The sequence below is a fragment of the Vibrio sp. S457-15 genome (genome assembly GCF_000960545.1).
Taxonomy (GTDB): domain Bacteria; phylum Pseudomonadota; class Gammaproteobacteria; order Enterobacterales; family Vibrionaceae; genus Vibrio; species Vibrio parahaemolyticus.
Window position 1 is genome coordinate 346029 of sequence record NZ_JYOQ01000005.1, and the last position, 49822, is coordinate 395850.

Here is a 49822-nt window from a genome sequence, read left to right on the forward strand (position 1 = left end):
CCCTCACCACATTCGGCGGATTTGAATCAATGACTTGGTAAGATACTGAGCCGCGAACGTTGCTCAATAGTGTCTGAGTGATGGTTCCCACCCCCTCAAACTGCAACGAGGCATCTTCAACAATCAGCTGTGGACGACTCTGCTTCGTGATAGAAGTTGGAGAGCTTGTATTGCTCGGCTTGGAGTCACCTCCTCCACCGCAACCAGCAAGTAAAGCAGCAAGAAAAATCAAATAATAATTTCTGTTCATTTTTAGTAATAATTTGTTACACCTCAAGGGGCGAGATAATAATACGATGTTTTATTAATCGCTATCCCTATTGTTGATGACTTTATTACTTAAGTATTTACTACTATATTAAGGGTAAAAATAAATTCTGATAAATGGCGAGAAAATTACCCGAAAAAACGCGAAGCAAACGTTTAAATTAATGTAATTAATTAATTTAGAAAGAGTGAATATTCAACAAAATAAAACAGGAAAAATAATGAAGAAAAATTGCGTTAATTTTTGGCGGGCTATGCTGTATGGACATTAACAGATTAGAAAAACATAATTATCTAATACACAAATAAAAGCAAGAACGAATCTCGTTTATATTTAATAAAAGAGATTTGTATTTTAAAACTGGAATAATGTCACTCTTACATTCCATTTTAATGTCTCGTCAGTAACAACTATTATTCCAGTAACTGTAAACTTAGATTAGCTTCGAATTGGCAACTCAGTGGTATATTTAATCGACTCCATTGCAAATGTTGAAGTCACGTTAGAGAGCCCCTTTACACTATTCACTAAGCGCTTATAAAACTCGTCAAAACACTTCATATCTTTCACCAGCACTTTCATCATGTAGTCATACTCGCCGGCCATACGATAAAACTCCATCACCTCAGGGAAATCACTCACTGTTGTGACAAAATGGTGATACCAATCTTCGGAGTGATCGATGGTTTTTAACTGAACAAAAGCGATAAAAGACAGGTCGAGTTTTTCTGCGCTCAGTAACGCGACGCGCTTTTCAATGTAGCCTTCCTCTTCCAACCTTTTTAAACGCTTCCAACATGGCGTTGTTGTCAGATTGACTCGCTCTGCTAAGTCATTTAATGACAAGGTGCTGTCGGTTTGTAGCAAAGCAAGTAGCTGTTTATCGACTCGATCTAATTTCATTTCTATAAAAACCATAAAAAGTAGAAAATTTTTCTATACCAATACCCATCAAGAGCAACTATAGCAAAGTTTTTCTCTCACCTTATAGGTAAATTATCCCTATCTAATGCTTATCTATCGATTTCCAAGGAGAGACGCCATGTGTACTGACCACGACTGGATCAACAATGCAGTGCGTAAAATTGAAGCGGATTTTCAACGCTCTGCTGATACTCATTTATTTAAACTCGAACTGCCTTCTCTTGATGGTATCGATATCTACCTAAAAGATGAGAGCACGCATCCAACAGGCTCTCTCAAACACCGATTGGCGCGTTCGTTATTTCTTTATGCGATTTGTAATGGGTGGATTGGTCCTGAAACCACAGTAATTGAAGCATCCTCAGGCAGCACTGCCGTTTCAGAAGCGTATTTCGCTCGCTTACTTGGCTTACCTTTCATTGCCGTTATGCCAAAAACCACCGCGCGTAAAAAGATTGAACAAATTGAGTTTTACGGTGGCAAAGCACACCTTGTTGAACGCTCAGATCAGATTTATGACGAGTCTCGACGTTTGGCCCATGAGTTAAATGGTCACTACATGGATCAGTTTACTTATGCTGAACGTGCAACTGATTGGCGCGGCAACAACAACATCGCGAACTCGATCTTCAGCCAAATGCAGTTAGAAGATCACCCAATTCCGAGTTGGGTAGTGATGAGTCCAGGAACTGGTGGCACATCAGCAACCATTGGCCGCTTTATTCGTTACCAAAAATACGACACCAAACTGTGTGTGGTAGACCCTGAAAACTCAGTGTTTTACGATGCCTTCCAATCCGGCAACAATGAATTAAAAGGCAATACTGGCAGCAAAATTGAAGGCATCGGCCGACCACGTGTTGAGCCAAGCTTTATCGCCGGTGTGGTTGATGAGATGCGAAAAATTCCTGATGCGGCAAGTGTCGCAACCGCGCATTGGGTTTCTCAGCTGATTGGACGTAAAGTCGGTGCATCTACGGGGACGAACCTCTACGGTGTACTTCAACTGGCCTGCGAAATGAAACAACGCGGTGAAACAGGCTCTATCGTGACACTTCTATGTGACTCTGGTGAGCGTTACTTAGATACGTATTACGACTCAACATGGGTAAAAAAGAACATCGGAGATATTCAACCTTACCTCGCACAACTTGAAGTCATTCAAGCGAAAGGCTGTGTTGAGCCGGCATGTTGCGGTCCAATTACCGCTTAAGATGCAAATTCGAATGTAAAAAACAGCCCGCTTATGTGCGGGCTGTTTTTTATTGATTGGGATTACTTTTTCTGACGCGCTTCAAACGCGGCCAATTGTTCTGGCGTTGCTGCTGGTTGATGGTTTTGTTTCCACTCATCATAAGTCATGCCGTAAACACGTTCGCGAGCGTCATCAATATCTAAATCCAAACCGAGATTTTCAGCTTCTGCTTTGTACCATTTGCTAAAGCAGTTACGACAGAAGCCCGCAAGGATCATCAGGTCGATGTTTTGCACATCTTTGTTTGCATCTAAATGCGCCAATAAACGACGAAATGTCGCTGCGTCTAACTTGTCTTGTTCTTCTTGAGTCAGATTTTTATATTTGAATTCAGCCACTTTACTTTCCTTCTCTCTTATTTGATTGGCTTTCGTCACCATATCCAGTTAGTCCACTTTCATAAGTAGGAAGTATGCTTTAGCGCAACAATTCCCATTCGAAAATCACTACCTTTGAACAAAAACTGATATGATAAGCGCCATCTATCTTATTGATTAAATTAATATTAACACAAATCATTACAACGGTCTTTTACAAAGGTTATCGTCAAGTTATGAAAAACGCCATCCTATTATTGTCTGCCTTGACCATCAGTGTGCCGACTTTTGCTGCTCAAGAACAAACTCATCAATCTTATTTTTATCTAGGTACTGGTAACGTTGGTTTCGATACGCCGTATTTTGGATCAGACAGAGACAATGAGTGGTCCACACCGCATATCACTGTTGGCTGGGGCTATCATGTTAATCAATACCTTGCGTTTGAAGGTGTACTTCGTTACTCCCAAAACGAGCTTAAGAACGACACGCTAAAAACAGATTTGGATTTGCACTATTACCAAGCGGGCATGTCAGCGGTATTAACCAGTGACAACCTAGGCGACACACCACTCTCTTTGTTTGGCCGCGTGACCGCTTTGGGGACTCAAGCAGAAATGTATGTTCCAAATGCCCAGAAAGTGACTGACGACTCTGGCGCACTGTTTAACGTGGGAGCTGGAGTTCATTGGGATATGAGTAAAGATATCTGGTTACGCGCAGAGTACATCTACAATGTCGCAGATATGGGTTTTGAAGACTTCTACGACAGCTATGAAGGTCTACAAATCAGCTTAGGAAAACGCTTCTAGCGCGACGTTGAACCCAGAATTTGAAGTTAAATGTAAAGAAGCCGAGGCAAATGCCTCGGCTTCTTTTATCAATCTAAAAAGTAGCTTTGCTTATTGAGCGGAAAATTTTTCTGCGGTCTCTTTGTTTACATGACTACTAGGTTGAACAGTATCAAGTGACGCTAAAATACCATCTTGATGACCTTTTAGCGCATTCGTAAACGTTGGAAGTGCAGTGGTGACTAACAACGCCATAATACCCGCAACCAGAACCATTTCTACCATGTAACTACCACGAACTTTTTTCAAGGGAACACCTCAATAATCATAGGTATAGCCACCTTCCTGGCTTTATACCTAGCAAGACTCGACATTCAGTCATAAACGATGAGCGAGTCCTGTGCCCCTCGAAGAAGTGGCGAAATAATAACCACAATTAATGGTTAGATCTATAAATAATCACTAGAAATATAAAAAAAACGACGAACAAAAATGGTTCGGCGTTTTTAATCAAAGCGTTACATGTTGTCGTTAAGGATGCACTGTGCGGCCTTTCGAATCGTGGCTGAGCGCTTTGTTCAGTTCTGCTTCTACATGACCTGGAGCTTGTGTTTTCGCAGAAATCAGTCGGTACATCGCAGGGATAACAAACAAGGTCACCAATGTAGCAAACCCCATCCCGAAAAAGATAACCGTACCCACGGCAATACGGCTCTCATAACCAGCACCTGTTGATACGATCAACGGGATTGCACCTGCAAGTGTGGTAAACGCAGTCATCAAAATTGGGCGTAGACGTCGCGCAGCGGCATCAATGATCGCTTTTTCAAACTCAACGCCACGGTCACGTAGCTGGTTGGCAAATTCTACTATCAAAATGCCGTTTTTCGTTACCATACCGATCAACATGATCATGCCGATCTGGCTGTAAATGTTCATTCCTTGCCCCATCACGACCAAACCAAGGAAACCACCAAACACACCCATTGGTACAGTGAACATTACTACTAGCGGGTTCACGAAGCTTTCAAACTGAGCCGCCAACACGAGATACGCCACCAGCAATGCCAGTGCAAACACAACTGCGACACTCGCTTGGTTCTCTTTAAAGTCTTTCGACTCACCCGAATAACTCACAGAAATGTCACCCGGCAAGTTGTCGATGGCTTGCTGATCGAGGTAATTCAGCGCTTCACCTAATGTATAACCTTCGGAAAGATTTGCAGTAATGGTGATGGACTTCTGTTTGTTGTAATGAGACAGACGGATAGATGCTGCCACTTCTTCTATTTTCGTGACCGTGTCTAATGTCACTAGCTCGCCGCTGTTGGTACGCAGATAAATCTGGCTCAAATCGGCAGCATTATTGAAGCTATTTTCATCACCGCGAAGGTAAACATCATACTCTTCGCCACGCTCAACATAAGTCGTTTCGCTTTTACCGCCGAGCATGATTTCTAACGTGTCAGAAATGTCTTTTACGCTCACACCGAGTTCAGCCGCGCGTTGTTTGTCGACCGTAACTAACAGCTCTGGTGTTTTCTCGGAGTAGTCTATCTCAGCGCCTTCCATCATTGGTGATTCTTCGGCTTTGTTCTTCAACAGTTCAGCCCAGACGAGAAGCTCATCATAATCAGAACCACCTAATACGAACTGAACTGGCTCACTCGAACCACCTTGGAAACCAGGCATAAATGGGAACACTCGAACATCAGGGATACCCGCCAATGCACCACGTACTTTGTTGAGCGCTTCCTGAGCCGTTACATCACGTTCATTCCAATCTTCTAGAATCATGATCACAAAGCCAGTTTGGTCACCTGCCTGACCACCAAACGCTGGCGTTTGGATGCTGAATGACTTCAGATAACCTTGCCCTAGCAATGGCATCAATCGGTCTTCGACAATATCCATATTGGCTGACATTCGGTTGTACGACGTAGCATCTGCGCCGCGCACAAACGCAAAAATCACACCGCGATCTTCTTGTGGCGTCAATTGAGCTGGTACTTGATTCATTAGGAAATAACTGCCGCCCATACAAGCCAGAATCACCAAAGGCGCAGCCAAGCGAGCTTTCAATGCTCCTTTCAATAATGAGCGGTAGCCATTCTCCAGCTTACTAAACAGGCGATCGACCACTTCGTTGAATCGATTGGGTTTTACATTTGCCTTTAGGATCTGGCTGCCCAACACAGGTGTAAGTGTCAGTGCAATCAAAGAGGAGAAAATTACCGACATAGCCAGCAATACAGAAAACTCTGTAAATAGCAGCCCTACCATGCCATCCATAAAGGAAATTGGCAGAAACACCATCACCAGAACCAACGTTGTCGCGATAACCGCAAAACCAACCTCTCGAGTGCCTTTGTACGCGGCAAGCAAAGGCGATTCACCACGTTCAATATGATGGAAGATGTTTTCAACAACCACAATCGCGTCATCCACCACTAAACCAATAGACAGGATCAACGCCATCAAAGTGATCAAATTGATAGAAAAGCCAAAGTAATACGCGGCAATGAACGAAGAGATCAGCGAAACGGGCACCGTAACCGCTGGAATTAGAGTCGCACGAGCTTGGCCGATGAAAATATACAACACCAAGATCACCAAGCCACCTGTAATAAACAGCGTGCTGTACACCTCTTCGATTGAACGCTCGATAAATACTGTCGCGTCGTAATCAATCGCGAGACGTGTTCCTTCTGGTAAGAACTTCTGAATGTTATCGACTTCAGAACGAACCAGCTTCGCCACTTCTAGCGGGTTTGCGTCTGACTGCGGTACCACACCAAGGCTGATGTTTACAACACCGTCACTTTTGAAGGTCGAGTTCTCGTTTTCTGCACCAATAAAGACATCCGCCACATCTTTTAGGTAGATAGGCGTGTTGTCGCTTGCACGTTTAATGACAAGATATTGGAAGTCCTCAGGCGTGTTATAAGTACGAGCTGTACGCACCGACATCACCGTCGAGTCGTTGCGAACTTCACCACCCGGGCTTTCTAGGTTCTCACTTCGTAAAGCTGATGTAATATCCGATGCCGTGACCGCACGACCAGCCATAAGCTCTGGTTTGAGTTTCACGTACATGACTTTGTACAAACCGCCAGAGAGATCGATAGAACTCACACCCGTGATCAAACTGAAACGATCCATCAGAACACGCTCGGCATAATCCGTCAGCTGTGTGCGGTCCATTTCAGAAGAACTTAGATTGATGTAAAGGGACGCTTCACCCGAACCATTGTTCTTGTAAACAATTGGGTCATCTGCTTCATCAGGTAACGAGCGCTGAGCACGAGCAACGGCGTCACGCACATCACTCACCCCAGTATTCAGATCGTAACCTAACTCAAAGGTGATCGTGATGCGTGACATGCTGTTACGAGTGGTGGAACTGATTTCATCAATGCCACTGATCCCAGAAAGCTGATCTTCCAATACGGAGGTGATTTGGCTTTCAATAATGGTCGCCGACGCGCCTTCATAACGCGTGCTGATAGAAACGACTGGGCTCTCAATATCAGGCATTTCACGAACAGCTAATTTGGTGAATGACACAAAGCCAAATACACACAACAGCATACTCAGAACTAACGCCGCGACAGGGCGTTTAACTGAAACGTCGGAAAGTAACATTAGTTTTCTTCCTCAGCCGATTCACTGTCATTGCCTGTCACATCCGCAGTGTTAGCTTTGAGTGGCGCGACAATTTCTTTCACTTCAACGCCATCACGCATGTTAACAATGCCTTGAACAACGATCTTGTCACCAATCTCAACGCCAGATTCAATCACTACTTCGTTGTCGACACGCGCACCCAGCAACACTTCTTGGCGAGTCGCTTTGTTGTTTTCATCAATTACATATACAAAGCGTTTGGTGCCTGAGTATTCAAGTGCTTGAACAGGAATGATCGGCGCTTTAATAGCAGGAAATGCCAGTGAAGCGTTCATCAACATACCCGGTTTCAATTGGTTTTCTGGGTTATCAAACTCAATGCGCACGCGCAAATTCAATGTCTCTGCACTGATTCTGGTATCAATACCAGTCACTTTCCCAGAAAAACGTTGTTCACCCCAAGCACTGGTCTTCGCGGCAACTTCCATTCCAACTGACAACATCGACAAATAACGTTCTGGAATTTGTAAATCCAACTCCATGACCGACAGATCGTCTAATGTCAGAAGCTCAGTTCCTGCGCTAACCATTTTCCCGCGGCTGAAATCGATAAATCCAACCGTTCCAGAAAAGGGCGCGGTGATATGCAGATCGGCGAGATTCGCTTTCGCAGCATCAAGTCGAGCCTGAGCAATCTCCACGCTTGCTTTTTGTGCATCAATTTCGGTTTGAGTAATTGCGTTTCGTTTAACTAAACGCTGAAATTCTTTTAACTTACGCTCTTCATCTTTTAAGTAAGCTTTTGCTTCAACCAGCGCTGCTTGCGCTTTATCATCATCCAATTGAATTAACAGTTGGTTTTGTTGCACGTTCTGGTTTGCTTTTACCGCAATTTGTTTGACCTTACCTGCAACTTCTGAAGCGACAACCACAGACTCTGCCGCCTTCAATTTGCCGATAAGGGATAAAGATTGATTAATTTCGTGCGTTTCTACTTGCTCAGTCACAACCGTGACCGCAGACGGACCTCGCTTTGCTGCAAAAGCGCTAGGGGAAGCCATTAATATAGAAAGCGTTAAAACAGATAAGGATAAAGTGGCTTTCATGCTCATGATCTTGACTACTAAACGAATAAACTTATGTCATTAAACTGCTTACAGTTTATCAATAGATACGTCTTTTAACGTCAAGTAGTGTAAATTCCAGTAAAAAGTATATTTTCGTTCTGTATAAAGGACATACAAAACGCTGACTTTCTACCATCTTTGCCCAAAAAGGCAGCATTCAACGTAAAAACGCTAGAAAAACGCTTTACAGCCGGAGCGAGTTTGCTATGATGCGCTCCGCACTTGAGAGATGCGTTGGGAAAACATTTTTCAAGTATAAAACACCCTGGAGGGGTTCCCGAGTGGCCAAAGGGAGCAGACTGTAAATCTGCCGGCTCCGCCTTCGATGGTTCGAATCCGTCCCCCTCCACCATATTCTTTCTTGTGATTATGTCATAAGAAAACACTTGGAAAGCCGTGTTGGGAAAACACTTTCTAAGTATAAAAATACCCTGGAGGGGTTCCCGAGTGGCCAAAGGGAGCAGACTGTAAATCTGCCGGCTCCGCCTTCGATGGTTCGAATCCGTCCCCCTCCACCATATTCTTTCTTGTGATTATGTCATAAGAAAACACTTGGAAAGCCGTGTTGGGAAAACACTTTCTAAGTATAAAAACACCCTGGAGGGGTTCCCGAGTGGCCAAAGGGAGCAGACTGTAAATCTGCCGGCTCCGCCTTCGATGGTTCGAATCCGTCCCCCTCCACCATATTGAAAAAGCCAGCTCATCGAGCTGGCTTTTTTCGTTCTATACATCGTAAGATCAACACCCATTCTAACAATCTCTCGCTCACCCCACGGTGTCGCATTCATGTTCTACGAACTCCTACTGTAGCTAAGATCTTCAACCAATACCGACAACCACATTGCTTTAGGCCAAACTCAACGTTAGAACCGATCTTTTAACAGGTAAGAGTTCTTCGACAAGACGCTGAATAGTATTAACTTTCTAAATCTCTCAAGAATAGACACAACAAAATACTAACTGAGCTATCCCAGATACCAAATGGCTAAGTCATTAGACTGCTAAATCATAAAACGACTGAGTTGTATTGTGCTTAGCTACGGAGCATTTCCTTTCGCTTTTACCTGTAGAGCTATCTCCGCTCATCCAACAATTAACAGATACAAAAAATCCCGCTAAATAGCGGGATTTAATTAAGACTAAATTGAACGAGCTTGGTGATTAACCTTGAATACCAACAATCAACCAAGGTGCATTCGGTACCGTTAGGTCACGCTCTAGGTGCCAGATATCTTCAATATCTTCCTCTACACCTTCTGCAGCATCACGGTAACGGCCACTAAATTGCAAACTTAATTGTGCTTTGTTCGCATCGTATTCAGCACGAACGATCTCTGCATCGACATACATCACATCAGTGTGCTGCTCACCTTCTAGCTTCGCGCGCTCAGCTTTCAGATCTTCAAATAGACTTGGAGAAACATATTCTTCAATAGTGTCTAGTTGGTTGTGGTTCCACGCACCTTGCAAAATGCGGTAGTGCTCACGAGAACCGTTAATAAACGCAGCTTGATCGAAACCCGGTGGGTAATTGTGTGGTACATCTGTTTGAGCACCAAAACCGGTGAAACCGCCTGCGTTTGTATTTGGTTGTTGTTCAAAGTTCTGCATGTTCGGTTGCTCAAACTTTGACGCGTTACCACCAAATGCCGGTTGTTGACGTTGCTGGTTCATACTGCCCTGCTTCGCACCTAACATTCCGCGCATAAGCTTAAAGATAATAAAGGCAATTAAACCAATGATTAGGATATCCATAAACTGGATACCTTCAAAAGCACCACCGAAGAACGCAGCAAGTAGACCACCAGCTAGAAGGCCTCCTAATAGACCGCCCATCAAACCTTTCTTGCTAGAAGACTTGGTCGTTTGCTCTTTACCGATCGTATTGGTGTTTTGTTGCTGCTGTTTAGGTGCAGGTGCTGTTTTGTAGCTCTTACCAAAAGACTTACCGCCACCAAACTTCTTCGCTTCTGCGATAGGAGTGACAGCAACGGTAAACATTAATAGAGCAACAATAGAAAATAAACGTTTCATCGTTATCCTTAAAGTTGACGATTGTTATACCCACGCAACCTCAGGTAAAAGAAGCCGTTTGGGTACATCTCAGATTGTGCTCCAAACCTTGTACATACAAGCAGTAGCACGCCAAAGATGATTGTTGGTTCATCATACTCCGTATGTCACCTTATGAAAACAATCTAAAGAGTCTGACATGTATCAGAATATTGCCAAACATGTCGCCTTCTGACGTGATTGCGCGGTTGACGCTCATTAAGTAGCTGTCTATCATATTGAACGTTGTTCAATAAAGCAGTTTGAGAGTATGGCGCGCAGAAACGATCACACCAGAGAAGAGTTGATTAACTTGACCTTAACGACGGTCAAAAATTTTTTAGATGAGAACTCTTACCACGAACTTAGCCTTCGTAAGATCGCTAACATGATTGGTTACGTGCCAAGCACATTGGTGAATATTTTTGGTAACTATAATTTGTTGCTGCTTCATGCCGTGGCTCAAACTTTAGATGAGTTATCGCAGGAAGCGCTAAATGCAACAAAAAGCAGTAAAGATGCTCATCAAGCACTTTTTGAACTTGCATACTGCTACCATGATTTCGCGCAAAAGCATCCTTACCGCTGGCAATTGGTTTTCGAACACAACATGAACGGTGCCGAACTTCCAGAATGGCATGCGAAACGTATTGATGGCATGACAGGCATGCTCGAATCATTACTCGCACAAATCGCTCCTCAACGTACGGAATCCGAAGTCATTCAAGCGAGTCGCGTACTATGGGCTGGCGTACACGGCATTACTCTTCTTAGCGTTGATGACAAGTTTTTCTCAAGTGAGCCTGTAGATGGTAAAGAGTTAATCAGTAACTTGCTTTCTAACTACATCATGAACTGGTAACAAACAAAGGATTATCCATGTCATCCGACAGACAGCCGTCCTTGCTTACGCAAAGAAAGTTCCTGCCCTATTTTGTTACTCAGTTTTTTGGCGCTTTCAACGACAACATTTTTAAAAACGTTTTGTTGCTGTTTGTCGCTTTCGCTGGTTCTAGCGCATTACCCATTTCTAGTAACTTATTCATAAACTTAGCAGCTGGCTTATTCATTCTTCCATTCTTCCTTTTTTCTGCCTCTGCTGGAGTTTTGGCGGATAAATACGAGAAATCGTGGTTTATTCGCAAAGTAAAACTGTTTGAAATCGCCATCATGCTGCTAGGCGCCGTTGGCTTTATAACAGAAAGCTATGGTGTCTTACTTCTGCTGCTTTTCTTAATGGGTACGCAATCCGCGTTCTTCGGCCCCGTCAAGTACGCGCTTCTTCCTCAGGAATTAAACGCTAAGGAACTGGTACCGGGCAATGCCTTGGTTGAAGCCGGGACATTTATCGCCATTCTTATCGGCACGCTCGGTGCAGGCATTATTGCTTCTGCTGACAACGCGAAATATCTGGCCGCTTTCTGCGTGGTTCTATTTGCCCTGCTCGGTTACTTATCCAGTCGCTCGATTCCATTTGCTGCGGCAAGTGCCCCTGAACTTAAATTCCGTTGGCGACCTTATCAGCAAACTAAGCACACACTGGCGATCGCGAAATCCGATCGCATCGTATTTCAATGCATCATGGCCATCAGTTGGTTTTGGTTTCTCGGTGCTGCATATCTTACTCAGTTCCCAAACTTCACCAAGGTCTACCTGAACGGTACAGAAAGCGCCGTATCTTTCTTACTTGCACTCTTCTCAGTAGGGATTGCTCTAGGCTCACTGGCTTGCAACTGGATCTCAAATCATCGAATCGAAGTGGGCATCGTGCCAATCGGTGCCTTAGGCATCACCATCTTCGGTTACTTAATGGCGACATCAGTACCAACTGAGCTACCTGAGTTCGCAAACTTCATTGAATTTGTTCGTTTCGAGCCTTTCTGGCCACTGTTTTTCTATCTGCTCATGATAGGAGCATCGGGCGGATTATTTATCGTCCCACTGTATGCCTTAATGCAGCATCGAGCGAAGGAGACTGAACGAGCGCAAGTGATAGCAGGTCTGAATATCTTTAACTCGCTATTTATGGTGGGCAGCGCGGTCCTTGGCATTATGTGCCTAAGCGTAGTAGAGATGAGTATTCCACAACTGTTTGCGCTTCTTGCAGTGCTTAACTTCTTAGTCGCGGCATATATCTTTCTACAAATCCCGATTTTTGTGGTTCGCTTTGCAATGTGGATGCTCACGCACACCATCTATCGTGTTAAACACAAAAATCTGCATAACTTACCTGAGCATGGTGGTGCATTGATTGTGTGCAATCATGTGAGCTACATGGATGCCCTGTTACTGAGTGCCGTATGCCCTCGTTTGATTCGCTTTGTGATGGAAGAAGATTACGCCAACCTGCCGCCGCTAAGACGCTTTTTACGCCGTGCTGGCGTGATACCAATTTCTGCTAGCAACCGAAGTTCTATTCGTCGAGCATTTAACGACGTCGAAGAAGCTCTCAATGAAGGCCATATTGTCTGTATCTTCCCTGAAGGGCGATTGACCTCCGATGGCGAAATGAACGACTTCATGCGTGGCATCGACATTATTCTGCGTCGAAGCCCAGTACCTGTGATTCCGATGGCATTGAAAGGATTGTGGGGCAGTTATTTCAGCCGCGCTAAAGGACGAGCATGCAGAGGATTCCCGACTCGCTTCTGGTCCAAATTGGAAATTGAAGCTGGCAAACCGGTAGATCCTAGCTCAGCCACCGCACAAACTATGTTCGAAAAAGTGCACGCATTGCGCGGAGATTGGCGATAAACAAAACGTTGAGAATTATTTGAACACACGTTTAGACTATCTGAACGTGTGTTCAAATCATTAAGACAAACTGACCAGATACAGTGCGATATACTCTCGCTTTCACTAACGACAATGAATCATAAATCTTGAACAGAAAGTACATCCCCTTTGGACTGGCACTGCTTTTTTGCTTAACTCCTTTTGTGTCATCCCCTATTGCACTTGTTATTGGCTTCTTACTTGCCAGCTTTGGCTTAGTTCCTACTGAGTTACCCATCGCCTCTTTCACCAAAAAACTGCTTTCTTATTCTATTATCGGTTTAGGGTTTGGTATCAATTTTGAACAGGCATTGTCTGTCACGTCAGATGGTATCGGGCTAATTATCGCTACGATTGTCGGCACACTCGTCATTGGCTCACTCATCGCCAAAGTAATCAAACTCGAAACGACGACTGCGTATCTCATTTCATCCGGAACTGCGATATGTGGTGGCAGCGCAATTGCTGCGGTCGCACCAGCAATCAGAGCCAAAGATGAACAAATAGGTTTGGCACTCGCTACCGTTTTTGTACTCAACTCTCTAGCGTTGTTCATCTTCCCCGTCATTGGTCATGCGTTAAACCTAGACCAACACACCTTTGGGACATGGGCGGCAATTGCGATTCATGATACTTCGTCTGTTGTTGGCGCTGCCTCTGCCTACGGTGAAGAGGCACTGACAACTGCAACCACGCTCAAACTGGCGCGAGCCTTGTGGATCATTCCTGTTGCTTTGATTAGCGCCGTGATTTTCTCACGTGGGAACAAAGAGAACGGTTCGAAAAAGTTAGTGATTCCTTACTTCATTTTCTGGTATTGCGCGGCCATCGCCTTTAGTGATTTCTTTCCACAATTTGAGGTGGTGTATCACGGTATTTTTACCATTGCGAAGCAAGCTCTGGTGGTGTGCTTATTCTTGATAGGATGTAGTATTTCGATTTCGAAACTGAAATCTTCGGGTCCTAAACCGCTGTTGTTTGGTGTGACTTTATGGGTATTAATTTCCACCACATCACTAAGCTGGCTAGTACTTAGATAATCGTTGTCGACTTATCGCGTTGGTCGGAGGTTGACTCTGGTTTGTCACTCTTGAGCGCAAACACCAACGCGATAGCGATTAAAAACGCCGTCAATTCCGCTAACGAGCGAGTGAGCCCTTCACTGCTGATTGCGATGCCAATTTGTAATACCACTGCTATCAATAAAACCGGTTTCACCATTCTGAAGCTTATGCCTTTCTGCTCTACGTTGAGACATGATTATGATTCAGAGTTATAAGGTTACGAAATTCCCTTTCCGACTAACACATAGCAAAATTGACTAATCTTCGCCTCATTTCCGCCGGGCAAATGAGCTCCAGCTATTTAACGTTGATTATCTAACTCAGAAAGCAGCCACTCTTTTACCGCTTTACGCGAGACTTTAATCCCACCTTCTAACAAGGCTTGTGGCATCAAATAGTAAGCGATTGGCCATTTAAACTTCTCAAGCTTTTTCCGCAAGTATTGCTCGTATTCCTGTTGGCTCAGTAACGCTTCTGATTGAATAACGGCTATAGGACGATGACCGAACTCAGCATCTTCGACTGGCACGACAATGCTCTGAGTGACGCTTGGGATTTGGTTCAATACTGCTTCTATTTCCTCACAATGAACGTTTTCTCCACCTGAGATAAATTGATTATCGGCCCGACCGATGATCTTTAACTCATCTCCTTGCCATGTACCGAGATCCTTACTGTCGAACCAACCATCTTCGTCCACGAATACCGTCACTTGACCTTGGTGAAAATAGCCTGAAGCCAGCGTTTGTCCACCAATGTAAATGCGCTCATCAACCAACTTAATCTTACGATTTTTTAGTAAATGCCCAGCATTGCTTACGTCATTGATCTGTTTTGCCGTAACGGTAGATGCAGCCTCGGTCATACCATAACCTAGCCACGTTTCGATGCCTTTTTCTGTGGCTCTTACCGCCAACTCATGAGCCACATGGCTGCCCCCCAGCAAAACGTGCGTCAGTGACAGTTCAACATCATCATCTAGCAAGCGTTTAAGTTGAGTCGCCACTAAAGAGGCGTGTGAAACCGCGAGGATATCGTCTGCCAGTCTTCCCGTGCCGATTTTCAACGTTGCGCCAACAAACAACCAGCGATAGACAATCGCAAGGCCGGAAACATGATAAAGTGGGAGCGACAACAACCAAGTATCTTGTTGGTGGAAGGTGAACTCACATAGTAATCCCTCTGCCGAAGCGAGGTGCTGTCGATGCGTATGTACCACCGCTTTCGGTGCCCCCGTTGAGCCTGAGGTAAACACGATCGAAGCCAACCTGTCATGCTGATAGTCGTCCTCAGTGTTTTCAACCACGGTATCTACCGTAGGCAAAGTGAGAAAAGTCGCATTTAATGCTGCTTTATCTTCGCTAGAGTAAGCGAACTCACACTCCGGAGTTAACCAAACAAAACGCGTTTGATGATCGCCGTACAGTGTGCAGAGCTTACCTTGTAGCGCCTCGATTGGCTGAGGCATAGTCAACGCGGTGATGGCGCCTAACTGTTGCGCCGCTAAATAAAACAGTACTGTTTCAACTTGGTTCTTCCCTACCAGAGTCACCACATCATCGCGCGTAACACCTTGCTGCAAGAGCGATTGCGCGTATTGAGTAACACGAAGCGAGAGCTGTTGCCAATTCAATGTTTCTTGAGATGTTGCGAGTGCAATAGAAAAAGGGCTCGTTTGAGCCCAATACTTCCAAGGTGGAATCGCACTATTTTCTGTAGAGAATGGGTCTATGCTGAATGCCACACTAACTCCTGCTCAGACAAAGGAAGCACAGGAAGTTCGCACTTTGGCCAACCTTGCTCTAGCTGCGCTTTGAACAACCCGATAGTGTCCAAACCAGGAACTTCATCAGGCAACTGCCATTGCGCCAAACGTGCTAATTGGTTCAAACCAAGGCTCGACTCAATGCTTGAGCTGATCACCGCTTTCATACCTAACGCTTTTGCTTTTTCGATCAATTTAATGCAGAAGTCGACGGAGCCGATTAATGTCGGTTTGATAATGATCGCTTTCACGCCTGTCAGATCTTCAAGGCTAAAGTCTTCTCGACGAACGGCATCTTGCAGCGTTTCATCCCAAGCAATCGCGATACCAGTATTAATGGCAAAAGACATGCTGTCGCCTGGAGCTCGGCATGGCTCTTCCAAAAACGTAATTCGTTGGCGAAGAGACGGTGTAATGTACTTAGCAAACTGCTGCGCTTTTTCGGGAGTCCAAGCGCGGTTCGCATCCAGTCGAAGCGTTAATTGAGGGATAGATTCAAGGAAGAGATTCACAAGCATGCCGTCGCGAATGGGCTCATACAGACCCACTTTCACTTTTGCCACTTTCTCACCTTCCATCTCGTTGAGTTTTGGAATCAACTCATCGGGATCGCCCGTACACAGTGGAGCAGTTTGATATTTGCCTTGCGTCGGCAAACCACCTTCTAACTCCAATTGAGCCATAGATAAGCCAAACGCAACCGAAGGATACATATTGGCATAATCAACCGGTATACCCGCGACCCAGCGTTCAGCCTGTTCTTGTAACTGAATGCCAGCCTCTTCGGTACTTTCCAAGCTAAAACCAAAAAGCGGTGCGACTTCACCTAATCCCGTGTTCTCGCCATCAGATAGCTCAACAATGTAGCCGATGCGTTCCGTCAGCTTGTTATCACGCAGTATTACGCCACTGTCCATTGGAAGGCAGTAACGGTAAATCTTTGCTTTACGCATAATTCCTGTCCTATTACGTACAACCCAAGCTTGCTGGCTATAAGAACGAACCATCCTCCCTGAGGGCGAGGCGCTCGGGACTAAAAACGAAGCAGAGGAGCACTCTGGCTCCTCTTTATTTACGGATTATGGGTTACGAGGAAACTTGTCGAAGTCTGGGCGACGTTTCTCGTTGAATGCGTTACGACCTTCTTGTCCTTCATCTGTCATGTAGAACATCATCGTTGCGTTGCCCGCAAGCTCTTGAAGACCTGCTTGACCATCACAGTCCGCGTTCAATGCAGCTTTCAGGCAGCGTAGCGCCATTGGGCTATGCTGAAGAACTTCACGACACCATCGAACGGTTTCTTTCTCTAGATCTTCTAGAGGCACAACCGTGTTGACCAAGCCCATGTCTAACGCTTCTTGCGCGTTGTAGAAACGACATAGGAACCAGATTTCGCGCGCTTTCTTCTGGCCTACGATACGGGCCATGTAAGACGCGCCCCAACCACCATCAAATGAACCCACTTTAGGGCCCGTTTGACCAAACTGTGCGTTGTCCGCTGCAATTGTTAGGTCACACATCATGTGCAGTACATGGCCGCCGCCAACAGCCCAACCCGCTACGGAAGCAATAACAGGTTTTGGACACGTACGAATATCACGTTGGAAGTCCAGTACGTTTAGGTGGTGTGTACCTTGGTCATCTTTGTAACCGCCGTAGTCGCCACGAATCTTCTGGTCACCACCAGAACAGAATGCATCTTCACCCAAGCCAGTTAGGATGATAACGCCAACACCCGAGTCGTAGCGTGCATCTGCCAACGCATCAATCATCTCTTTTACCGTTTGAGGGCGGAACGCATTACGCACTTGAGGGCGTGCAATGGTAATTTTCGCGATACCATCTTCAGACTTGTGGTAATGAATATCCTCGTATTTCTCGCCGCAATCTTTCCATTGAACCGGAGCGTAAAGTTCTTCTTCAGAAATGCCTACTGTTTTAGCCATGGTGATTCCCATTGTTCTCGTTGCTCTCACTGAAAGTGAGAATGAATTATTTGCTTAATGTGCATCGCAAACTGCTTTGGCTGCTCTTGATGAACGTTATGTCCTGCGCCTTCAATTTGTCGATACGCCAACCCGCTTGTTTGTGCCAGTTGGCTAAATTTTTTGTCTTTCGCGCCACACACATAATAAATGGGTATGCGCTGTTGTTGCAGTGCGGGCAGTAAATACGCCTGCTTGGCTAACGATGTTGCCATCAACATGTTCGCAATTGCCGAGCCAAGATTAGCACTTCGCTTGGTAATTAATGTTTGTCTTTGCTCATGGTTTAGTGAAGAAAACACCGCTTGTTGATACCAATCGCTCAAAACACGTTCAAGTGGTTCACTCTCGAAGCGCAGTGCCCATTTTTGGTCGTTGTGCAATCTTGACTGTATCTCTGACTCTGTTTGAAGCCCGAAGTTTCCCCCTTCCACAATCGCGCCGACAATATTGAGATCTGAGAAGCACTCACCAGCAAGACCGTGCATTGCGATTCTTCCACCCATTGAGTAGCCAATCAAAATAAGTGGTTGTTGCGGAGGAAATAATAAAGATAGTGTGGAATTAAGAAGTTTGCAGCAATCATCGAGATCGTTGCACTTTGTAAACTGGCTGCGACCATGACCAGGAAGGTCGATAACGACTCGTTCAAACTGAGTCAGCTCATCCAAACAAGCTTGCCAATCAGCACCACTTCCTAAAAGACCATGCAAAAACACCAGAGTGGGAAGATCACCACTTTGGTGTTTTTCAGTTGGAGAGAGACGCTCAGAGTGAAGCATGCAGGCTCTTATTAAATGCCTTTATCAACTCTGCGGCTTGGCTTGGTGGGGTTTGAACTTCCACCAGCATTGTGCCTTGGCCGCTCGACAGGTGCTCGGCAACCATTGCTTGATACATTTCTAATGTTGTTGGCTTTTCATACTTTAAGCCAAACTGCTTAGCTGCATGTTCAAACTGATAACCGTGGGGCATTTGGTAGTACGCAGTGCGATGCTCCTGAGGCACTGGCAACATATCGAAAATCGCACCACCATCATTGTTTGTGACCACAAGTACTGACGGCAGATCATTACGAGAAAACAGCGCGAGCGAGTTGAGGTCATAAAGCGCCGATGTATCTCCGATGTACATCAATAGCGGCTTGCCTCGTGAGCGCTGCACACCCGAAGCTGTGGCAAATAGACCATCAATACCCGACGCTCCGCGATTGGTAAACACCTCAGTATTTAATCGGCCAAACATATCGACTAATCGAACAAACAAGCTGTTACCGAGAAAGACATCGACGCTCTGCGTTCGCTCTTCAATGTCAGCCGCTAACGCGATTTCATTAAGCGTTGAAGCTGATGAAGACAGAAACTCATCGCGAATGTGAGCGCGAACATGGGCTATATCGGTCAGCAATCCATCAGCCCACCCTTGAGTACTTGAGCTCTTAACATCAACACGCTCGACCCAACTTTTAGGTGATGCAGCCCAATGCAATTGCGGAAGGTGTGTTTGGTTATCGCGGCTTAAACTTGGCGAGATAAACCAGTACTGAACATCTCGGCCTTGTTGGCTTTGCGACACCTGTTTATTAATCCATTGGTTCAATCGCTTAGATATGATGCGGCTACCAAACTGGAGCACCAAATCACATTCGTCGAGTTGGCTAGCCAACTTAGGCTGTTGTAACCACAAATCATAATGTGACCAATCGGAGCTAACTCCACTTTGCGGATCCGCCAATACAGGCCACCCCATTTGCTGTGCAAACGCTTTTGCCGCTTGCGCGTGATCAGCAGGTAAGCTGCCAATGACAACCACTCCTTTTCTATCAGCACAAAATGGAATGTCACGGAATGATGGACTGACGAATCGTTGAGTATATGTTTGACCGCCTTTGCGCCACGCTTCGACACTGTTCAGGTAGCTTTGGTAAGCGCTTTTTTCCCCGTCAGAATACAGCGGCTCAGGAAAGGCGCAGTTAATGTGAACCGCGCTGCCATGTAACTGCTGGTTAAACATCACCTCATCAACCGAAGTGAGTAACCAGTTGAGCGGCGTATTTAAACTCGGACTTGGCAAGTTCAAATTTGCCGATACATGATGCGAAAAAATCCCAAGCTGATTAATTGCTTGGTTTGCGCCACAACCGACGAGTTCAACAGGGCGATCAGCGGTAAGCAAAACCAGTTTTTCGCCGGTTAATTTAGCTTCTGCTACCGCAGGCAACAAGTTTGCGACCGCAGTGCCAGAAGTCACGATAACGGCTACCGGCTCTTGGCTCGCTTTCGCCAAACCAAGCGCCATAAAACCTAATCCACGCTCATCAAAATGAGTATGAATGGAAAAATTTGGCTGTTCCGCCGCTTCTAAAGTCAAAGGAGTCGAACGCGATCCCGGCGCGATACAAACATGCTTCACACCAAATCGGTGAAGCTCAGTCAAAATGGTCTCTGACCAAATTCGATTGAGAACCGCTTGATCGTAACTCATGATGCCACTCCAAGTGGCGGATGATCGGAAATCAACGTTAACAGCGTCGACATCTTTTTATCTAACTCAGCCCACTCGTGTTCAGCAACAGATCCAGGAACAATACCCGCTCCAGCAAACAGCTGAACTTGATCGCCAAGCACCAATGCACTTCTTATTGCCACACAAAACTCTGCGCGTTCATGGCTGATATAACCCATAGAGCCAGCATACCAGCCACGAGCAAACGGCTCGTTATCAAGGATGAACTGCATCGACTCTTTACGAGGCAAACCTGCCACTGCGGCCGTCGGCTGCAATGCAGAAAGCAGTTGTACGCCATTTGTGCCTGTTTTTAAGCTTGCATGAATATTACGTTTGAGGTGCTGCACCTTACGTAAACGCACCAATCTCGGTTCGGTTTCTACTTCTACTATTTCAGAATGAGGAGAAAGGCGTTCTACGATATCGTCCACGACGTACTGGTTTTCGTTTAAGTTTTTTGAATCCTGAGATAACCAATTCGCCAATTCCATATCATGAGTGGCATTGTCGCCGCGGCCAATAGTGCCCGCTAAAGCCTCGGTATGAAGTTCATGTCCAACACGAGAATACAAACGCTCTGGCGTAGAACCCATAAAACTGTGTTTGCTGTCTAAACTCAGCAAGAAATGAAAGCTGTGATGGTTGTTCAAATAGCTCGCTTTAAGCAGTTGTGCAGCGCTCAACGTGTTATCCAGTTGGACAGTAGAACGGCGAGCCAACACAACTTTTTTAAACTCATCATTCTCAATCCCAGTCAGAACTTTATGTACCAGCGCATCCCACTCAGATTTGATAGGAGTATGAACAATCGAGCGAATGTGTGACGAGATCGGAGGTAAAGCGGCGACATCGCAAATAAGCTTTCTCAAGCTGGCAAGCGTGCGCGCTTTGTCTTCAGTTAGGTTAACCGCAAGTGACCACTGCTGATCAAATCGAATCAGTTCAATTTGAGGCAAAAAGAAGAAAGAAGGCATGCAACGGCGATTTTTTTCGTGCTGGCCATCAAACGATCGCCCGCCCCATACTCGCTGCCCTTCACCAAGAATGGTATAGGCAGGACCCGGCTCAACAAAAGAATGCAGCTGTCCTAGCGCGACGACCTCTTCACGAGTATCACGGGATTGCCAATAAAACTTGGGGAAAAGTGGTTGTGCATCAAGCCAATCAATAAATGCGAAATTCGGTTTTTCGCTGAGGGGCTCGACCAGACGTACTTGATTGCCTTCCGTGTGCTGAACTCGCTCGATAATTCTTTTTACGGCTTGATGGAACTCTGACAAATCAACCTCGAAGTATGTGAGGATAAAGGTAACTGACGGCTACTCTAAGTTTAGACCCAAAGCAAATCAAGGTCGTATGCGATCTTTTGCAAAATCCTGTGATAGCAAGCGAGCAAAAGTTAGCCTGCAAACGGATAATTTACAGATTTATATTCTAATAAAAAACAAATTATTGTATTTTAATAAAGAAATTAACGAATTTTTAGGAATTATACAATGCAAAATATCGGGATGTCGTCAAAACTCGACAATGTCTGCTACGACATTAGGGGTCCTGTACTCAAACATGCTAAGCGCATGGAGGAAGAAGGGCATAAAATCCTAAAGTTGAACATTGGTAACCCTGCCCCATTTGGTTTTGACGCCCCTGATGAGATTCTTGTAGATGTAATTCGTAATCTACCGACCTCTCAAGGCTACTGTGATTCCAAAGGCATTTACTCTGCGCGTAAAGCGGTGGTTCAACATTACCAACGCAAAGGCATTCGTTCTTTAGACGTAGAAGATGTGTACGTCGGTAATGGCGTGTCGGAGCTGATCGTGATGGCAATGCAAGCGCTGCTAAACAACGGCGATGAAATGCTCATCCCTGCGCCTGACTACCCATTGTGGACGGCATCAGTAGCGTTGTCTGGTGGCAACCCCGTTCATTATTTGTGTGATGAACAATCGGATTGGTATCCAGACCTTGATGACATCAAAAAGAAAATCACGCCGAAGACTCGCGGTATTGTTCTGATCAACCCGAACAACCCAACAGGTGCTGTATATAGTCGTGACTTCTTGCTTGAAGTGATTGAGATTGCTCGCCAACACAAGCTGATCATTTTCGCTGACGAGATTTACGACAAAGTGCTTTACGATGGCGCAACACACACTTCTGTTGCGACACTAACGGAAGACGTACTTGTGATGACCTTTAATGGTTTGTCGAAAGCTTACCGGGTATGTGGTTTCCGTGGTGGGTGGATGTTCTTAACTGGTCCAAAACACTTAGCACAAGGCTACGTTAACGGTCTAGAGTTGCTCTCTTCTATGCGTCTTTGTGCCAACGTGCCGATGCAACATGCGATTCAAACCGCGCTAGGTGGCTACCAAAGTATCAATGAGTTGATCTTACCTGGTGGTCGATTGCTAGAGCAGCGTAATCGCGCGTTCGAGCTGATCAACCAGATCCCAGGGGTATCTTGTGTGAAACCCAAAGGTGCCATGTACTTATTCCCTAAAATCGATACCAAGATGTACAACATCAAGAATGACCAACAGATGGTGCTCGATTTCTTGAAACAGGAAAAAGTACTGCTAGTACAAGGCTCAGGTTTTAACTGGCCAAAACCAGACCATTTCCGCATTGTGACTTTGCCACACGTTGAAGATCTGGAAACCGCAATCGGACGCTTCGAGCGATTCCTATCAACCTACAGCCAGTAAAGAATCACTGGTAGTAATTAGTGTTGATCTCTCATATGCTTAGAGGAACTCCTAGTGAGTTCCTTTTTTATACCAGAAACGGAGAAAGCCATGAAAGAAAGCCATTTTTTCGCCCACTTGGCACGAATGAAGCTTATCCAACGCTGGCCTTTGATGCGCTCTGTATCACCAGAAAACGTTTCGGAACACAGCTTACAAGTCGCATTTGTCGCTCACGCACTCGCGTTAATTAAAAACAAAAAGTTCGGCGGCACGCTTAATCCTGAACGCATTGCCCTTCTCGCGATGTATCACGATTCAAGTGAAGTGCTCACTGGCGATTTGCCTACTCCCGTTAAGTACTACAATCCCGAAATCGCAAAAGAATATAAGAAGATAGAAGCCGCTGCCGAGCACAAATTACTTTCTATGTTGCCGGAAGAATTTCAGGAAGATTTTGCCCCATTTCTACTTTCTCATTCGTCTCACGAAGAAGACTCTCAGATAGTAAAACAGGCCGACTCCATCTGTGCGTACTTAAAATGTTTGGAAGAACTAAGCGCAGGTAACCATGAGTTTGCCTTAGCGAAAAAGCGCCTAGACGTCACTTTACAAGAACGTAAAACGCCAGAAATGGAATACTTCCTTAATACATTCGCCCCAAGCTTTGAGCTATCGCTGGATGAAATCAGTTAGCCAGTTTAGTTTATGGAGATAAACGTGTCGTTTGAATTACACTCTTTGTGGCAAGAGCGCCACGATGATGAGCATAAAATCCGCCGTGATGACCACCGCAGCCCCTATCAACGTGATAGAGCGAGAATCCTGCACTCTGCGGCATTTCGACGCCTGCAAGCGAAAACTCAAGTTCATGGCAACAGCTTGGAAGACTTTCATAGAAGTCGACTTACCCACTCGTTAGAAGCGGCCCAATTAGGCACGGGTATTGTCGCGCAACTCAAAAAGAAACAGTCTGAATTTAAAGAACTATTGCCCTCGGATAGTTTGATTGACTCTCTGTGTCTCGCGCACGATATCGGCCACCCACCATACGGACACGGTGGCGAAGTCGCATTGAACTATATGATGCGTGACCATGGTGGCTTTGAAGGCAATGCGCAGACTTTTCGCATTGTGACCAAATTGGAGCCATACACTGAGCACTTCGGGATGAATCTATCGCGCCGAACTTTGTTAGGTTTGATCAAATACCCAGCACTCATCAGTCAGACTCGTTCAGTCAAGCTGCCAAACCCAGCAGAACATCAACGTCGATTAAAAGCCAAAGAATGGAGCCCAGCGAAAGGCATCTACGATTGCGATAAAGATCTGTTTGATTGGGTTATCGCTCCACTCAGCGAGAATGACAAAAGCCTGTTGAGCCAAATGCGCTATCGACCAGATTCCGATTTAGAGCACAGCAAAACGCGCTTTAAATCCCTCGACTGCTCCATTATGGAGCTCGCCGATGATATTGCGTATGGCGTGCACGACTTAGAGGATGCCATTGTGCTGGGTATGGTCACACGTCAGCAATGGCAAGAAGGTGCAGCAAGTCAGTTAGCTGATTGCGGTGATCCTTGGTTTGAAGAACATATCGGCTCTATTGGACAAATGCTGTTTAGCGGTAAACATCACCAACGCAAAGATGCGATTGGAGGTATGGTCAATGCCCTACTTACAAGCATCTCTATTAAAGTGGTTGATGAACCATTCCAAAACCCTTTACTGGCATGGAATGCTTGTTTAGAACCGCATATGGCGAAAGCGCTAGATGTGCTTAAACATTTCGTCAGTCAGTATGTTATTCAAGTGCCGCAGGTGCAGATTGTCGAATACAAAGGGCAACAAATCATCATGGATATATTCGAAGCACTAAGTGCCGATCCTGAACGATTGTTGCCAATACACACAAAAGAGCTTTGGCAGAGTGCAACTAGCGATAGTGGCAAAATGCGAGTCATTGCCGATTACATATCCGCAATGACCGATGGTCATGCGCAAAAGCTACACCGCCAATTGTTCTCTTCTATTGTTTTGTAAAGCGTAGTTCTACTTGTTCAAATAATTTTTTTCAAATACGCCCGGAGGCATCTGGGCGATTTGAAATTCAATCATCCTGTCAAAAGCATTGAGTAGCGGCGAGAAGTCGTTATCCGGCTCCAATAAACTCAACGCATAAAACCCTGCTTCCACTGTCGAAAGACTGTTGTCTGAAGGCGCTTTACGAATTGTATAGTGACCTTGTAAATCCTCGGGAAGCTTTACTGTGGTTAAAGTGTGCAAGTTGGTGGAAAGCTGCCACATTTTATAGGCTTTTTTCCACGTGCCATCGAGCAAAATCAAGCGTGTTTTTCTTGTGCGCTCGCTCTCGGTACACGCAATGTCTGAAAGGCACTGTGATTGCTCCGACGGATAAAGGATAAAATGCTGATACGCTTCATCGGTGAGTAACGCGTTTAACTGTGCGTCGTCAGAAAAATCCTCGCCAATCAAACAAGTACAGTTCTTTAAACTCAAATTGAGAATCCGTGCCGTACCAAGTGGACGATGCGCTTCACTCGTATGCTGAAGAATGATAAGTTCAACCCCGCTTGCTAGCGGTACGATCCATTGGCAAATACAGGCTTTGCGCGATTTTCCACACTGAGAACAATAACGAGACATAGAGTGAACCTTTATACATTGCTGACCATCATCAGCGTTATCTGCTTAGTACTACAATTCGAACCAATGGCGAGCCTCACCGAATGGCACGCTTACAACATACGTCATGGTGAATGGTGGCGAATCGTAACAGGAAATCTCACGCATACCAACTTTGCCCACCTTGGAATGAACTTGGCAGGATTATGGGTTATCGCGTTTATATTCCGTCCTAGTGCACGCAACTTCTCGATTGTTTTTCTTTTGCTTTGTGCCTTTGTCGGCGCAATGAACTTACTGACTAGCATGTCAGTCTATGTCGGCTTGTCTGGCGTCTTACACGGTTTGTTTGGTTTTTGGGCTCTAAGAGAAGTGTTTGAAAACAGAAGAAGTAGCCTACTCTTAGTCGCCGGACTTATTGCGAAAATCGCATGGGAGCAACTTTATGGCCCTTCAACCAGCACTGCTGCAATGATAGGCGCTCGTGTTGCTGTTGATGCACACCTGTTTGGTGCAATGGGAGGCTTAGGTATGGCATTAGTAGAGAAAGGATTCCATCGCCGTATATTTGGATAAAAAATCCCGAACCACGAAAGAGGGTTTGGTTCGGGAAAGCAGTAACCGGAAACGAAAACTCAGTAAGAATACAATGGTCGAAGCCCGCGTTTATAGAAGAATGCGGTTTTCGTTTTTCTTGATGGTTGCTTCACCAATTCCTTTTACATTGGTTAAATCAGCTGCTGTTTTAAATGGGCCGTGCTCAGTACGGTAGTCAACTATGCTTTGCGCTTTCTTTTCGCCAATACCTTTCAGCATCGTTGCTATCTCTTCTGCAGAAGCAGTATTGATATTGACCGTAATTTCAATTCCTTCATATTTATCAGCCTTGGTATCAGCGGCCAAACTGAGTGGTGCGAACACCACTAAACACAAGGTTAAAATCCATTTCATTTTGAACATATACACTCCAAATTAACGCTCTGAAATAATCCGCCCTAATGTAGGCAAACACTCATCGTCATTGAAGTTTGTTTAAACAAAAATAAAACGGGCCGCTTACGCGACCCGTTTTAGTTAACATGCAAATTACATAATTAGTGCTTAGTTGCTCACAACAAAGTACTCAATGTCTGTGTTAGCACGCAATACAGCGAGAACAGAAGATAGATCCTGCTGAGATGATGCTCGTTGCATTTGCATCGCAACTTGATCTTCTAGCGAACTATCTAGTTCCGCTTTCACAGCATCCAGTTCAATCACTACGATGTTGCCTTCAAGGTCTTTCGACTGACCGTAGACAGGTTTGCCATCTACTGGCTTCGCCATTGCAAAGACGGTAGTTGCTAGTGGCGAGCGACGGTCAACGGTCTCTTCCTCACCAAATGTCAGGTTGTTTTCCGCAAGAACAGTAGTATTGCCTTCATTCAGAGCAGCTACCACTTTTGTACCTAGCTCTAGAGCACCTTGCTCACCTTTAACGCGAGATAGTTCAGCCACAACTTGGTCTTTCACTTCAGCTAATGGAAGCACTGTTTCGTCACGAGAATCTTCAACACGAACAACAACAATGTGCTCAGGCGAAACTTCAATCGCTTCTGAGTTCAGACCGTCTTCTTTCACTTCTGGGCTCAGTAGTGCTTGCATAACGGCTTGGTTACGTAGAACCTCAGGTGCATCAACTTGAGAGATGAAATCTGTTGTCTTCACTTCTTGGTTAATAGCTTTAGAAGCATCGTCTAGTGAATCAGGGTACTCAAAAGCAACACGCTCAAGCTCGTTTTGTAACTCGTAGAATTGATCCACCGCTTTTTGGTCTACTAGCTCTTGCTTAATCTCCGCCGCCACTTCATCAAATGGTTTTGCAACGGCATCTTTCAGCTCTTCTAGCTTGATAATGTGGTAGCCAAAGTCAGATTTTACTAGACCAGACATGTCACCTGGGTTCTTAAGTGCAAACGCAGCTTCTTCAAAAGCCGGATCCATAACATCACGTTCGATCCAACCTAAGTCACCGCCGTTTTCAGCACTACCGAAATCATCAGATTTCTCTTGCGCTACCGCGGCAAAATCTGCACCTGAGTTCAATTCATCTAAGATAGCTTGTGCTTTTGCTTCATCATCACCTTCAACAAGAATGTGCGCCACTCGACGTTGCTCTTCTGAAGAGTATTTGTCTAGATGCTCGTCGTAGTATTTCTTAACGTCTTCATCTGTTACTTGAATCTGCTTCTTAAGTGCTTCAGCAGACAACTCAACGTAAGACACTTTCACTTGCTCTGGACGAGTGAAGTTATCTGGGTTTGCTTTGTAGTAAGCTTGAATTTCTTCGTCAGTTAACTCAACTTTCTTCGCAAACTCTGCCAAATCGATGGTTACAGTGCGGATGTCGCGTGTTTGGGTAAACAGTTTACCCTGAGATTGAACTTCGCCTGGAAGAGTAAACTCACTGCTTTGAAGCGCTGTTAGAAGCTGCTCACGCACCAATTCACGACGCATGTACTCAGCAAAAGAATCAGGAGAGAAACCTGCACGACGTAGCGATGCTTGGTAAATTTCTTGATCAAACTGACCGTTAGATTGGAACTGAGGCATTTCAAGAATCATGCTACGAACTTGAGCATCGCTGATTCGTAAGCCAAGTGCTTCAGCTTGTTGGTCAAGCAATACGTCATTAATCATACGATCAAGCACTGATTTGCGGAAAGATTCAACGTATGCAGGGTCAGCCAACATTTGAGAGAAGTAGTCACCCAATTGAGCTTGCATGCGATTGCGCTCATTTTGGTAAGCCATCTCGAACTCACCACGAGGAATCTCGGTGTTACCTACTTTCGCTGCTGAATTGTTGCTGCCATTCACTAGGTAGCTACCTACACCGGCAAATACGAAAGACAGGATGATAAGTCCAAGGATAATTTTGACCGCGATGCTATTCACGCCTTCGCGTAGTCGATCCATCATAATTTAACTGCTCTCCACAATTGAAGCGTACGGCTTCTAATAGAAAATATAATGACGCGATAATATCAGAAAAAGAAATGCGCATCAGTATGATGCGCATAATTTAAAAAAGTTCGGCTCGAAGTTTGTAAATTTTTGTTCGAAACTTATTGTTTGAGCAAAAGTTATTCAAATGGCCGGCAACAGAATCACGCTTTAATTAGTTACAAGCGTCTTTCAGTGCTTTACCTGCTTTGAAAGCTGGTACTTTTGCTTCTGCGATTTGGATTTCTTCACCAGTTTTTGGGTTACGACCAGTACGTGCAGCACGAGTGCGAACACTGAATGTACCGAAGCCAACTAGAGCAACTTGATCACCAGACTGAAGTGTGCCACTTACTGCTTCGATGAATGCATCTAGAGCACGACCCGCTGACGCTTTAGAGATGTCTGCATTTTCTGCGATTTGTTCTACTAATTGAGTTTTATTCACTGTGATTTCCCCTTTGTGCCATCTGTGATTATTTTTGTGATGACTTTTCGTTCCATAGTTAAGAAAATATGCTCCAACCCTTATTTTTCAAGGGCTGGCAGCTATCGAAACTAACTTAGCGCCCAAAAAAAACGCTGACAAGCCTTTTTAGGCTTATCAGCGCAAACTTTTACTTATTTTTGCTGCACATCACTATTTTTTAGCTTCAAACTCAACGCCTGTCGGGTCTCGCTCTAGTGCAACTTTCAGTACTTCATCAATCCACCGAACAGGGATAACTTGCAGATCTGCGATAACATTCTCAGGAATCTCTTCCAGATCACGCTCGTTATCTTTCGGGATAAGCACTGTCTTTATGCCGCCACGATGTGCCGCAAGTAACTTCTCTTTTAAGCCACCGATTGGTAATACTTCACCACGTAGGGTGATCTCACCCGTCATCGCAACTTCAGCTTTTACCGGGTTACCGGTCAGAGCCGATACCAAAGCAGTACACATTGCTGTACCCGCACTTGGGCCATCTTTCGGCGTCGCACCTTCAGGCACGTGAACGTGGATGTCTTTTTTCTCGTAGAAATCTGAGTTAATGCCCAGTTTATCTGCACGAGAGCGCACCACGGTCATTGCAGCTTGGATAGACTCTTGCATTACGTCGCCCAGTGAACCTGTTTGAGTAAGCTTGCCTTTACCTGGCATAGATTGAGTTTCAATCGTTAATAGATCGCCACCCACTTCAGTCCAAGCTAGACCAGTAACTTGACCAATTCGGTTGCTTTCATCAGCTTTCCCGTAATCGAAACGTTGAACACCCAAGTATTCTTTTAGGTTGTCCATCGTTACCGTCACTGATTTGATGTCTTTATCTAGCAGGATGTTCTTCACTGCTTTGCGGCAGATCTTAGAAATCTCACGCTCAAGACCACGCACACCCGCTTCACGAGTGTAGTAACGGATAATACCGATGATTGCTGAATCTTCGATGACTATCTCGTTTGGTTTCAAGCCATTACGTTGCACTTGTTTTTCAACAAGGTGACGCTTCGCAATGTTTAGTTTTTCATCTTCGGTGTAACCGGATAGACGAATCACTTCCATACGATCAAGCAACGGACCAGGAATATTCATCGAGTTAGACGTTGCAACAAACATCACATCAGACAAGTCGTAATCCACTTCTAGGTAGTGGTCGTTGAATGAGTTGTTTTGTTCAGGGTCTAATACTTCAAGCAACGCCGAAGCCGGGTCACCACGCATGTCTGAAGACATTTTGTCGATTTCATCCAGAAGGAAGAGAGGGTTTTTCACACCAACTTTCGACATTTTCTGAATCAGCTTACCTGGCAATGAACCAATGTAAGTACGACGGTGGCCTCGAATCTCTGCTTCATCACGCACGCCACCTAGGGCCATACGTACGTATTTACGGCCAGTTGCAGATGCAATTGAGCGGCCAAGCGATGTTTTACCCACGCCTGGAGGACCAACAAGACAAAGGATTGGACCTTTTAGCTTGTTAATGCGGTTTTGAACTGCCAAGTACTCCAGAATACGCTCTTTCACACGCTCTAGACCATAATGATCTTCGTTCAAAATCTCTTCCGCTTTCGCGAGATTTTTCTTCACTTTAGAACGCTTAGTCCAAGGTACACTTACCATCCAGTCGATGTAGCTACGAACTACTGTCGCTTCTGCGGACATTGGAGACATCATCTTAAGCTTTTGCAGCTCTTGCTCTGTCTTTTCACGTGCTTCTTGCGGCATTTTTGATTCGTCGATCTTCTTTTGCAGAGTCTCAAACTCATCAGGAGCGTCTTCCATCTCACCAAGCTCTTTCTGAATCGCTTTCATTTGCTCATTCAGATAGTACTCACGCTGAGACTTCTCCATTTGCTTTTTCACGCGACCACGAATGCGTTTCTCAACTTGTAGCAAATCAATCTCTGATTCCATCTGGCCCATTAGGAACTCCAGACGCTCAGTAACATCAATAATTTCAAGAACTTGTTGTTTATCAACAAGTTTAAGAGGCATATGTGCCGCAATCGTATCTGCTAGGCGTGCCGCTTCATCGATACCATTCAGTGACGTTAGCACTTCTGGTGGAATCTTTTTGTTTAACTTAATGAAGCCTTCGAATTGGTTGATTGCGCTGCGAACAATCACTTCTTGCTCACGTTCATCCAATTCTGGTGTTACGATGAATTCCGCCTCAGCTAAGAAGAAATCACTTTCTTTGAAATGATTGATTTTTGCGCGCTGCTGACCTTCAACCAGTACTTTTACTGTGCCATCAGGGAGCTTTAGAAGTTGGAGAATGGTAGCTACCGTACCCACTTCGAATAGGTCATCAACCGTTGGTTCATCAGTGTCAGCTTGTTTTTGAGCCACAAGCAGAACTTGTTTGTTTGTTTCCATCGCCGTTTCTAGACAGCTAATCGATTTCTCACGACCAACAAACAATGGAATCACCATGTGCGGGTAGACCACTACGTCACGTAGAGGTAATACCGGGATCTCGATACGCTCGGAACGTTCCAAGTTCATATAATTCTCTCTTCCGCTTTCACGTTTAACGTATTACTTAAGGCAGTATATGGGGGCTAATTGTTTGGATTCAATAAGAGAAATAAAAAAAGGAGGTAATTACTTACCTCCTTTTTCATTCATGGCTGAATTTATTCTGCCCCAGCTGCCTGATTGTCGGCATTGCTGTAAATAAGCAGTGGTTCTGACTCACCATTGATGACGGATTCATCAATCACGACTTTACTTACATCTGTCGCAGATGGCAGTTCGTACATGGTTTCAAGCAGAACACTTTCCAGAATTGAACGCAAACCACGAGCACCTGTCTTACGTTCCATTGCTTTCTTCGCGATAGCACGAAGGGCATCTTCACGGAATTCAAGCTCTGCGTTTTCTAGCTCAAACAATGCTGCATACTGCTTGGTCAGTGCGTTTTTCGGTTCACATAGGATCTGAATCAACGCTTCTTCATCAAGCTCTGTCAGTGTTGTTGTCACAGGAAGACGACCAATGAATTCTGGAATCAAACCATACTTCACTAGATCTTCTGGCTCAACCTGAGTAAACAGTTCGCCGACGGTTTTGGTTTCGTTCTTCGAGCGCACTTCTGCACCAAAGCCGATACCAGTACCCGTAGCTACACGCTGTTCGATAACTTTATCTAAACCAGCAAATGCACCACCACAGATGAACAGGATCTTAGACGTGTCCACTTGCAGAAATTCTTGCTGTGGATGCTTACGACCACCTTGAGGTGGAACTGAAGCAACCGTACCTTCGATAAGTTTCAATAGCGCTTGCTGAACACCCTCACCAGATACGTCACGCGTAATTGATGGGTTTTCAGCTTTGCGAGAAATTTTGTCAATTTCGTCAATGTAAACAATGCCGCGTTCAGCCTTCGCTACATCGTAATCACATTTTTGCAGAAGCTTTTGGATGATGTTTTCAACGTCTTCACCCACATAACCAGCTTCGGTTAGTGTGGTTGCGTCTGCCATTGTGAATGGCACATCCAAGAATCGAGCTAGCGTCTCAGCAAGCAGCGTTTTACCACTACCTGTAGGACCAATTAGAAGGATGTTACTTTTACCAAGCTCCACACCTTCGCTCGTTGTATCACCATTGCGTAAACGCTTGTAGTGGTTATATACCGCAACTGCGAGCACTTTTTTCGCGTAATCTTGTCCGATCACATAGTCGTCAAGGTGTTCACGGATCTGTTTTGGCGTTGGTAACGCTTCAGATTCTTTCTTAGGGAGAACATCCTTGATTTCTTCGCGAATAATATCGTTACATAGGTCGACACACTCGTCGCAAATGTAAACTGACGGACCTGCGATTAGCTTGCGAACTTCGTGCTGACTTTTGCCGCAGAAAGAACAGTACAGCAATTTACCGCTGCCACTTTCTTTGCTTTTATCTGTCATTCGCTAACCTCTTAGCCTTTACTCTTCATGAATGAGTGTATATCAATTTTTGCCAAAATGCGCTGGCTAAATTACGCGCCGCGATGGCTCAACACTGCATCCACGATACCGTATTCCACAGCCTGCTCTGCTGACATGAAGTTGTCACGATCGGTATCGCGTTCAATCACTTCAAGAGGCTGGCCAGTATGTTCTGCTAACAGGTTGTTTAGCTTCTGTTTAATGGTCAGGATTTCCTGAGCATGGATTTGGATATCAGAAGCTTGACCCTGGAAACCACCTAGTGGTTGGTGGATCATCACACGTGAGTTAGGAAGAACATAACGTTTACCAGCAGCACCACCTGCAAGCAGGAATGCGCCCATAGAACAAGCTTGACCCATACATACAGTGCTTACATTTGGTTTAATAAACTGCATTGTGTCGTAAATTGACATACCTGCAGTTACGCTGCCGCCTGGAGAATTGATGTATAGGAAAATGTCTTTATCTGGATTTTCAGATTCTAGGAAAAGTAGCTGAGCCACGACAAGGTTTGCCATGTGGTCTTCCACTTGACCAGTTAAAAAAATCACGCGCTCTTTAAGTAGACGTGAGTAGATGTCGTAAGAACGCTCGCCTCGGGAAGTTTGCTCAACCACCATTGGTACTAGTGCGTCCATAATTGGCGACATTGCATTTTTTTCTTGGTAGCTCATATTCTTATGTCCCTAAAATAAATGGCCCGGATGATGACTATCATACGGACCATTGTTAGCAGAATAGTTAACGTTAAGTCAACCTTCTACGCAAGATATTGCTTATTAAGCAGCAGGTTGTTGGTTAAGTAGCTCGTTGAAGCCTACTTCTTTCTCAGTAACCTGTGCTTTAGCGATGATCGCGTCGATTGCTTGCTCTTCTAGAGCTACGTTACGCATGTTGTTCATCATTTGCTCGTTTTGCTCGTAGTAAGCAATAACTTCTGATGGATCTTCGTATGCAGTAGCCATTTCTTCGATTAGAGCTTTCACTTTCTCGTCGTCCGCTTTTAGCTCTTCAGACTTGATTACTTCACCTAGTAGAAGACCAACAACTACGCGACGCTTAGCTTGTTCTTCGAACAGTTCACGTGGAAGCTGTGCAGCTGCTTCTGGGTTACCACCGAAGCGTTGTGCCGCTTGTTGACGTAGAACGTGGATCTCTTGCTCGATAAGTGCAGCAGGAACGTCGATTTCGTTTTCTTTAACTAGACCTTCGATTGCTTGCTCTTTGATGCGAGTCTTAACAGCTTGCTTAAGTTCGCGTTCCATGTTCTTACGTACTTCAGCTTTAAGTGCGTCTACACCGCCTTCAGCAACACCGAACTTAGCAACGAATTCGTCGTTTAGTTCTGGAAGTTCACGAGCTTCAACTTTGTTCACTTTGATTGCAAACTTAGCCGCTTTACCTTTTAGGTTTTCAGCGTGGTAATCTTCTGGGAAAGTTACGTCGATGTCGAATTCCATACCAGCAGTTTTACCTGCAATACCGTCTTCGAAACCAGGGATCATGCGACCAGCGCCCATTTCTAGTGGGAAGTTCTCTGCTTTACCGCCTTCAAACTCTTCGCCGTCGATAGAACCAACGAAATCGATGCTTACGCGTTTGCCAGCTTCTGCTGCTTCTTCAACTTCAACCCAAGTTGCTTGTTGCTTACGTAGAGTTTCGATCATCTCTTCTACGTCTGCTTCTTTAACTTCAGTTAGAGGCTTCTCAACAGTGATGTTTTCTAGGCCTTTTAGTTCAACTTCTGGGTAAACTTCAAAAGTTGCTGTGAAAACTAGGTCTGCACCTTCTTTGTTTTCTACAGGAGCGAAAGTTGGAGCGCCAGCTGGGTTGATTTTCTCTTTTACGATCGCTTCGATGAAGTGACGTTGCATAACTTCACCAAGAACGTCTTGACGTACTGCTTTGCCGTACATCTTAGCAACCATTTTTAGAGGCACTTTACCCTTACGGAAACCATCGAAACGACGGTTTTTAGCGATGTTGCGTAGTTCAGCTGTTACAGCATCTTCGATGTTTGCAGCTGGAACAGTAATGTTTAGACGGCGCTCTAGGCCCTCTAGCGTTTCAACAGTAACTTGCATTATTTATAAACCTCTAAAGTGGCTCGGTTATCCGAGCGTATGAGCGTAACTCTTTAAGTTAACGCTTCATCCTTGTGTAGTGTTCTGTCCGAACACCTAATTTAAAATCGAGTATTGATGCTGATTCTCAGCACCAGACTAATCAGTGATATCTTCGACAGAAATATCAAAGGTATCTCCTATTAGCCTCAGGACAGAATTTTTAGACGCGACATTCTAGCGATCTGTCGCAACCCTGTCGAGCCAATAGCCACCATGTGGACATTGTCTGCGCTAAATTCTCGAAAGCTGACTCATTTTTTTGCCAAAAATGGGATTAAAACACCCAATAAGCGTGCCAGCATATCTAGAATGGGGACAATAGCGACTTTTTCAAGAGAATCGACTGCTTTTTTTATTGAAAAGCGTAAAAAGAGATCTTGCTCTTGTTTTACTCCACAGAGTTGAAAACTAAATCCCCCATCATCCCTACAACCCATTAACATTTCTAAAGGCATAAAAAGGACGTGTAATAGGAATGCAAGGATGTCTCAACGAAATCGTATTTTACTGATTTTTTTCGCCTTATATTTCCTGTGCGCCATTGTGGGCGGGCGCTGGGTGTGGCAACACAGCTATCAATCTTTGCTAGATAAACACCAATCACAGCTCGAACAATTTTCTAGCCACATCAAAAATAAGCTCGATAAATACGCCCATATACCCAATCTTTTAGCCAAAGATGATCCTCTTTTTGAAGCTCTACTGAATCCTTCAAATAGCGCTCAACTCGAAATCACCAATCGCTATCTAGAATCGGTGAACAACGTTATTGAAGCGGCAGACACTTATTTGGTTGATCAATGGGGCACGACCATTGCAGCAAGTAACTGGCGTAAAAAGCGCTCTTTTATTGGACGCAACTTTGCTTTTAGACCTTACTTTAAACAAGCCATCAGCGGTGAAAGCAGCCAATATTACGCTCTGGGCTCAACATCCGGCCAACGTGGCTATTACTACTCATACCCAATAATTTATGCTGGCGGCGTGTTGGGCATCGTGGTCGTAAAAATGGATTTGAGTAAAATTGAAGATAACTGGCAACAACCTGACAGCGTGTTCGTGGCCAGCGACCCTCACAATATTGTCTTTATGAGCAGCCGGCAGGATTGGCTATTCAAAAGCCTACAACCGTTAAGTGATGCAGATAAAAAGCAAGTTTGGACGAGTAGACAATATCTCGACACACCGATTACGACATTGGGCTTTGTCGGCAACTTGAATGCGCCAAATTCTGAACTGAAACAAGGCTACCCCTACAATAAAGGGACACTGGTTGTCTCTTCACTGCCTTTACCTGAGTTAAAGCTAACGATTCGTGTGCTTTCGCCAAAACAATCCATCGTTTGGGTTACGATGGGCTATATCGTTGTACTTACGTTGGCCTTTACGGTTTTGTTCTTGATTGGCCAGTTGATTTATCACCGCCAACAACGTCATTTGCAGTTAGAACGAATCCAACAAGAAGCGAATCAGAAGTTAGAATTTCAAGTCATGGCGAGAACAGCAGAGTTGCAGGCTGAAATTGCGCAGCGAACCGAAACGGAGCAAACACTGCGTTTAACCCAAGATGAATTGATTCAAGCGGCTAAGCTGGCAGTTCTCGGTCAAATGTCAGCGAGCATCAGCCATGAGCTGAATAATCCGTTGGCAGCCATTCGTAGTTTTGCTGAGAATGGAAAATTGTTCCTTCAGAAAGAAAAGTATGATCGAGTGGAAGATAATCTCACTCGCATTTCAGCCCTCACAGACAGAATGGCAAACATCAGCCAGCAATTGCGTTCGTTTGCCAAAAAGGCCAGCGGCAATGAGCTTACCCAAACACGCCTGTTGCCCGTGATAGCCTCATCAAAAGAGCTCATGAAACCCGCTTTTAAATCTGCTCGTGTTCTACTTGCTACCGAACTTCCTACTGACGACATCGAGGTTCAAATCAATACCATTCAATTGGAGCAAGTTCTGGTTAACTTGCTGACAAACGCAATTGAAGCCGTAAAAGAACAACAAGATAAACAAGTGTGGTTGCTCGTTGAAACGGATACGGATGAAAACAAAGTGATGATTCATGTCGATGACAATGGCCCTGGGCTTGGTTCGCACACACTGTCCGAACTTTGCGAACCGTTTTTAACAACTAAAAAGAATGGATTGGGATTAGGACTTTCTATATCTCAGCAAATATTGGCTGGCATGAACGGCAGCTTGAGTGCTCACAACCGAGCCCAAGGTGGCGCTCGATTCTCATTGTGTTTACCAATATGCCAACGCACCGAACAATCAGAAGGATAAGATAATGTGTCAGGTGTTTTTTATTGATGATGAAGCCGACCTTCGATTAGCAATAGAACAAACGTTTGAGCTAGCCGATATCGAAGCGACTTTTTTTTCCGATGCGGAATCCGCCTTGTTAGCCATGAAACAAAGCGACGAAGCTGGCGTAATTGTAACCGACATCTGCTTACCCGGTATTTCAGGTATGGACCTGTTAACCACGTTAGTTCAACGCGACCCAAACCTGCCAGTTATCATGATTACAGGCCATGGTGACATCTCTATGGCCGTAAATGCGTTACACCAAGGGGCCTACGATTTTATAGAGAAACCTTTTGCGCCAGAACACTTGGTTGAAACCGTAAAACGCGCCATTGAAAGACGCCAACTGACGAACGAAAATGAGAAACTTCGTCAATCACTCAAAGCGAGCCAAACGCTTGGCCCCCGAATCATCGGTGAAACCACCAGCATCCAAACGCTGCGAGAAACCATCACCCACATTGCTGATACAGATGCCGATATTCTGCTGTTTGGCGAAACAGGTACAGGTAAAGAGCTTATCGCCCGCTCACTGCACGAACAAAGTTCTCGTAGAAACAATAACTTTGTGGCGGTGAACTGTGGTGCGGTGCCAGAAAACTTAATTGAAAGCGAACTCTATGGTCACGAAAAAGGCGCATTTACTGGTGCAGACAGTCGGCGTATTGGTAAGTTTGAATTTGCGCAGGGCGGCACACTCTTCTTAGATGAAATCGAATCGATGCCAATTCAGGCACAAATTCGTTTGTTGCGCGTCCTGCAAGAGCGCGTGATTGAACGCGTTGGCTCAAACGAACTTTTACCTCTCGACATTCGCGTTGTCGCGGCAACGAAAGTGGATCTTAAACGTGCGGCGGAACAAGGCACATTTCGTCAAGACCTCTACTATCGCCTCAACGTGGTTACGCTAGATTTGCCTCCCTTACGTGAACGCAAGGAAGACATCCCTGCCCTTTTCCATCATTTTCTTTTAGTCGCGGCGTCGCGCTATGGTAAAAGTTCGCCAAGTCTTTCAGCACAAGATTTGGCTCAGCTAATGGCTCACGATTGGCCGGGAAATGTCCGAGAACTGCGCAATGCGGCAGAGCGTTTCGTTTTATTAGGTAAACTCATCCAATTAGGCGAACCGAGTTCCATCCCCGCCTCAACCAGTAGCCTTGCAGAGCAAGTGGCGGAGTTTGAAAAGGCAGCGATAGAAAATGCGCTACTGGAAAACAATGGCAGCATCAAACAAACGATGGAGCAGTTGAATGTGCCTCGAAAAACGCTGTATGACAAAATGCAACGCTATCAGATAGATAAAGAGCTCTATAAATAAAACAGGTTCGCACGATTGGTATTATATCCAACTTGAATCATAATTTTGCTAAGGCAATTATTGGGCTCATATGGATATGAATGAAAAAGTGAGGATACCGATCATTACCGATACAGTGATGGTAGACGGCCAGTATCAAGAAGAAAGGCGCTCCGGTGAAGACCGACGTAAAAACAAAAAGAAGTGGCATGGCTATGAGCGCAGAGTCCATCCCGATCCGAGAAAACAAGATTTTAAATCCATAGACGAAGAGGTGTGATAGCTCACACCTCTTTTTGGTTGCGTGAATGTAATTCGGAAAATGTGTTATTTAGTGATTATTTCTGGCCCCATCAAGGTCGTTGGTAGCCAGGTTGATACCCAAGGTACATAAGTCACAATTATCAAGAACAAGAACATGACGCCCACCCATGGCAATGCCGCTTTTACAACATTCATCATCGACATTCTTGCCACCCCAGCCGTTACAAACAGGTTCAACCCGACTGGTGGCGTTATCATGCCGATTTCCATGTTCACTACCATCATGATACCGAGGTGAATTGGGTCGATGCCCAGCGCAATGGCAATTGGGAACACCAAAGGAGCAACGATGATTAATAAGCCCGAAGGCTCCATAAACTGACCACCGATCAGGAGCAACAAGTTTACAACTATCAAGAACGTAATAGGCCCAAGCCCCGCAGACAGCATCGATTCCGTGATCATCTGAGGGATACGTTCTTCAGTCAGTACGTGTTTTAAGATCAGTGCATTAGCAATGATAAACAGCAGCATGATGGTAAGCTTGCCTGCTTCATACAAGGTATGCTTAGTGTCTTCATGCACAAAGGTCTGAATCACTTTGACGATCGCTGGTTTGGTGTTTTGCTTATCAGCGAATGGTCCCATGTCTTTATATATAAAGTTCGCGATAAAGAATGAGTACACCGCCGCAACTGCCGCAGCCTCTGTTGGTGTGAAAATACCGCCATAGATACCGCCAAGGATGATCACCACCAGCAACAAGCCCCAACTCGCATCTTTGGCGGCATCAAACGTTTCTTTCCATCCCACGAATGGTTGCTTAGGTAGATTCTTAATCCTCGCCGCAATGTAGATAGCGATCATCAACATCACGCCAGCCAGCAAACCCGGGATCACACCCCCAAGGAACATACGCCCTACTGACACATCGGTCGCAGCCGCATACACCACCATCACGATCGATGGCGGAATCAAGATCCCCAAAGTACCTGCGTTACAGATGACACCCGCAGCAAACTCTTTCGAGTAACCGTTTTTGATCATCCCCGCAATGACGATACTACCGATAGCGACCACGGTTGCTGGTGAAGAGCCAGACAGTGCTGCAAACATCATACATGCCACAACGGAAGCCATGGCGAGACCGCCACGGAACCAACCGACGATGGCAATCGCAAATCGGATGATTCGCTTTGCAACGCCACCTGTTGACATAAAACTTGAGGCCAAAATGAAGAAAGGTATCGCCAACAATGTGTAGTGACCAGCAAAGGCATTAAACAGCGTTTGAGCAACTGACGCCAAAGAAGCATCGGAATGCAGCATTAAGAAAAGAACACTGGAAAGACCCAGAGAAATTGCGATTGGCACACCAATGAGCATGAAGCCAATCACCATTAAAAACAGTAGTAAAATATCCATGGCTTAGCGCTCCTTGTGCTCAGAATCGTTCGAGGAACGAGGAGTCATGGCATCGCCAGCTTCACTCATTTCTTCTTTTAAGGCTTCCAGTTCTTCCTCAGCTTCATGACCTGCAATCAAGCGATCCAGCTTGCCTGTAGCGATCTGCCAAGTGACTTGTAAAAAACGGAAAGTGAGCATCGCCATACCAAGCGGCAAAGCGAAATAAGGAATAAAGCGTGGCAGTTTTTCGTAGCGCTCGCCTTCATTAAGCCAATCCGCTAAGAACTGTAAAAACTCAGGCATTGGGATATCGTCGGTTTCATACCATGCGCGCTCTGTCGCAAAGGGATACCAATAATTCCAAGCACCAATCAAAAGCAGAATCGAAAAGGTTAGGCAGCAAGCCGCTGCGACTAGCGCTAGGAGTTTACGGCGCCCTTCAGGCACGATATTGATGATGACATCCACGCCAATGTGAAAGTGTTTTTTCACACCGTACGAAGCGCCAACTAAAACCATCCACGCGAACATGAATACGGTGAGCTCTAACGCCCAGAGAATATTATCGTTAAAGACATAGCGAAAAATGACATTAGCAAACGTCAGCAATGTCATCGCACCTAAGAAGAAAGCAATTAAGGTTTCTTCAATGGCATCGGTGATTCGTCCAGCCTTGGCAAAAAAAGTAGGTTCCATAATTACATCACGTCATCAGTAAAGGGAAAAGGCCCTCATCCTCAGCTCAGCTTAGAGAGAGTCCGAGGGCGAATGGATATCGTTTTTGTTATTGTTGGTTTGAAGCCAAAGCCGCTTCAATCAGGTCAGAACCAATGTCTTTCTCAAACTTTTTCCACACTGGTTGCAGAGCCGTCACCCACTCTTGACGCTGCTCTGGCGTTAGCGTACGAACCACACCACCCGCTTCGATGATGTTGTTTTTATTCGCCAAGTTCACTTTGGTCGATTCCGCGTTACGCTCAACAGTCACTTCTTGAATGATGGTATTGAGCTGTTCACGCTGATCTTCTGGTAGCTTCTGCCAAAAATCGTTCGACGTCACAACGAGGTAATCCAAAATACCGTGGTTGGTTTCCGTGATGCCATCTTGAACTTCGAAGAACTTCTTACCGTAGATGTTTGACCAAGTGTTCTCTTGACCATCGATAACCTTCGTTTGTAAACCGCCGTAAACTTCTTTGAAGGACATTTTTTGAGGGTTTGCGCCAAGTTGCTCGAACTGGGCAACAAGAACGTCAGAAGCTTGAACGCGGAACTTAAGTCCTTTCGCATCGCTTGGCACCATCAGAGGTTTATTGGCAGACATTTGCTTCATACCGTTGTGCCAGAACGCAATGCCTTGTAGACCACGACGTTTCATTGAGTTTTTCAGCTTCTCTCCCGCTTCAGAGTTTTGGAAGCGGTCAACCGCAGCGACATCATCAAACAAGAAAGGCAGATCGAAAAGGCGATACTTCTTGGTGAATTTCTCAAACTTAGAAAGAGAAGGAGCAGCGAGTTGAACATCACCATTTAGAAGAGCTTCCAACACTTTGTCATCATCGTAAAGTGTTGAGTTTGGAAACACCTGCATGCACACTTTGCCGTTCATTTCTTCGTTGACGCGTTTTTCAAGCAACGAAGCAGCAATGCCTTTTGGGTGTTTGTCCGCGTTAGTCACGTGGCTGAATTTGATGACCGTTTCACCTGGATCACAATTCGCAGCGGCATTAAAACTGGTAACAGCAAGAGCAGAGACAGATAGTAGGGTTAGAGGCTTTAACATTATTATTCTCCTTGATAAATCACATCCCATCCCGTCCATGAAGTTAAGGTGATGGGTACGGATGTTCATCAAAGAGCAATTAACAGACCAACTATTTTTTTATTTAAAATCAATCCATTAAAATATTAAAGTTGACAAGCGAGAGCCAAAAGGAGGGAAATCCACCCACAAACCCAAAGGATATGGGTGGGAAATGACCCATTTATGAGGAGCAGCTGATCTCCATCTTTTTCCCCCACTCTGGCGGCAGTTTGGCATACGCTTCAAACTCTGGTTGCGAATCGTATGGATGGCGAAGTATCTCAGCAAGACGGTGAACTTCGCTGAAATCCCCTTCCTCAGCTTTATCGATAGCCAATTGCGCAAGGTAGTTACGAAGAATGTATTTCGGGTTGGCTTGGCGCATCTGTTCACAACGCTGCTCGGCTGAAATCGGCTCACCAATTTCATCTACCTCCAGCTCACATCGAGCCAAATACAAATCAAGCCAAGCTTGGGCGGCTTCCCGGTTAATAAACAAATCGATGACCTCTTGCGCTGGCTGTTTATCGAGGTTGGACAACGCTCTAAAGAATCGCGTGTAGTCGGTATGATTCTGATTAAGCAGTTCAAACATCGACTCAAACAAACGTCCGTCTTCTGCAATTTTTGTTTTCAAACCCAGCTTACTGCGCATCAAGCAGCTAAACTGCTGGCTTAAACGCCCTTCAAATTGGCTCAGTGCCTGTTCTAAATCTTCTCGCTCGACGAGCGGTGATAAGGCATGCGCCAAAGCAGAAAGATTCCACAGGGCAATTCGCGGTTGCTGCTCGAACGCATAACGCCCCTGATAATCAGAATGGTTACAAATGTACCCCGGTTCATAATCGTCGAGAAAACCAAATGGCCCGTAATCAAAGGTTTGCCCGAGAATTGACATGTTATCGGTGTTCATCACGCCATGAGCAAACCCATACGCTTGCCAGTAAGCAATCATGTCTGCTGTTTTCTGAACAATTTCACCAAACATTGCAGCGTATGGCTTCTCTGCCGACGCACAATCAGCAAAGTGCCACTCGATGACTTTGTCCGCCAGCAACTTTTGCTCTGCCAATTGATTGGTATAGAAAAGGTGCTCGAAATGGCCAAAACGCACGTGGGTCTCCGCCATACGAATCAACATTGCACCGAATTCTGTTTTCTCGCGATAAACAGGCGTGTCACTAACCATCATGCCAAGAGCACGAGTCGTCGGGATCCCAAGCCCCGCCATGGCTTCGCTACATAGATACTCACGGATGGTTGAGCGCAACACTGCCCTGCCATCCCCCATTCGCGAGTAGGGTGTTAGCCCCGCGCCTTTAAGGTGAATATCAAACCAAGTGCCATTTTGATGCTCAATTTCCGCCAACAGCAATCCACGTCCATCGCCCAAGTCTGGGTTGTAGACGCCAAACTGATGCCCTGCATATTTCATCGCCAGAGGACGAAACGGTTCGAATTCGCTTTGCCCAGAAAAAACCGCCAATAGCTCATCGTTTTGCGCTGCTGGTAAACCAAACTGCTGCGCAAACTCACCATTCCAAGCAACCCAGCGAGTATTATCCAAGGGTTGTGGCTCGACCAAAGTATAGAAAGCTGACGGTAATTGACTAAAGCGATGGGTGAAACTGACCCGTTGCCAAATGGACATGTGGGGTTCCTTAATAAAAAGAAGTACTGTTGTCAGTATACGTGTGAACGTCACTGTCATTCAGCCATGAAATGGGCATGGGTATTTTGCGTGAATAACGCGAAGACGGCAGGAAAGGTATTCACCCGCTACATACCACCTCACAAACGGAGGTGGTATGTAAAAACGATCAAATTGACTAAGCGGAAAATTCTTCACCCGTTTTTGGTGGCTCTGATGGCGTATCAAAACGAGCGCGTTCGATATCCACTACCGTTTTATAGCTCAACGATAACAATGCCAGCTGGTACGCGCCAAAAATACCATAGGCAACGCCAACAAAACTCAGCATGAAGAAATTCGTAAAGTGGCTAAAGATAAGCTGACTGAGTAATCCTGCACCTAATGGAATTAATCCCATCAAAATGAATACTTGCTTGTTGTATGGTCTGCTTTGGTTCCATGAACGACGCAAACTGCGCGGCTGATGATCCATTGCGGTCGCTGGCAGAACAAACGACCAACGCGCCATCACCCAATAGCCTGGAATGCTTGCAACTGTTGTGATAAACGCCATGGCGACAAAATCGGGTTCACCGCTTTCTGCAATGTAGATAAACGACAATACAAAGATTGGGATACCAATGACGAGCATCATCATCAGTCCAAACAATATCCACCAGCCAATGAAACGGAATTCTCGGGCCGACAAACGAAACACATCCAACGCCGAGTGCATGTAATCGCCAACCAAATAAATCCGGTGCACACGCACAGCAGCCATCGCAGCAACAAGTGGGTATAAAACGATTGTGACGAAATAAAATCCCGTGATGTTTCCTTCTTGGACGCTCGCTTGATCTTGCCCCGTTATTTCAGGATACATAAACACAAAAATTGAGTGCACGATGATTAATGGAATACAAGCAATGACAATTGCGAGTAGGTTCCTTCTGACCATCACTGCCGCTTCTCGGCATACTGCCGAAACAGAAAAGTCCTCGGTTGACATACAACATCCTTAATTTGTAAAAATCTGCCCTTAGGGTAACCGCAGAGTAGAAAAATCGCTTTAAAAATAATGAGAAACACATCTCATAAGATAATGAGAGCAAAGTCGAAATAAATCAGACACAAAAAATAAGCCACTCGATGCGAGTGGCTTATACCGTAAATTTAATACCGTTTTAGACGCGGCGTCGCCAGCCCAATACAGCGAGTAACATCAGAGCCCAATAAGAAACACTGCCGCCCCCCTCCGAGTTTTTAAACGTCGTTGTTTTCAAAGAAGCAACAACCGTCACGGTCACTTCACCCGTTGCAGTAGCACCTTTGCCATCCGAAACCGTGTATTGCAGCTTGATGCCGTCAGCCGGACTATCCGGTGCTTGAAAGCGGATTTTTCCGTTCTCTACACTCGCGATTCCTACGCCCGTTAAGTTTTGTACACTTTGTACAACCAGTTTATCGCCGTTCACGTCCGAATCATTGCCCGCTACATCAATCACAATGCTTTCACCGACGGCGACTGTCGCCGTATCCGCTAGCGTAATTGGAGCTGAGTTTTGCACGGTTAAATCGATGGTCACACTGGAAGTTTCGTTACTTGGATCCGCCACCGTAAGACGGAATGTCAGAACCTCACCCGCTTTAGCACCTTGAGGCACCGTAAAGCTTGCGCTAACACTGGTTGCATTGCCAAGAGAAACTGAAGTGCCAGCCAACTGCTCCCATCGATAACTCAACACGTCACCATCGGCATCCGTACTATTTAACGCAGACAGCGTGACTCGCTGCCCAACCGTCATGTCTTGATTATCAACATTAATCACGGCAACTGGCGCTTCGTTGCTGCCAAGCACTTCCACCTGAACATTCACGATTGAAGATGAGTAGGCACCATCAATCGACAACAAACGATATTGAAAACGATCCAAACCAACAAAGTTCATGTCAGGTTGGTACTGATTACCCGAAATGGTGCCATGTTCTGGTTGTTGAACGATGTCCACATTGAACTGATAACCAACGGCCATAAAGTCATTGTCCATCAAGTTCAACTCGATTGACTTGTTCTTATCGGTTTGCAATGAGTCTGCTTTTGCCTCAACGACATGACTCGCATCCACATTCAGCAGCGCGGCAAACGGTACGAAAGAGAAGCCTGTCTGATTCAAACCAAATGTGTACATGTCGCTATTGCTGCCTGTCCACATCACAGGTAAAGAGGATTTTTCAGTTTTTAGAACACGACCAAAATCAAAGTTCGCTTCAAACTCACCGCCTTCCAATTCCACCACCAACAGATGCTGACCAGCACTTAGTTGACTTGGCTGAGGGAATAAGATTCGTGATGATTTTTGGAAAGAACCTTGTTGTAGCAGTTCAGCGCTGTCTTGGTCTAACACCAAACGGTAACCCGCATTACCTGAGAATGGGAATCGCCATACTCGGTAAGTCATGTCACTTTGAAGGCTGCTTCTTTGCGCGTACAGCTGAATACCATCCAGTTCTGTAGCGTTATTTAAATCGAGTGAAACCGCCAGCGTATTTGTGCCACTAACAAACACATAACCTTGATAGAGAGAGTTCAGCCAAGCCGATTTGTTTGGCTCGCTCGCTTGCTCAAGGGAGAAACTGCCGCCATTCGTACTGCTAGCAATGTTAGAAATACGAACACCAGTTTCAAACCCAGCAATTGCTTGAAGTCCTGGATTAGAAGTGTCGGAAATCTCAGTGCCACCGTTAGGATACAAATCGCCGGCATCACTGCTTCCATCATTTTCTAACTCATTCAGACCATCAGCCTGCATGATTTGAACCTGCATCGCGCCAACATCGTTAAAGCGGTTCTGGACGTTCACAGACGTCGCCAATACCCCTTCTGCCGCCAATGCTCGGTCGTAACCGCTAAAGGTACGGTTTTCCAAATACACGCGTGGGCCAAACTCTTTTAAGTATGGGTCGAGATACACCAATTTGACGTCGTCGTTATTCACGAAAATAGGCGTCGGGCTTTCATGAGTGATCGTGGGTACAACGAAACCAGCCGCGTGTTTGCTCCATGCGCTCATGTTAACGGGCGTATCACCTGAGTACGAATCACCCGGTTTCTTCGCCCATGAACCAGCACCCATTACGCCCCAAGAACCAATCGAGGCATCACTGTTCCTTGCGTACAAATCCGGCAAGCCAAGCATTAAGTGGCCAAGCTCATGTACGATCACACCCAACGTCGCTTGATGATCAACTTGGTAGTCAGCAAACACGCAGTAGTCAGTGATCTTTTTGCCATCTAGCGTGACATCATTGTGAGAGAATTTGTGCGGCCAGATAGCAGGACGGTCAAGGAATCCGGTTGAACGATCGCCACCAGCAAAGATAAACATCACTGACAACTCTGAAGGTTCAACGGTTCCATCTTGGTTACTGTCGTAAGCAGAAAGATTGAAGTACGGATCCAGTTTTTGGTAGGCCTCTGTAAACACGGCGTTCAGCTTGGCCGTACATGTGGTGTCGCTAGAACTAGAGTGACAATTTGGGTGGCTTTGTGCCACGGTCACATTGATTACACCATCATTCGCGGTGCCGTAACTCTCGATAGCTGGGACGACTTTGAATTTACCTTGAGAGTTTTTATCAAAGTAATCCACAACGCTTTGACCATTCGTGTCGAAAACACGTTGCTCGAAATTGTGCACCATCGCTTGATCGTTAAAAGAAACCTGCACAACCAACAAAGGCTGCTGTTTCACGCTCGAGCTGCTCATCGCCTGATAACCTTGTGCCGTGCGCAATAAGTTTTGGCGAGCCATAGGTTCAATCGCTTTTAACGAAGACAGCTCCGGCTTAACTTGCACGTCCGGACGAAACTTCGCTGAATCAGGCGCATCACTGGATTGGGTTTTCTCAATACCAGTCGAGAGCAACTCAGGGGTGTCTGAATTACGCTGGATCTGAGCAAAAAACCAAACACCATCTTCCTGAATCAAGGCATTGCCTTGTTTGTCTTCAAACCAATGGAAATCAGCAGTTCCGCGTAAAATCGCCTCGCTATTGCTTCCGTCACTCAGCGTGATCGGATGCCAAATTGGCGATGGTGGGGTCGTTGCCATACTGTTTCCGGCAACAAGTGCAGTCAGCATGGTCAAGGCAAGGGTGTGGAATTTCAAAGTACGGCTCCATCTTTTCAATTCACCATGCGTAAAACGAACTCAGATACCCATCAATTTAATGAGCGGTTACCTGATGGTTATTTACGCATTAGATATAAATTAAGTGAATGAATGGTACAGAAATGAAAGGATAAGGGAATGCTGACAAGGGGATCAAAAAGAAAATTTGAGCAGAAGACCACGTTATTTATAAATGTTTGAGCGCCGATGACCAATCGACGCTCAAAAAAGTCAAAATATCACTTTAAATTCAAAGCGTTATTTTACGTTCATTTTGCTTATTACTGACAAATCATCCAGTAAGAACCGTGTCTTCTGGGTACTTAATCAAGGTTGGTTCTGGTCTCGCCAACATATATGCGAGCGTCAAAGGCCCAATACGGCCAATGATCATCACGACGATCATGATGTACTTACCTGATTCTGAAAGCTCTGCTGTCAAACCTGCAGTAAGCCCAACCGTTGCAAAAGCAGAAATCGTTTCGAACATCACTTTGTCAAAAGAAGCTTTCTCCGTCAGCATCAACAAAAACATCGCGGTGGTGAGAATTGCTCCGCTCACCACAATGATTGCCAGTGACTTCGTTACCGTTGGCCAGTTTACCGTTCTCTTAAACATCACCACGTGCTTCTTTTGACGCAAGAACGTCCACGTCGCCATAAACGCGACAGCAAAAGTAGACACCTTGATACCCCCCCCCGTAGAGGTCGAACCCGCACCAATCAACATCAAAACGATCATGATGAGTAATGCCGGTTGCGTGAACTGCGTTAAATCAACACTGTTAAAACCCGCTGTCCGCGCACTGGCTGATTGGAAGAAAGCAGCCAACCATTGCCCGCCAGTAGTGAGTGACCCCATGGTGTTGGGGTTGTGACGTTCCAAAAGCCAAAACAGCACCGTTCCCACCAACAGCAGTAACGGCGTGGCAATCAGCATGATTTTGGTGTGAATATGTAAGAAGTGGAAACCTTTACGCCAATGTCGCCAAACGTCACCAATCACAGTGAAACCCAAGCCGCCAAAGATAAACAGACCAGCTAAGGTGAAACTCACTAACGGATCGTTGACAAAACTCATCATGCTGTCAGAGAAGAGAGCGAAGCCAGCATTGTTGAAAGCCGAAATAGAATGAAACAGCGCATAGAACATGCCCGTCTGCCAACCCATTTCTGGCACCCAACGATACGAGAGGAAAACAAAACCAATCGCCTCTGCCACCAGCGCAAATGTGACGATCTTTTTCACCAAACGACGCAAGTTGACTTGCCTTTCTTGGCCAAGTGCTTCTTTGGCTAACGCTTGCTGACGTAGACTCAAGCGCACCCCAAACATATAGAGCAGCACCGCAGATAAGGTCATTTGCCCTAAGCCGCCGATCTGCATCAAACACATCAGAAGAATTTTACCCGCGAGCGTAAAATGTTGGCCAGTATCGACCACACCCAATCCCGTCACACTGATGGCTGAAGTCGCGGTAAACAACGCGTCAGTAATAGACAGACCAGAAACCGAAAAAACCGGTAGCGTAAGCAGAACAGCAGAAGGCAATAACACTCCGAGAAAGCTCAGCAATATAATGCGCGGTTCGCCACCTTTCG

General features: G+C 45.4%; 42 protein-coding genes and 3 tRNA genes (1 of these 45 running past the window's edge). 15 read left to right on the top strand and 30 right to left on the bottom strand.

Features of this window, described 5'->3' with window-relative positions:
- Both UF05_RS01780 and UF05_RS01785 read right to left on the bottom strand, forming a co-directional pair.
- Positions 1 to 250: the 5' portion of a hypothetical protein gene (locus tag UF05_RS01780; RefSeq protein WP_045546175.1), read on the bottom strand. Its footprint begins 2795 nt before the window's first position; only the first 250 of its 3045 coding nucleotides appear in the window; its start codon is at positions 248 to 250; the stop codon falls past the left edge of the window.
- Positions 251 to 706: 456 nt separating this feature from the next.
- Positions 707 to 1171, bottom strand: coding sequence for an Lrp/AsnC family transcriptional regulator (locus UF05_RS01785; RefSeq protein WP_005481879.1), 465 nt, complete (start codon positions 1169 to 1171; stop codon positions 707 to 709).
- Between the two features lie 139 nt (positions 1172 to 1310).
- On the opposite strand from UF05_RS01785, the gene UF05_RS01790 reads away from it, so the two are divergent.
- The gene (locus tag UF05_RS01790; RefSeq protein WP_020840300.1) at positions 1311 to 2405 is read left to right on the top strand and encodes a PLP-dependent cysteine synthase family protein; all 1095 of its coding nucleotides are present in this window, start codon (positions 1311 to 1313) and stop codon (positions 2403 to 2405) included.
- Between the two features lie 62 nt (positions 2406 to 2467).
- On the opposite strand, the gene UF05_RS01795 is transcribed toward UF05_RS01790, so the two are convergent.
- Positions 2468 to 2785 (bottom strand): DUF1244 domain-containing protein, encoded by a 318-nt coding sequence (locus UF05_RS01795; RefSeq protein WP_021449582.1) that lies wholly within the window; start codon positions 2783 to 2785, stop codon positions 2468 to 2470.
- A gap of 215 nt (positions 2786 to 3000) precedes the next feature.
- On the opposite strand from UF05_RS01795, the gene UF05_RS01800 reads away from it, so the two are divergent.
- Positions 3001 to 3576 (top strand): porin family protein, encoded by a 576-nt coding sequence (locus UF05_RS01800; RefSeq protein ID WP_005495951.1) that lies wholly within the window; start codon positions 3001 to 3003, stop codon positions 3574 to 3576.
- 90 nt (positions 3577 to 3666) lie between these two features.
- On the opposite strand, the gene UF05_RS01805 is transcribed toward UF05_RS01800, so the two are convergent.
- The 3 genes from UF05_RS01805 to vmeE form a co-directional block, all read right to left on the bottom strand.
- Positions 3667 to 3864 (bottom strand): type II secretion system protein, encoded by a 198-nt coding sequence (locus UF05_RS01805; RefSeq protein WP_005461161.1) that lies wholly within the window; start codon positions 3862 to 3864, stop codon positions 3667 to 3669.
- Positions 3865 to 4086: 222 nt separating this feature from the next.
- Complete coding sequence (vmeF, locus tag UF05_RS01810; RefSeq protein WP_005481813.1) at positions 4087 to 7200, bottom strand: multidrug efflux RND transporter permease subunit VmeF; 3114 nt, start codon at positions 7198 to 7200, stop codon at positions 4087 to 4089.
- Positions 7200 to 8294: a multidrug efflux RND transporter periplasmic adaptor subunit VmeE gene (gene vmeE, locus UF05_RS01815; RefSeq protein ID WP_005461172.1), complete on the bottom strand. Its 1095-nt coding sequence runs from the start codon at positions 8292 to 8294 to the stop codon at positions 7200 to 7202. The genes vmeF and vmeE overlap by 1 nt, the downstream gene beginning before the upstream one ends.
- Before the next feature lie 282 nt (positions 8295 to 8576).
- Here vmeE and UF05_RS01820 point away from each other — a divergent pair.
- The 3 genes from UF05_RS01820 (at position 8577) to UF05_RS01830 (ending at position 8993) form a co-directional block, all read left to right on the top strand.
- Positions 8577 to 8661: transfer RNA gene (locus UF05_RS01820), tRNA-Tyr, on the top strand.
- 81 nt (positions 8662 to 8742) lie between these two features.
- Positions 8743 to 8827 (top strand) — tRNA-Tyr (locus UF05_RS01825).
- 81 nt (positions 8828 to 8908) lie between these two features.
- Positions 8909 to 8993 (top strand) — tRNA-Tyr (locus tag UF05_RS01830).
- 477 nt (positions 8994 to 9470) lie between these two features.
- On the opposite strand, the gene UF05_RS01835 is transcribed toward UF05_RS01830, so the two are convergent.
- Positions 9471 to 10343 carry a Tim44 domain-containing protein gene (locus UF05_RS01835; RefSeq protein WP_005495957.1) on the bottom strand — a complete coding sequence of 291 codons (873 nt, stop codon included), beginning with the start codon at positions 10341 to 10343 and terminating at the stop codon, positions 9471 to 9473.
- 289 nt (positions 10344 to 10632) lie between these two features.
- Here UF05_RS01835 and UF05_RS01840 point away from each other — a divergent pair, with 289 nt between their 5' ends.
- The 3 genes from UF05_RS01840 to UF05_RS01850 all read left to right on the top strand — a co-directional run bounded on the left by UF05_RS01840 (position 10633) and on the right by UF05_RS01850 (position 14176).
- Entirely contained in the window at positions 10633 to 11223 is a 591-nt protein-coding gene (locus UF05_RS01840; protein ID WP_005456899.1) for a TetR/AcrR family transcriptional regulator, read from the top strand.
- 17 nt (positions 11224 to 11240) lie between these two features.
- The gene (locus UF05_RS01845) at positions 11241 to 13115 is read left to right on the top strand and encodes an MFS transporter (protein ID WP_031818074.1); all 1875 of its coding nucleotides are present in this window, start codon (positions 11241 to 11243) and stop codon (positions 13113 to 13115) included.
- A gap of 128 nt (positions 13116 to 13243) precedes the next feature.
- Positions 13244 to 14176, top strand: a complete 933-nt coding sequence (locus UF05_RS01850) for a YeiH family protein (protein WP_017448694.1) — start codon at positions 13244 to 13246, stop codon at positions 14174 to 14176.
- On the opposite strand, the gene UF05_RS26220 is transcribed toward UF05_RS01850, so the two are convergent.
- The 7 genes from UF05_RS26220 to UF05_RS01885 form a co-directional block, all read right to left on the bottom strand.
- Positions 14169 to 14357, bottom strand: a complete 189-nt coding sequence (locus tag UF05_RS26220; RefSeq protein ID WP_045546176.1) for a hypothetical protein — start codon at positions 14355 to 14357, stop codon at positions 14169 to 14171. The two genes, UF05_RS01850 and UF05_RS26220, sit on opposite strands and share 8 nt — an antisense overlap.
- A 144-nt stretch (positions 14358 to 14501) precedes the next feature.
- Complete coding sequence (menE, locus tag UF05_RS01860; protein WP_045546177.1) at positions 14502 to 15944, bottom strand: o-succinylbenzoate--CoA ligase; 1443 nt, start codon at positions 15942 to 15944, stop codon at positions 14502 to 14504.
- The gene (menC, locus tag UF05_RS01865; protein WP_005456942.1) at positions 15929 to 16918 is read right to left on the bottom strand and encodes an o-succinylbenzoate synthase; all 990 of its coding nucleotides are present in this window, start codon (positions 16916 to 16918) and stop codon (positions 15929 to 15931) included. The genes menE and menC overlap by 16 nt, the downstream gene beginning before the upstream one ends.
- Positions 16919 to 17044: 126 nt before the next feature.
- Positions 17045 to 17911 (bottom strand): 1,4-dihydroxy-2-naphthoyl-CoA synthase, encoded by an 867-nt coding sequence (gene menB / locus UF05_RS01870; protein ID WP_005482536.1) that lies wholly within the window; start codon positions 17909 to 17911, stop codon positions 17045 to 17047.
- Positions 17912 to 17937: 26 nt separating this feature from the next.
- Positions 17938 to 18732 (bottom strand): 2-succinyl-6-hydroxy-2,4-cyclohexadiene-1-carboxylate synthase, encoded by a 795-nt coding sequence (menH, locus tag UF05_RS01875; protein ID WP_020840290.1) that lies wholly within the window; start codon positions 18730 to 18732, stop codon positions 17938 to 17940.
- The gene (gene menD, locus UF05_RS01880; protein WP_021823335.1) at positions 18719 to 20434 is read right to left on the bottom strand and encodes a 2-succinyl-5-enolpyruvyl-6-hydroxy-3-cyclohexene-1-carboxylic-acid synthase; all 1716 of its coding nucleotides are present in this window, start codon (positions 20432 to 20434) and stop codon (positions 18719 to 18721) included. The genes menH and menD overlap by 14 nt, the downstream gene beginning before the upstream one ends.
- Positions 20431 to 21738 (bottom strand): isochorismate synthase, encoded by a 1308-nt coding sequence (locus UF05_RS01885; RefSeq protein ID WP_031818077.1) that lies wholly within the window; start codon positions 21736 to 21738, stop codon positions 20431 to 20433. Before UF05_RS01885 ends, menD begins: the two co-directional genes overlap by 4 nt.
- Positions 21739 to 21954: 216 nt before the next feature.
- Here UF05_RS01885 and UF05_RS01890 point away from each other — a divergent pair, with 216 nt between their 5' ends.
- From UF05_RS01890 to UF05_RS01900, 3 genes are all read left to right on the top strand, one after another.
- Positions 21955 to 23169, top strand: a complete 1215-nt coding sequence (locus UF05_RS01890) for a pyridoxal phosphate-dependent aminotransferase (protein WP_005456922.1) — start codon at positions 21955 to 21957, stop codon at positions 23167 to 23169.
- A gap of 90 nt (positions 23170 to 23259) precedes the next feature.
- Entirely contained in the window at positions 23260 to 23844 is a 585-nt protein-coding gene (yfbR, locus tag UF05_RS01895; RefSeq protein ID WP_005482513.1) for a 5'-deoxynucleotidase, read from the top strand.
- Between the two features lie 12 nt (positions 23845 to 23856).
- A complete protein-coding gene (locus UF05_RS01900; protein WP_041954079.1) occupies positions 23857 to 25191 on the top strand; it encodes an anti-phage deoxyguanosine triphosphatase in 1335 nt (444 codons plus the stop codon).
- 9 nt (positions 25192 to 25200) lie between these two features.
- On the opposite strand, the gene UF05_RS01905 is transcribed toward UF05_RS01900, so the two are convergent.
- On the bottom strand, positions 25201 to 25815 hold the full coding sequence (locus UF05_RS01905; RefSeq protein WP_005482520.1) for a tRNA-uridine aminocarboxypropyltransferase: 615 nt from the start codon (positions 25813 to 25815) through the stop codon (positions 25201 to 25203).
- Between the two features lie 3 nt (positions 25816 to 25818).
- On the opposite strand from UF05_RS01905, the gene rrtA reads away from it, so the two are divergent.
- A complete protein-coding gene (gene rrtA, locus UF05_RS01910) occupies positions 25819 to 26370 on the top strand; it encodes a rhombosortase (protein WP_025498676.1) in 552 nt (183 codons plus the stop codon).
- 90 nt (positions 26371 to 26460) lie between these two features.
- Here the strand turns inward: rrtA and UF05_RS01915 are convergent, their stop codons facing one another.
- The 8 genes from UF05_RS01915 to UF05_RS26225 all read right to left on the bottom strand — a co-directional run bounded on the left by UF05_RS01915 (position 26461) and on the right by UF05_RS26225 (position 35770).
- On the bottom strand, positions 26461 to 26745 hold the full coding sequence (locus UF05_RS01915; protein ID WP_021454269.1) for a ComEA family DNA-binding protein: 285 nt from the start codon (positions 26743 to 26745) through the stop codon (positions 26461 to 26463).
- Between the two features lie 150 nt (positions 26746 to 26895).
- The gene (gene ppiD / locus UF05_RS01920; RefSeq protein WP_045546178.1) at positions 26896 to 28755 is read right to left on the bottom strand and encodes a peptidylprolyl isomerase; all 1860 of its coding nucleotides are present in this window, start codon (positions 28753 to 28755) and stop codon (positions 26896 to 26898) included.
- Positions 28756 to 28954: 199 nt separating this feature from the next.
- Entirely contained in the window at positions 28955 to 29227 is a 273-nt protein-coding gene (locus UF05_RS01925; RefSeq protein ID WP_005382341.1) for an HU family DNA-binding protein, read from the bottom strand.
- A gap of 192 nt (positions 29228 to 29419) precedes the next feature.
- Entirely contained in the window at positions 29420 to 31771 is a 2352-nt protein-coding gene (gene lon, locus UF05_RS01930; RefSeq protein ID WP_015296438.1) for an endopeptidase La, read from the bottom strand.
- Positions 31772 to 31902: 131 nt separating this feature from the next.
- Positions 31903 to 33183 carry an ATP-dependent protease ATP-binding subunit ClpX gene (clpX, locus tag UF05_RS01935; RefSeq protein ID WP_005460618.1) on the bottom strand — a complete coding sequence of 427 codons (1281 nt, stop codon included), beginning with the start codon at positions 33181 to 33183 and terminating at the stop codon, positions 31903 to 31905.
- Between the two features lie 71 nt (positions 33184 to 33254).
- Positions 33255 to 33881, bottom strand: a complete 627-nt coding sequence (gene clpP, locus UF05_RS01940) for an ATP-dependent Clp endopeptidase proteolytic subunit ClpP (protein WP_005460620.1) — start codon at positions 33879 to 33881, stop codon at positions 33255 to 33257.
- 105 nt (positions 33882 to 33986) lie between these two features.
- On the bottom strand, positions 33987 to 35291 hold the full coding sequence (gene tig / locus UF05_RS01945) for a trigger factor (RefSeq protein ID WP_005460612.1): 1305 nt from the start codon (positions 35289 to 35291) through the stop codon (positions 33987 to 33989).
- A gap of 293 nt (positions 35292 to 35584) precedes the next feature.
- A complete protein-coding gene (locus UF05_RS26225) occupies positions 35585 to 35770 on the bottom strand; it encodes a hypothetical protein (protein ID WP_017448702.1) in 186 nt (61 codons plus the stop codon).
- Positions 35771 to 35816: 46 nt separating this feature from the next.
- Here UF05_RS26225 and UF05_RS01955 point away from each other — a divergent pair, with 46 nt between their 5' ends.
- The 3 genes from UF05_RS01955 to UF05_RS26230 all read left to right on the top strand — a co-directional run bounded on the left by UF05_RS01955 (position 35817) and on the right by UF05_RS26230 (position 39220).
- Complete coding sequence (locus UF05_RS01955; protein ID WP_045546179.1) at positions 35817 to 37619, top strand: ATP-binding protein; 1803 nt, start codon at positions 35817 to 35819, stop codon at positions 37617 to 37619.
- Positions 37620 to 37623: 4 nt separating this feature from the next.
- Positions 37624 to 38961, top strand: coding sequence for a sigma-54-dependent transcriptional regulator (locus UF05_RS01960; RefSeq protein WP_005487712.1), 1338 nt, complete (start codon positions 37624 to 37626; stop codon positions 38959 to 38961).
- A 76-nt stretch (positions 38962 to 39037) separates the two neighbouring features.
- The gene (locus UF05_RS26230; protein WP_021451574.1) at positions 39038 to 39220 is read left to right on the top strand and encodes a hypothetical protein; all 183 of its coding nucleotides are present in this window, start codon (positions 39038 to 39040) and stop codon (positions 39218 to 39220) included.
- Between the two features lie 47 nt (positions 39221 to 39267).
- On the opposite strand, the gene UF05_RS01970 is transcribed toward UF05_RS26230, so the two are convergent.
- The 7 genes from UF05_RS01970 to UF05_RS02000 form a co-directional block, all read right to left on the bottom strand.
- The gene (locus tag UF05_RS01970) at positions 39268 to 40629 is read right to left on the bottom strand and encodes a TRAP transporter large permease (RefSeq protein ID WP_005495990.1); all 1362 of its coding nucleotides are present in this window, start codon (positions 40627 to 40629) and stop codon (positions 39268 to 39270) included.
- 3 nt (positions 40630 to 40632) lie between these two features.
- On the bottom strand, positions 40633 to 41307 hold the full coding sequence (locus UF05_RS01975) for a TRAP transporter small permease (protein ID WP_005479032.1): 675 nt from the start codon (positions 41305 to 41307) through the stop codon (positions 40633 to 40635).
- Between the two features lie 88 nt (positions 41308 to 41395).
- Positions 41396 to 42394 (bottom strand): TRAP transporter substrate-binding protein, encoded by a 999-nt coding sequence (locus UF05_RS01980; RefSeq protein WP_005479018.1) that lies wholly within the window; start codon positions 42392 to 42394, stop codon positions 41396 to 41398.
- Positions 42395 to 42596: 202 nt separating this feature from the next.
- A complete protein-coding gene (locus UF05_RS01985; RefSeq protein WP_029830390.1) occupies positions 42597 to 44066 on the bottom strand; it encodes a protein adenylyltransferase SelO in 1470 nt (489 codons plus the stop codon).
- 178 nt (positions 44067 to 44244) lie between these two features.
- Positions 44245 to 45057 (bottom strand): sugar transporter, encoded by an 813-nt coding sequence (locus UF05_RS01990; RefSeq protein WP_045546180.1) that lies wholly within the window; start codon positions 45055 to 45057, stop codon positions 44245 to 44247.
- Positions 45058 to 45232: 175 nt separating this feature from the next.
- Positions 45233 to 48217, bottom strand: coding sequence for a M6 family metalloprotease domain-containing protein (locus UF05_RS01995; protein ID WP_045546181.1), 2985 nt, complete (start codon positions 48215 to 48217; stop codon positions 45233 to 45235).
- A 295-nt stretch (positions 48218 to 48512) separates the two neighbouring features.
- Positions 48513 to 49822: TrkH family potassium uptake protein (locus UF05_RS02000; RefSeq protein ID WP_048852083.1), on the bottom strand; the 1310-nt coding region annotated here is incomplete at its 5' end.

Coding starts and splice junctions, on each gene's coding strand:
- UF05_RS01785 (WP_005481879.1), bottom strand. CDS start 1,171: ATGAAATTAGATCGAGTCGATAAACAGCTACTTGCTTTGCTACAAACC.
- UF05_RS01790 (WP_020840300.1), top strand. CDS start 1,311: ATGTGTACTGACCACGACTGGATCAACAATGCAGTGCGTAAAATTGAA.
- UF05_RS01800 (WP_005495951.1), top strand. CDS start 3,001: ATGAAAAACGCCATCCTATTATTGTCTGCCTTGACCATCAGTGTGCCG.
- vmeF (WP_005481813.1), bottom strand. CDS start 7,200: ATGTTACTTTCCGACGTTTCAGTTAAACGCCCTGTCGCGGCGTTAGTT.
- vmeE (WP_005461172.1), bottom strand. CDS start 8,294: ATGAGCATGAAAGCCACTTTATCCTTATCTGTTTTAACGCTTTCTATA.
- UF05_RS01835 (WP_005495957.1), bottom strand. CDS start 10,343: ATGAAACGTTTATTTTCTATTGTTGCTCTATTAATGTTTACCGTTGCT.
- UF05_RS01840 (WP_005456899.1), top strand. CDS start 10,633: ATGGCGCGCAGAAACGATCACACCAGAGAAGAGTTGATTAACTTGACC.
- UF05_RS01845 (WP_031818074.1), top strand. CDS start 11,241: ATGTCATCCGACAGACAGCCGTCCTTGCTTACGCAAAGAAAGTTCCTG.
- UF05_RS26220 (WP_045546176.1), bottom strand. CDS start 14,357: ATGGTGAAACCGGTTTTATTGATAGCAGTGGTATTACAAATTGGCATC.
- menC (WP_005456942.1), bottom strand. CDS start 16,918: ATGCGTAAAGCAAAGATTTACCGTTACTGCCTTCCAATGGACAGTGGC.
- menB (WP_005482536.1), bottom strand. CDS start 17,911: ATGGCTAAAACAGTAGGCATTTCTGAAGAAGAACTTTACGCTCCGGTT.
- menH (WP_020840290.1), bottom strand. CDS start 18,732: ATGCTTCACTCTGAGCGTCTCTCTCCAACTGAAAAACACCAAAGTGGT.
- menD (WP_021823335.1), bottom strand. CDS start 20,434: ATGAGTTACGATCAAGCGGTTCTCAATCGAATTTGGTCAGAGACCATT.
- UF05_RS01890 (WP_005456922.1), top strand. CDS start 21,955: ATGCAAAATATCGGGATGTCGTCAAAACTCGACAATGTCTGCTACGAC.
- yfbR (WP_005482513.1), top strand. CDS start 23,260: ATGAAAGAAAGCCATTTTTTCGCCCACTTGGCACGAATGAAGCTTATC.
- UF05_RS01900 (WP_041954079.1), top strand. CDS start 23,857: ATGGAGATAAACGTGTCGTTTGAATTACACTCTTTGTGGCAAGAGCGC.
- UF05_RS01905 (WP_005482520.1), bottom strand. CDS start 25,815: ATGTCTCGTTATTGTTCTCAGTGTGGAAAATCGCGCAAAGCCTGTATT.
- UF05_RS01915 (WP_021454269.1), bottom strand. CDS start 26,745: ATGAAATGGATTTTAACCTTGTGTTTAGTGGTGTTCGCACCACTCAGT.
- ppiD (WP_045546178.1), bottom strand. CDS start 28,755: ATGATGGATCGACTACGCGAAGGCGTGAATAGCATCGCGGTCAAAATT.
- lon (WP_015296438.1), bottom strand. CDS start 31,771: ATGAACTTGGAACGTTCCGAGCGTATCGAGATCCCGGTATTACCTCTA.
- clpX (WP_005460618.1), bottom strand. CDS start 33,183: ATGACAGATAAAAGCAAAGAAAGTGGCAGCGGTAAATTGCTGTACTGT.
- clpP (WP_005460620.1), bottom strand. CDS start 33,881: ATGAGCTACCAAGAAAAAAATGCAATGTCGCCAATTATGGACGCACTA.
- tig (WP_005460612.1), bottom strand. CDS start 35,291: ATGCAAGTTACTGTTGAAACGCTAGAGGGCCTAGAGCGCCGTCTAAAC.
- UF05_RS26225 (WP_017448702.1), bottom strand. CDS start 35,770: ATGGGTTGTAGGGATGATGGGGGATTTAGTTTTCAACTCTGTGGAGTA.
- UF05_RS01955 (WP_045546179.1), top strand. CDS start 35,817: ATGTCTCAACGAAATCGTATTTTACTGATTTTTTTCGCCTTATATTTC.
- UF05_RS01960 (WP_005487712.1), top strand. CDS start 37,624: ATGTGTCAGGTGTTTTTTATTGATGATGAAGCCGACCTTCGATTAGCA.
- UF05_RS26230 (WP_021451574.1), top strand. CDS start 39,038: ATGAATGAAAAAGTGAGGATACCGATCATTACCGATACAGTGATGGTA.
- UF05_RS01970 (WP_005495990.1), bottom strand. CDS start 40,629: ATGGATATTTTACTACTGTTTTTAATGGTGATTGGCTTCATGCTCATT.
- UF05_RS01975 (WP_005479032.1), bottom strand. CDS start 41,307: ATGGAACCTACTTTTTTTGCCAAGGCTGGACGAATCACCGATGCCATT.
- UF05_RS01980 (WP_005479018.1), bottom strand. CDS start 42,394: ATGTTAAAGCCTCTAACCCTACTATCTGTCTCTGCTCTTGCTGTTACC.
- UF05_RS01985 (WP_029830390.1), bottom strand. CDS start 44,066: ATGTCCATTTGGCAACGGGTCAGTTTCACCCATCGCTTTAGTCAATTA.
- UF05_RS01990 (WP_045546180.1), bottom strand. CDS start 45,057: ATGTCAACCGAGGACTTTTCTGTTTCGGCAGTATGCCGAGAAGCGGCA.